Below are 57,671 nucleotides of genomic sequence, written 5' to 3' on the forward strand. Positions count from 1 at the left end.
TGTTGGATGACATCCGCCAAACGAGCCATATCCAAAATGGTCTCTTTTGAGATTAATACAAGAGTAGCGCCATTTATTAATGAAGCAAAAATATCGAAAATGGAACCGTCAAACGCATAGTTAGAAATTTGCAGGATACGATCCTCTGGCACGACGGTAACAAAATTACTATTTTTCATGACTTTGGTCACATTGCGATGACTCATCACAGTCCCTTTCGGGGTTCCTGTTGACCCTGATGTATAAATGATATAAGCCGGGTCAAGAGCAGTCTTGTTCATATGTTCAACGGGCTCCTGCATGTCTCCTGAATCAAATGCTGCCAGTTCATCTGCTGGCACGATACAAGGAACTACAGATTGCCACGTAGAGGCATACGCCGCTTCAGTCAATAACACAGCCGCATCGCAATCTTGCAAAATAAATTCAATTCTCGATGGAGGCGAAGCCGGGTCAATCGGAACATAACTGCAACCCACTTGGAGTGTAGCAAGAATACTGATCATCTGGATCGGTCCACGGTCCAGAATGAGAGCAATACTAGAGCCTGATTTCACCCCTTGTCCAAGCAACCTGAACGCCAGCCACTGAACACGGTCATACAGATCCGCATAGCTCCATTCACCGCCTTCCCAGACCAATGCTGTCTTCTGTGCATGCACATGAACTTGTTCCTCGAATAATTGGGAAATGGTCGCATCTCGCGGATACTGGGCGGCATTATCGTTGACTCCGTACAGCAGCCATTCCTCTTCCTCCGGTGTAGTGAGCTTAATCTGACCAATTCGTTCATTATCCCCTGTTGTGATCTGAGACAGGATATACCGGAATTTATCCAGCATCAGTTCCATGGACTCGGCTTTAAACAAATCTGAGCGATAGTCAAGTTCAACCGTGTAACATTGTTTATGTTCGACCAGTGTCCAAGTCAGATCAAATTTGGCATCCACCTTACCTTCGACCCATGGTTCAAGCATCAGTTCCCCGGCTTCAGGATCATCGGTTCCCATATTAATGTAATTTAGCACCACATCAAATAGGGGGTTGCGGCTTAAATCACCGAATAGACCAAGTTGTTCCACCAGTGCTTCATAAGGATATTGTTGATGCTCATAACAGGATAACAGCTTGCCTCGCATCTCATTCAAATACGCCTCTGTGGAGCATTCTCTGTCCATGCTGGTGCGAATGGCAAGCATGTTCACGAACATACCCATAACGTTATTGAGTTCTGGCTTCTCACGCCCCGCAACCGCTGTACCAACGACCAAGTCGTCTTGACCCGTATACTTCCAGATTAATAGATTCAAAGTTGCCATAAACAACATATAGGGTGTAAGCCCTTGTTGAGTACAGAAGTCATTGACCTGTGTGCTTAACGACTCACCAAGTTCAATGGAACGTCTGTCTCCGCTGTAGGATGACGCGCCATGTCTTGGGAAGTCTGTAAGCAATTCAACCGGTGCAGGCATGTCCTCGAATTCCCGTATCCAAAACTCGGCGTCTTCAACAGATTGTGCATGTGACGCAGCTTCATCACGCCATTCCGCATAATCCTTATACTGAATATCAAGAGATTGCAATGTTTCTCCTCTGTACATGCGAGCAAAATCCTGCATCAGGATAGCAATGGAACTCTGATCCGAAATGATATGATGCATGTCGATGAATAAGATGTGTTCCTCTTGAGAAAGGCGAATGAGCTTAACACGAACCAATGGTGCGCTGGTCAGATCAAAAGGCTTGATCCATTCCATGACCTGTTCTAACCCTGCCGTTTCTAATTCCAGCAACTCCACCACGTTTGGAACCTGATCCTCCACAATTTGGAAAAGCTCACCATCAATCATTTCAAATCTGGTACGGAATGCTTCATGTCTCTCTACCAGTGCATTCATTATTAATCTGAATTGCGTAGGGTCAAGTTTTCCCCTTACCCTATAAGAGCTGGCGAGATTGTATGCCGTACTCTCACCTTTCATCCACTCATGCACCACATACATTCTTCGCTGTGCAGAAGTGGTCTTGTATTTCTCTTTCTTAGTTACAGGCAAGATTGGGTCCACTGAATCAGAGTCACTTGTAACCTGATGTTCAGCAATCCATTGAACCATGTGTTCAAATACAGAATGATCAAAAACCTCTTCCAGCCCCAAATTTAATCCAAACATTTCTTTAATCCTCGACGCCAAGGAAATCGCTTTTAATGAATGACCTCCAAGCTCAAAGAAATCATCTTCAAGGCCGACTGCTCCATTACCAAGCAACTCCTGCCACAATTGCGATAATACATGCCTTATCTCATCATCAGTCCGTTGAACCCTGACTTTCCCGGATGGAGATTGGTCTAATGCTGCGATAGAACCCGCTGCAACCTGCGACATACCTGCAAGCTGATACAACGCAACATCATGTTGATGAACAATGGGATCAAAGGAATACGTCGGCAGGGAGATTTTTTGCCTACGGCCCGTTCCGTTTAACTGTTCCCAATCCAACTCCATGCCAGAGCACCAGCAAAAAGCAAGTACTTTCATTAAATACACGTCTGCCTCAAGCAAGCTCTGACGATCTCCAGTAAGAGCAATGATGTTTGGCTCTGAAAATGAATCCGGGGCTATTTGTTCTGTATCCTGCTGCTGATTCGAAACGATCCACAACGTATGCCAATCAGATTCAGAAAGCGTCTTGCGATTTAGCAGCGTAAACAGGAAATTTGGAGATAACAGTGGTGCAATACTCGACGCAAGGTCTGTTACAGTTACATCTGTCATCCTTCCTGTCAAAGCATCTGACAATGCTCCTTCTTCTAGTGACCAATGCTCCAAATTGTATAGAAGCCCCACGGCATGTACTGGATCAAGTGCATCACTAATAACCAACCCCACGAGTTCGCCAACGCCTTGTCCACAGACAGCATCTGGCTTGACACCAAGCTGCATCACGGTTTTATAAAGAGCATATTGCACAACAAAGCACTGCATGCGCTCAAGCCTTGAATCGATTAACGATCGCCCTATGCCTTGGCGGATGGCATACTGTTCCTTGGACTCAAAGAGGTTCAGTATCTCTTCAAAGTGCTGTTTGAATATCTCCGAGACCTGGCTGCGATACACAGAAGCATATAGTTCCCGAATCTTGCGCGCTTCCCAACTTGCATTTCCGCTGAGATAAAACATGACCTTAGGCTTCCCATTCATCACACTTGCCTGTGTCTCAAACTCTACAGACTGCTCGCTTGGCGGAATATAACCGTCTACAACGATTAGTGCTTTACGATGAACGAATCTGCTTCTTCCCTTCTGTAGCGTCCACGCAGCATTGGGCAACTGCTCCGGCAATGCATGGATTGCCTGTAGAACCGAATCATACGTGCGTTCCAGCGCAGATTCACTTTTGGCCGAGAAGGGTAGCAGAAGCAATGATTCATAATTGGCTTGGCTCTCTTGGACGGGCGGCTGCTCCAGAATGACGTGAGCATTGGTACCCCCGATCCCAAACGAACTGACACCTGCTCGCAGGATACGCTTCGCGTCTTCTAATGGCTGTGGCTCCCTGTTGATATAGAAGGGACTATGCTCCAGCTTCAACATCGGATTCGTCCGATTCATGTGAATCTGTGGCGGAACCACCCGGTGATAAAGCGTCAGTACGGTTTTAATAAAACCGGCGACACCTGCTGCCGCATCAAGATGCCCAATATTGGCTTTCACAGAACCTAGAGCACAATAATTTCTACGATCTGTTCCCCATGACTGCCTGAGCGCTTCAATTTCAATCGGGTCCCCCAGTTTGGTTCCTGTTCCATGCGCCTCCAGATAGGAGATCTCTTTTGGAGACACTCCCGAACGATGCAGGGCTGATTGAATAACCTTGACCTGCCCGGCCACACTCGGTGCCGTATATCCAATTTTGTCCATGCCATCATTATTAATCGCTGAACCTTTAATGACTGCATAGATATGATCTCCATCTCTCTGCGCGTCGCGGAGTGACTTGAGCACAACCATTCCGCATCCATTACCAGACACAGTACCAGATGCCTGCTCATCGAACGGTCTGCAATGACCATCCTTTGAATAAATCATGCCTTCATGCCAGTGATAACCTTCTTTGAGCGGATAGGAGATAGAGACACCTCCCGCAAGTGCCACATCACACTCCCCCCGAATCAGCGATTCAGTAGCTTGGTGGATAGCGACCAAAGAAGTCGAACATGCGGTCTGTACGGCCATACTCGGCCCTCTCAGATTTAATTTGTGAGATACTCGGGTTGTAATATAGTCCTTTTCATTCAAAGTCATGGCTTCAAAAGCCTGTAGCAAATTACCGGAACGACCGAGAAATTGCACCATCCATGGTAAGCTCAATCCACTTCCGGCAAACAATCCTATAGCTCCCTCATAACTGTAAGGATCACACCCGGCATGCTCAAGCGCCTCCCATGAGCACTGATGCAGCAGCCGTATTTGCGGATCCATCATATTGGATTCCTGATGCGGATATTCGAAAAATCCGGAATCAAAATACTCAGTATCTTGCAGTACACCTTTGGCCCGTACATAATCAGGATGTTTGAAGTCTTCCGGTCGTACACCCGCAGCGGTTAGATCCTCCTCATTCAGACGGGTGATACCGTCCTTACCTGCCATTAGGTTATCCCAGAACTCCTCAATATTTCTGGAGCCGGGAAAATGCCCTGCCATGCCAATGACTGCGATATCCGTCGAAGAAGAAATTCTGCTACTGTGTTCTGAAGCAAACGGGATACTCTGTTCCAGTCTGTTCTGATCCGCTCTGCTCTGCTCCACTTTGCTGTGTTCAACTGTGCTCCTCACATACTCTTTTGGAGCTGTTGTCGTGTCCTGGTTCGTAACAGGATATCCAGCTGAAGCAATATGCCCGCTCTCCTCTTGAACCTGTTGTGTAACTGTCGGCAGCATCTGCTCAGCCACCAGATGATTAACAAGTGATGCAATGGAGGAATGCTCAAACAGTTGCACCAGCGGAACGCTTTTATCCAGATAGGCATTCAGCCGATTATTGATCAGAATAAGCCCCAGCGAGTTGCCTCCGATGTCAAAAAAGTGATCATGGATATTAACCGTATCCAGATTCAATATTTCCTTCCACGTTGCAATGAGCATCTGCTCCAGATCAACTTTTGCCCGCTCCATTCCTTGAATCGATGAGCCATAAACCAGAGCCGGGTTATCCCTCTCTGCCGTTTCAAAATCAGCCAGACGAAGGGCATTGCGATTCAGTTTGCCATTAGGCAGCACAGGCAGATTTTCCAGACGAATCAAGCGAGAAGGCATCATGTACTGTGGAAGCCGCTGCTTTAACCAGGTCCGAAGCTGTACGTCTTCATCCCCCATAACGGAAGGCCCAATCCCAGGCTTCAGACTGTAGAAAAGGATTAATTGCAATGAATGTGACTCGGCCCCTTCTACCTTAACGACAGCTTCTCTTACACGTTCATAATTCATCGCTGCCTGCTCAATCTCGTTCAGTTCAATCCGGTAGCCACGAATCTTCACCTGCTGATCTAACCGTCCCATTAACTCAACATCCCCATCCGGCAGTATACGGGCCAGATCGCCAGTTCGGTACAAACGGCCTCCCAAAACATTGGGGTTTGCAATAAATCGGGCATCGGTCTCAGCAGCGTTGTGCAGATAACCGCGGGATAATCCTTTTCCTGCAATGCACAGCTCTCCATAACTTCCAGGTGGCAGTATTTCACCTTCATCATTCAGAATATAAATCTCTGTATTGGTAATGGGCTTGCCAATGGTAATCGCGGCTGTGTCATTCAATTCTTTGGTCGTTGACCAGATCGTAGTTTCCGTTGGTCCATACATGTTAAAGACTCGAGCGGGCGTAAGCCGCTTCAGATCGGTGAGGAGTCCCACAGGGACATTTTCCCCTCCGGTAAGAACACACCGCAGATTGCCCAGCGCCTGAGCGAATTCTGGATTTTCGACAAATGCCTTAATGCGTGAGACCGTGCTAAGAATGTGTGTAACACCATGTTCACGTATTCGACGTGAAGCAAGAGCCGGGTCAAGCTGCTCCTGCTCATTGGCCAGATACAGGGAATATCCGGTGCATAATGGTGTCCACACTTCAAATCCGAAAATATCAAAAGATATGGTCGTTACACTGATGATGCGATCTGTCTCATGTGCAAAAATATGTCGGTGCCTAATGTCCTCAACAAAATTGACCATCGCCTCATGAGTAATCATGACCCCTTTGGGACGCCCTGTTGATCCTGAGGTAAAAATCACACAGGACAGGTCCGAAGACAGGAAGTTTACGTCCGGGTTAACGGATGAGCGCACATCCTGGGCAGTGGGATCATACACAAATCGCTCTCCGCTAAAAGTCACTGTGCCTTCTTCATCAGGCGTACACAGCAATACGTTCATTCGGCTATCTTCGATCATATTCACGATGCGCTGCGGCGGAAAAGCAGGGTCCAGAGGCACATAAGCCGCCCCAGCTTTCAGCACTGCCAATAGCATAATGATCAACGATTCATCTCGTCTGGATAATATGCCTACAGGTTCATCCCGGCGCACACCTTGATCAATCAGCTTCCAAGCCAGCGTATTAGCTTTTTCATTAAGCTCCCTGTAGGTAAAAGAAGCTCCAGATGATACAAGGAGAGCTTTCTTGTCTGGTGTGTGTTCTGCCTGCAGCTCGAACAGCCGATGCAGACCCACCGCAGGAGTGTAATCCAGACGTGGACCAGCAAGACGATGGACTGGGTGCTCATGAGAAATGTTTCTCTCAAACAGTTCGCTCAGAGACAGATTAGGCTGTTGTACAACCTCTTGGCAGAGTCCGATAAACTCCTGCATCATACCTTCAACTGTGTCCTGGCGAAACAGATCCAGCGAGTATTCGATATATCCTTCAATCACCTGCTTCTCCCTGTTTTCTTGACAGGTCATTAACAGATCATAAGTAGACGTACCCGTCTCCACCGGAAAAGAACTGAATTGCAAGCCATGAAGTTCAAGTCCATGCAAATCCATGTTCTGATAATCAAAACAAACATCAAATACCGGATTTCGATTCAACTCACGTGTCACGCCCAGTTGTGCCACAAGCTCATTAAACGGATACTCCTGATACGCAAAAGCATCCAGTGTATGTTGTTTAAGTTCGCGCAAAAAATCAGTGTACGTACGATCAAACGTTGGGAAATTCCGCATCGCAATCATATTGACAAACATGCCTACCGTCTCTTTCCACTCCTCTTGCATCCTTCCTGCAACAGGCGTTCCTACCACAATGTCCTGCTGACCTGAGCGGTGTGCAAGAAGAAGATTCCACACACTTAGCATTACCATATACATGGATGCTTCCGATGAGGAAGCCAGCTCGTGCAAGTTTTGTGTTAACGAACGATTCAACGTGAAATGGAGACGTCCCCCTTGCATGGATCGCTGTGATGGACGCTCATGGTCAAGTGGAAGCTCCAGCACAGGTAAAGAAGGGCCAAGATGGTCCAGCCAGTACGTTTGATGTGAAATGTATTCCTGTGAAGCAAGACGTTGCTGCTGCCATACCGCGTAATCTTTGTACTGCAATCGGACTGCTTGCTCTTTGCCAAAATATAAATCATTGAAGTCACGAGTAATGATTTCGACAGATGTACCATCCGCGATAATATGGTGAATATCAAAGAATAACAGGTGCTTGCGCTCGCCTATCTTAATCAGTTCAACCCGCATAAGCGGAGCTCTCCCCAGATCAAAAGGACGAATCAATGTCTCGATCATCGCAGGCAAATCTTGGTCATCTGCCACATGCTGCTCTGCATAGCCCATACTTAAGCGAACCGAAGGTTGGATGATCTGAACGATCTGACCACCCTGTATCTCAAACGATGTTCTGAGCGCCTCATGATGCTGCATCAACTTCTGCAAAGCAGCATCAACTCTTATACGGTCCAATTCACCTTCAATAATGGTTGCAGACGGTAAGTTGTATGCCGTATTTCCTGGATCAAGCATCGCTTGTGTGAACATACGCATCTGTGCAGAAGAGATTGGATACGCATCCATAGTGGGTGCAGATTGAATTGTCTGTTGGTCCACTTTTGGTTTCGCCATGACATAGAGATGCTCCGCCAGTTGAATAGGCGTTGAATGATTGAAAACATCTGCTACCTCAGGCTGAATTCCTAAATGAGATCGGATCCATGCAGACAAGCTGACTGCTTTGAGAGAATCTCCTCCAACCGCAAAGAAATTAACCTCTTCATCTAGATCATCGATGCCAAAAATCGTTCGATATGCGTCCAGGACAATCTGTTTCAGTTGGTCTGAACCACCAGTATAAACTGTCCCTTTTATTAGAGTAGAGCCACTTCCCTTACCCAGATCTGCATGCTGCCTATCATCCCCGGTACCCATTCCTTCCACTGCTGATGAGCCAGAAAGAGAAACACCGACAGGATAGGATTGTTTGTTGAAAACATAAGTAGGCAGAGAGCATTTGCGTCGTACCGTCTGCCCTTTGAGCACCTTCCAGTCCGGTTCAATGCCTTCGCACCATAACTCCGCAAGTCTGCGGTTCACATAGATACTGTCCTGCTCCGTCTCCCTTACGTGACGTAGCATATTCAGTACCGTCTGGGAATCTCTTGATAGACTGTGCTGTCTGGCAAAGGAGCTTAGCGTTCGTCCTGCACCTACTTCAATTAATACAGCCCGTTCATCCTTTAATACTTCAGCCAGGTTTGATTCAAACAACACCGGCTGTAAAATATGACGGGACCAATAGTCAGGTTGTGTGATTTCATCTCCAAGCGCCCATGTTCCACTGGTGTTGGACAGTAAAGGGATCTGTGGCGCATGAAGTGAATGCTCTGCTAAATAACCTCTAAATTCCTCGGCGGCCTGAATCATCATTGGCGTATGGAATGCATGGGAAGTCTTCACACGAATGCACTTCCAGCCCAGTACTTCAGCCTTGGCTTCCATCCGTGAAATGGCTTCAGCTGTCCCGCCAATCACACTGGAACCTGTAGTATTCACCAGGGCAAGCCACATGTCTTCCTCCAGTTGTGACTTCACCTGCTGTGCATCCACCATAATGGCAAGCATGACCCCGGGTTGTTGTTGCTGCATCAGACGTCCGCGAAGTCGAACTAACTTGACAGCATCTCCGAGTTCGAATACACCCGCTACCGCTGCGGCAGCCAATTCACCAATGCTATGCCCGATCATGCCATCTGGCTTGATGCCCAGATCCAGCAGCGACTTGGCCAGCGCATAACTTGTCATGAACAGTGCGAATTGGCTGTACTCCGTCTGGTTTATTCGCTCAGGGTGCTGATCCCCGTATACAACAGACAGCATATCTTCTCGTTCTTCCGCAGGCAGAAGGTCCAATATTTCCTGAATATAACTTCTGAAGATTGGAGCCAGGCCTGTTTGCTCTGTAGATCTGTATAGTTCTGCACCCATTCCCTGATACTGACTGCCCTGTCCGGGGAACATAAAGTATACGGGACGAGTGCCTTGAGCCGAATGGTATACGCGTGCTTTCCCCAGCTGCTGTATCAGCTTGTCCGGATTATCCTTCCATGTCTTATCCAGAATGAGTGCCTTACGATACGCAAAAACAGATCTACCTGATTGCAAGGTCCACGCTGCGTTCGATACAGATTGATCTGGCTGCTGAGTCAGATGTTCCATAATGCGTTCAGCGGTGCGGTTCAGCGAGTACTCTGTTTTGGCGGAAAAAAGCAATATATTTACGTCATCATCCGGACTGCACTTCTCCATCTCGGGAGCCTCCTCCAATACCATGTGAGCATTCGTGCCCCCCACACCAAATGAATTGATTCCTGCGCGCATGACTCCAACATTGCCCTGTTTCCAGTCCACCCCTTGTGCATTAACTTTAAAAGGCGTATTCAAAAAATCAATTTTGGGATTAGGCTGCTCATAATTCGCTGTTCCAGGGATATAACCTTGTCCAAGACTGAGCGCTACCTTGATTAAACCAACCACACCTGCGGCTGTATCCATATGTCCCACATTGCCTTTGACCGAACCCAGATAACAAAATTGCTTTTGGTCGGAAGCAAAGGCCCGAGTTAACGAGTTTACTTCAATTGGATCACCAAGCAACGTTCCCGTACCATGTGCTTCGATATAACTCACCGTTTCCGGGTCTACTCCGGCTACCTTATAAGCATCCTGAATGACTTCAGCCTGTCCGCTTACGCTAGGAGCAAGAAAACTGAGTTTCTCTTGTCCGTCATTGTTAATTGCTGAGCCTTTGATGACCCCGTAGATATGATCTCCGTCCCGCAGAGCATCGGTTACACGTTTCAACACCACAATTCCCATACCATTGGAGAAGACGGTTCCACTGGCTGACGCATCAAATGGACGACAGTGTCCATCTGTGGAGAACATCATGCCATCCTCAAATATGTAACCCCCTTCATTGGGCAACTCCACGGTGATCCCACCAGCCACGGCCACATCACATTCTCCAACGATCAAAGATTGACATGCCAGATGAGGTGTAACCAATGAAGTAGAACATCCCGTGAGAGCGGTATAGGCCGGCCCTTTTAAGTTCAGCTTATAAGCCATTCGGGTAGCGAGAAAATGATTGGTGCTGAGCGTAAATGCTTCGTATTTACTGCTATAGTTAGCATCATTAAAAAGCACTTGACGGTACCATTCGAAGTCATCGGACCCGCCAAGGAACACACCCACCTTACCCGCTTCATCCGGTCTGCAGCCTGCATCCTCCAGCGCTTCCCATATTCCCTGATACAAAAGTCTGAATTGGGGAGACATCATTTTGGCTTCACCGGGAGTATAGTCAAAGAACCCTGCATCAAACTCATGGATGCCGTTGGCACGTCCTTTTGCCTTGACATAACGAGGTGAACGCAGCAGTGCTTCCTCCACGCCAAGCTCCCTCAATTCATCATCACTATAAAAGTGAATGCTTTCCCGCCGTTCAACAAGGTTACTCCAGAACTCCCTTATATCCTCAGCACCCGGCACATTCACCGCCATGCCCACAATTGCAATGTCCTCACGCATAATGCCATCTTTTCGTTGAAACAATTGTTCCCTTTCAGTCGGTATCCGAACTCCCTCATCTTTCGGACCCAGTGCGGCAAATTGACGCAATGTCGGGCATTCGAAAAAACGAGGCACAGGGAACTCCACATCGGTATAATGCTTAAGTTTATTGTGAGCCTGAATGACAGAAAATGAATTTCCGCCCAATTCAAAGAAATGGTCATCGCGCCCTACTCTCTCAACACCGAGCACTTCGGCCCACACTTCGGCTATAACCTTCTCAAGCTCAGAAGACGGGGCGGTATAGAACGTACTGGAAGCGTGAGCATGCGTGATATCTGCCATGAGTGCCTTCCGGTCAATCTTCCCACTGCTATTCAATGGAAATTCGGATTTATGTACAAAAACGGATGGTATCATATATGCCGGTAACAAACGAGACAGGTGCTCTCTCAATTCGACAGAAGGCAACTCCTGCTCTGAAAGATAGTAGGCATACAGCAAATCGGACCTACCTTCAAATGATTTCATGACTACCACGGTCTGGATGACACCCGGATAGGATGACAGGGTATTCTCAATTTCGCCTGTCTCCAGTCTGGCTCCCTGAACTTTAACCTGAAAATCAATGCGTCCTAGATATTCGATCGTACCACTTGGGAGTGAACGTACCAGATCCCCTGTACGGTACATGTACCTGAAATGCTCTGCGTCCTGTCCTTCTTGAAAGAAAGGATTAGGGACAAACTTCTCTCGGGTCATCTGTTCCAGATTCAGATATCCACGTGCAAGCCCAACACCGCTAAGACAAAGCTCCCCTGGAATACCTAACGGCTGAAGCTCATCTTGATTTCCGACGACATACCATCTGGACTCATTGAGCGGGTAGCCAATCGGTACATTGCCCAAGCCTTCGTAATGGCTTAATGGATAATGAGAAACCCATATGGTGCATTCGGTTGGACCATAAACATTTTCAAGACTTGCTCTAATGCCTAACCTGTTAAATTTCTCAATGATGTCTGGCGTGACTGCCTCTCCGCCAACAAACATCCATTTCAGCGTTTCCAATGCTGACAGATCGGAGCGAAGCTCCATCGTTTCCAGAAAAAGACGGAACAACGTTGGAACAAAGTTGATGTGTGTAACCTTATGTGATGCCACCGTAGACACAATACGAGCAGGGTCTTTTTCTGCTCCAGGCTCAAGAATGCTTAGTGCGCCTTCACCCATGAACCAGCCGAAAAGTTCCGTGGCAGACACATCAAAGGTATATGCTGTTTTCAGCAAGTAAACATCCTGCGCCTGCATCGGAAAACGACGCTCCAGATCAAGCAGTGTATTGACTACGCTATGATTTTCAACCATGACTCCTTTTGGCTTGCCTGTTGATCCGGACGTGTACATGATATAAGCAAGGCTATGCGGATTCAGCGCCTCTTCGAGATTTGAGACATCCCCCGTATAGGCCTGATCTCCCTCAACGTAGATGTACGGGACATCCAGAGTCTCGTCATCTTTTTCGGGCTGCATAGCCAGCACTATGGATATGTCTGCATCCGATAAAATATAGGCCTTTCTGGACAAAGGATAGGAAGGGTCTACAGGCACAAAAGCACATCCGGCTTTTAATACAGCCAATAGGGCAATGACCATATCCGAGGAACGTGGCATCTGCACGCCAACTGCCGCGTTATCACTTTTTTTACTCGCAACGATCTGCCTAGCTAATTGGTTTGCTTTTGCGTTGACTTGCGCATAGGTCTGATGCTGCTTGCCTTCCATTAGAGCTACCCGCTCCGGGAAACGTGCTACTTTATCGTGAAATATATCCATAATATGTTGTGGAGTGTAGGGAAAATAAGAAGTTTGATTGAATCGGTACAGTAAGTTTTCTTTCTCATCCTGCATCAGGAGGCTGAACTCCCTGATTTTTTGCTCAGAATTGGTTACTAGTTGATTCAGCAAGTATAGAAATCGTTGGCCCATTCGCTCCATTGAATCTCCACGGAACAAGCTCGGTTTATATTGCAGCTTCAACTGAGCACCTTGCGGTAAACGGCTCAACACCACCATTAGATCTCCTGGAAACGTAACCTTATCCTGATCCAGAATACGAGTTCCGAGCATATCTTCCTCATAGGAATCATAAACAAAGGAGATATCAAACAACGATGGTGATCCGGGTTGAGCCTGTAACATGCTGTCTCTGACAATGAGGTTATTGGGATATCCGATGTTCCTGTACGTATCCATCCAGGTTGTAGCTACTTGTTGCAGCAGAGGTTTTAGAGTTGATTCGAGGTCAATATGGAATCGCATAGGCAACATATGGACAAAACATCCAATCGTTTCTTCCAAGTCCATACCGGGACGATGAGAATATGGGGAGGCAAAGGTGATATCGTCTGTACCGACATATTTACTCATAAGAATGCCAAAGGCACCCATAAAGAACATAAAAACGGTTACTTCATTATCTTTGGACATCTGTGTAATATCAGCCATTAACGATTCCGAAATATCAAATCGCAGTTCATGACCAATCCCTTCTTGTACAGAACCTGCTGGAAAGTCATGTTTTAGAGAAAGAGGTTCCGCTCCCTTCATTTTGTTTAACCAGTATTCCCGCTCTTTGGAGTACTTGTTTTCGTGTAGTTTCTTGTTCTCTGCCTCAACATAAGAGATGAATCCTTCATCCAGCTTGACATCCACAGGCTGATCTTCAAGAAGACATGTATATGACTGGATAAGTTTGTTTTTCATCAGTTCAAGCGACAAGCCATCACATATTAAATGATGAATACATAAGGTCAGAATATATCGGCTCTTATCCATCTGAACAATCATTATACGGAACAGAGGACCTTTCTCCAGCTCAAAAGGTGTCCCGATGCATTCATCCACCAGTGCTACTAACTGTTGTTCCTTTGGATTCTCCTGATTCTCGCTACTTAGGTCCCACAAGGCAAGTGAATAATCCATATCTTCATGAACGGATAACACGGGTACATCATTTTGAATCTCAATCCGAGTACGCAGCACCACTTGCTCATACATAAGCAATTCGATGGATTGGCGAAATATCTCCATTTGAAGATGATCAAATTGCATTGAAGCTGAGATGTTATACGAAGTGGGATCATTCACCTGACAATCAAAATAGATTCCCTTTTGTGTTTCGGAAAGTTCAACGGTTTTTTGTACCATCACGACCACACCTCATCGTTTAATTGAGATTCAAGCTGTGTAAGGCAAAAAATCAGTTACAGCTTAGTGCATTACCCAGATTCCACCAGCCAATACGGAGAGAACCGTGATAAACGTTTGATACACCACATCCATAATGAGATTCCCGATACTGTCTCCATCTGCCTTGCGATTTTTAATCATGACATAAGTATGTGACCAAAGACCACTTAATCCGTATATGTACATCGTTACCAATACACCAACCCAAAAGTTCCCTTGGAACCAGATGGCCATAATCCCCATAACTCCAAGCCCTACCTGGGAAAAACCGTATTTAACCTGAAATGGTCCACCAGGCCATCCTAACATTTTGGCTGTCTGATCCGCTCTGGCAATGTTGACAACATAACCAATCACTCCAACCAATCCAAACGTAACCACAAACTGATGAAGCAGCAACACCCTGCTAATCTCGCTCATTTCCCCGGGAAAACCTAACACATATAGGTGTACTCCCCCTGAAATTAGACCTAACAACCATAGAACCAAAAACCACATGCCTGTCCCACTCCCGCCGTTTTTTATTTGGAATCATTTGTAACTAAATGTACAATCTTGTAGTTAAACACATTATATAATCGCTTTTACATTTGTCAATTCATACATAATTTTCTAGTTTGTCGAAGCTTTTGTCATTTTTCTTCTTCTGTACGCAAACAAGAAAACCATATAGTTCCATTTAACTTGAAAATAATAGTAATTTAGACCTATTATTACATTAAAAGGTTTGAAACCTACTTCTTTTTTAACGCTTCAAAAGAACCACAACTCATTTATTTGACATAGCTGATAGTTCAATTATCATTCTGTTTGATCATCTACGATTACAGAACAACAGCAACTATCCATTAAAATATAATATAAAGGAATTGACATCCGATCTCTTTGTAACTATTATAGTTACAACGGTGGTGATTATCCCATGAGACAAATCAGCAGTCGCTTTTCCATTGCGGTTCATACCCTGTCCCTGATCGCTGTTATGCCCAATGAATGCACCGGGGATGTGATCGCGCAGAGTGTGAATACAAATCCCGTGATTATTCGGCGGATTATGTCCAAGCTGAAACAGGCTGGACTGATTGACGTCAGACCCGGTGTGGGTGGTGCTTCCTTGTTGAAAGATCCAGCCGACATTACCCTTCTTGATGTATATCGAGCGCTTGAGGTCGTGGAGGATGGGGAATTGTTTAACTTTCACAAACATCCGAATCCGAAATGTCCGGTCGGCAACATGATTGAACACACCTTGCGTGCCGAACTCATTGAGGCTCAGACAGCTATGGAACAGCGCTTGAATCGTGTAACCATACAACAGATGATGGATCAGATTCATGTCTCTGAATAAAAAAGCTCATAATGAGCTTTTTTTAACCCTTTCGTTGTAATCACACCTGTTATAACATTTTCGATTACAACCATATGCAAACAAAACACATATCCTAGGAGGAAAAGAAAATGAAAATTTTGGTTACTGGCGCAACAGGTCATTTGGGTTCACTGGTTGTAGAGGCATTGTTGAAAAACAATTCTGCCAAGGATGTGGCAGTAAGTGTACGTAATCCAGAGAAAGCGGAAGCACTCCGCACTCAAGGGGTTGACGTGCGTCATGGTGATTTCGATCAACCGGAGACGTTGGAGAAAGCTTTTGCCGGTGTTGACCGTCTGTTGCTCATCTCAACTGATGGTGACAATGAAACGCGTATTCGCCAACATCAGGCTGCCATTGACGCTGCCAAGAACGCAGGCGTGGGTTTCATCGCTTATACAAGCGTTGTGAATGCAGAGAAAAATACCCTTTCCCTGGCGGAGGTTCACCGCGCTACAGAAAAAGCTATTCGTGAATCCGGCATTCCGTATTCCTTCCTGCGCAATAACTGGTACCTGGAAAATGAAGCAGGCAGTGTGCAAGCAGCTACCCAAAGTGCACCTTGGGTTCATGCCACCAACAACAGCCAAGTAGGCTGGGCTACCCGAAGTGACTACGCCCATGCTGCTGCAGCTGTTCTCGCAGGAGAAGGACATGAGAATACCGTATATGAATTGTCCGGCAAACTACGCACGCAAGCTGAACTGGCTGCCATTGTTGGTGAAGTGCTTGGGCAGGAAATCAACGTGCAAAACGTGGACGATGCCGCTTACGCTGACATCATGAAAGGTGCAGGTCTACCGGACTTTGTCGTATCGATGCTTGTTGATATGCAAAGTGCCATCCGTGAAGGCGCATTGGCTGTAGAAAGTGATACTTTAGAGAAATTGCTTGGCCGTCCGGCTCAGCCACTTAGCGAAAGTATTAAAGCAATTGTAGGCAAGTAAGTTTTGAATATGAGAAAGGGACACACCAACAAATGTTGGATGCGTCCCTTTTTGGTGTGGCTAACGATCAATATAACGATATACCCGTTGAACGGATGACTGTACACTCAACCCATTCATTGCGACTGCTGCAATTTGAGATAGGTATTTATGCTTTCCACAACAGTTCATCACTCATTGCTCACCAGTCACTGCTCACTGCTCAAGAATATAACGTGCAGGAATGTGATCAGCCAGCCAGATATTTTCGTTTCCATGATAAAAGAGGATTCCGTCTGTGGCCGCTTGAGCAGCATTGATTTTCAAAATGACAGGCTGATCATCTCGTCTTCGTCCCACCTGATTGGCCGTATCAATATCTGCGGACAGATGTACATATTGCCTTTGCCGCGGCTGTAAGCCATGTTCCATAATAGAATTTACTGCGCGTGCCGGGGTCCCATGGTACAGGGTTTCCGGTGGCTCAGCAGATATTTTCGATATCTTATGAGGTGTCGAATGTCCATACAATGCCCGAATACGGCCAGAACGGATTTCATGTCTCTTTTTCTCCGAGGTTTGGATCATCTGCTCCAGATCGGCTTGTGTGACTTCCTTCCACTGCGGACTTTCATGTAAAGCCACCAGCAATTGCGAGATTTCCACCCAACCCTCTTCGTCCAGTTCCAGCTCATACTCCCATGGTGCATGTCGCAGAGCGTATGAGAGTTCCTTGCTTAATTTCATCAGATCCAATACAATCATCTCCCACATCTAATAAAACTGTCTATTTTTGCGATTGAACCGCGGTTAAAATCTCCTGAATGTTACGTTCCAATCCTTCATCGTCTTCCTGATTGAATTGGCGGTGTCCATCAATCCCACGTTGGATAATCGTATTCATCACCGGATGAACCTCACGATCGGAAGCCACCCGAATCAGATCATCGGCAAAATCAACCGCCTGCTGCTCACTGTAATTAAATGGTTTAATCAACATCCGAATGCTCAAGGCATGGGCCTGCGGCTCCGCCAGCTGATCCCGATGAGTGATGCCATACACCGCGCCAAAACCAAAAGCAGCCATGACCTGACGCTCCAGTTCTGTTGTCTGTTCCAAAGGCGTGCCAATCAGCTCACACATTTTGTCCACCATCTGCTCCAACTCGTTTGCTGCCGCAGACAGAATTACGTCATTAATATCGTCAGCGTTGATAAAATCAGTCATATTGGTTTTCTCCATTTCTGCACCGTATTTGATCCATTCTCTTAGACTCTATGAGAACATTGTATCGGAGTTGGGGTGTTCGTTTCAAATTCTATCTATAGGTGGAGCTGTTAATCACGGCATGATTTATCGTCTGGCTAACTTCGAGACGAACTCTATAAAATATAACGTCATTCAATTACATCCGATTCCCTATAACATAATAAATAACAAAAAAACCAAATCTCCTCTTTTATAAGTCGACTTGGTTTAATTTATTGTACGAATATGCTCATCTAGCATACCATTTTATAAAAGAGGTGTTATAACTCAAGCCATCTCATGTTGCTTTTTCGACTCCACTTCATAGACCTGCGTATGTTCATTCTCGGCTAAAGACCATTCCACTGTACCTGGCTTGCGCACTTTCCATACCCAGGCTTGAACTCGCAGCGAGCTTCTGACCCAAGCTAAGGAAGCACAGCGTTTCTCAGAACGAACCGTCAACCCCCAATGAATAACACGAGCGAGCCAAGGATTCACATACTCATTATGTGAGCGAACAGATGGCAATTCATCCTGGAACAACCGCTGTTTCACGTCCATAGGAGGTTGCCCGCATGTCCAATAATGGAGCAGAGCTGCCAAACTATAGATGTCCGACATCGGTCCCTGACTGGATTTCTCCGAATAAAACTCCAGTGGAGAATAACCTGCCGATGTGAATATCACCTGTTTCTCTCCGGATTGCATAGGCCAACGGGTAGCTGAGCCAAAGTCCAGAAGTTTGGGTGTACCATCCTCCATAACCATAATGTTGGAAGGTTTCACATCCCGGTGAAGAATGCCTTGCTTATGTATGTAATCCAATGTATCCACCAGTGGAAGCAGCGTCTCCGTTATGAAAGCAGCATCAAGAGCATGATTATGTTCATTCAAATACTCGGTCAATGTGATTCCCGTGCAGTATTCCATAACCAGATACCCCGTACCATTTGCTTCAAAATGATCCATATACGATACAATATGGGGATGATCCAGTTTCGATAATAGTTCACCTTCGAGTAGAAATGCAGCCAGTAACTCCTGATATTGCCCACCGTATCCTCGTGAAGAGCAGAACACCCCTCGCTTGTCTGCCTGCCGTTCAGCCATTCTCTGTGGGAAAAATTCCTTAATGGCTACTTTGGCACCTGTGTTACGATCTCGCCCTGCATATACAATAGCCAACTCACTGCTGGCTAATACCTGTCTTACCTGATATGTATCATTTATAATCACATTGCGCTGCAATGCCATTTTGCAATTGTCTTTTCTCATAACAGACCTCTTTTCAACCTTGTCGATCGGAAGACTTTCCGCGTAAATGCATCACTTGGTTTAACCAGTCAGCAATTCATCGCCAACTATACATATAAACCAAATGATGCAATTTGAAACACCTTAACGCGAAATATTTAAATATTAATGATATCAAGCCTTCTGCGATATACTGCTAATCCCTATCCACACTACTCTATAGAAGAAAAGCATTCTCTTATATAGAGTATCGACAGATGGATGTAATTACTTTATTAAACTGGAGAATAACATTTCTCATCCTTCATTTGCAGCTTTTATTAATAATTATTCTGTAAAAAACGCCCGATTTCCTCGTTCATCTGAACCAATACGTCCTGTGAAGGAAAATGTCCTGTATCATACTTGATGGCTTCTACATTCGTAATAATCTTTTGAGCTCGCTCAATACACTTATCCGCAGGGAAAAAGACATCCTTCTCTCCTACCAATAACAAGGTTGGTGACGTATAATTCACCAGTTCTTCCCGCTCCGTAAGCTTGGGCAGATCCTGATCTATACTGACGTATTTAAAAAGTTTACCGATAATGTTTTTATCCATTTCTTTCATGCAGTTGCACGACATGTTGTCCGTAATTTTTTGCAAAGAAGATGGTGAAGACGTCATGCGATACTTGACGAGTGGCAACGTGATATCCTGAGCTGTTTTAATTTTGGAATTGACCGCAAGACCCGCAGGAGCAACCAATACAGCACACGAGATGCGTTCCGGAATATAGGTAGCCAGTCTGAGAATAATGCCTCCTCCAAACGATGGGCCGATAAATGCACTCTTTTCGATATCATAGTGATCCAGCAGATCCGATACCCATAATGCCAAACTATCAAACCGTGTCGAGATACTCGCTTCCTCACTATAACCAGGATGACCAATCGTATCAGGAGCTATAATCCGGTATTCTTTAAATAAAGAAGAGAACCATGACAATGTCATCGGATTCACACAATTACCGCCCTGGAGAATAAATAACGGCTTGCCATCTAGAGGACCCGTCATTAAAACATGCGTCTTTCCAAAACGCGTCTCTACATACTCCCGAGTAAATTTCTCACCCAACTCGTTCAAATAAATCTCATACTCTTCAAGTATGCTGCTCTTGCCTTCTTCACTTCTATAAATGGAACTCATGTCTGCCTCCTGCAATATATACTCAAATACCCCATTCTATTGAATGGACTTGCTAATCAGTGGACCAAAAAGATAAAGAGGGCCTGCAGATGACAGGCTCCTCCATATGTTTAACTAATCATATTCAGATGATTATAGAGCGGAAACTGGAAATTGTAAATAACGATTCTAATAGACCAGAAATAAAGGAGGCATCCTTTGGAAAAATTCCTACTTCCGGCCGTAATCTGCCTTGATTTCGCCCCACTGTTTGGTCTGCCATTTTAGCACTTTATTGCTGTACGTATTCGTCTGGAGCCACTGCTCCGCACGATCAATCATCAGCCAGATCTCTTCCGTGGAGTTGTCCCGTGCTAATGTCGTGGCTACTTTTTTCTGCTTTAGCCATTTCATGGCATTGACCGAGTCGGTATACACCGTTTTGGTACTGCCTTCTTTTTTCAGATGTGCAAGGGCATGTACAATGGCCAAAAATTCGCCCAGATTGTTCGTGCCTTTGGAGATCGGTCCGACGGAGAAAATAACCTCACCGGTGCGGGTGTCTACTCCTTTGTATTCTACAGGTCCGGGGTTACCACGTGTGCCCACATCAACAGAGACGCTGTCGTAATCCACTTCCTCTGACGTTTCCATGCCAGCACTTCTTCCGCTACCAGCCGACTTTGTCTTCGACGCTCCGCCTGCACTTGAACCCCAGTTCCCTTTCCAGCCAGCACGATACGCTTCTTCTGCGGCTGCTTTGGACTCATAGGATTTATATTTTGCTCCAGTATAATGATCCGTCTGCGCTTTGCAATCTGCCCATGTGTTATACACACCCGGCTTCTTGCCTTCCCAGACAACATAATATTTCTGTTTTGCCACTGTAACCCGCTCCTTTGTTCACTTCATCAATACCCTATTGTAAACGATCTGGTGGGCGGAATGAAAGCTATGGATTTGGCCATCTGCATAATTCCTCCAACTCCAGAACAGTCTAAGAAACAAAGCGCATACTGGAATAGAAAGGAATATACGTATGGACTGGATATGGAAATCTGTTTTACTTGTACTTATCGGCATGATTCTGCTGCGAATTGCAGGACGCAAGTCGATCTCACAGATGAGTGTCGCCACAACGGTCATCATGATCTCCATCGGAACAACGATTGTACAACCCATCGCAAATCATGAGCTTGGCAAAGCGATTGGATCAGCATCGGTCTTCATTTTGACATTGCTTGTAGTGGAACAACTGCAATTGAAATTTAATATTTTTGAACGGTTAATGAGTGGCAGTTCCAAAATCGTGGTAGAGGACGGAAAGGTCATTATCCCGAATCTGAAACGTATGCGTTATACGATGGATCAGCTTGAGATGCATATGCGACAGCACGGAATTACAAGTGTAGACGATCTGGAGACAGCAACGGTGGAACCCAATGGTCAACTTGGTTATGTCCTGAAACGACATGCTCGTCCCGTGACGATTGGAGATCTGGAAGAGATCCTACGAAGTTATGCGATTACAGGTAGTAGTCCAGCAACGGGAGAACACCCCCAACAAGACAACAGCAACAAGTCTTCAACGCATAGCGATAATTCCTCAGATATTTTTCAAGAAGTCAGCAAAGGTGCTCATGCTCATCCCGTTGATCCCAAGCTTCAATAGTTGATCCCTACCCCCACCTAAAAAACAAAAGACCGGCCTTGTGAGCACTCAACAACATCGCTCCAACAGGCACGGTCTATTTTCACTTCAATTGATTATTTCGAAAGATTTCTCCACGTCATCCAAACAAAGATATAGCCCCAATCAACGTGTACTCAGGTAAGCAATGCCTAAGCCGCCCGTAACTGGATTTGTATAGATTTCACAATCGACATCAAATACCTCACCAATCATCTCGCGAGTCAGAATATCAGCCGGTTTGCCATGGACCACAATCTGGCCCTTTTTCACCACATAGAGATAATCGCAATATTCTGCGGCGAGTTCGAGATCATGCAGCGCTGCCAATATACCAATGCCGAGTCCACGGACAATATTTAGAATCTGAAGCTGGTATTTGATGTCCAGATGGTTCGTCGGCTCGTCCAAGATCAGGAATTGGGGTTGCTGTGCCAAGACACGCGCCAAGACGACACGCTGTTTCTCCCCACCAGACAGAGACACGTAATTGCGGTCTGCATGTCCAGTCAGATGTACTTTTTCCAAAGCCTGCTCGACGATTTCGTGATCCCGTTCATTATCCGTCTCCAGCATTTTTTTGTGTGGGGTACGGCCCATCATGACCATCTCGCGTACTGTAAAATCAAAACTCAATTCATTAAACTGGCCAACAACGCCCATGTGTCTGGAAACAAGCTTTGGACTGGATTTGAGAATATCGGTATTGTCCAGAAAAACCTTGCCTTGCTGCGGTTTGATCACTTTATAAATGCTCTTGAGCAGCGTTGACTTGCCACAACCATTCGGTCCGATCAGCCCAACGAACTGTTTACCGTTCACCTGTAATGAAATATCCTTGATGATGTCCGTGTTCAGCACAGAGATGGATACATTTTCTACGTTCAGCTTCATGTTTAATTTCCTCCAAAACCGTAGCCTTTTTTGACCAGCATATACATAAACATTGGTGCACCAATCATGGCCGTAATAATACCGATTGGCAACTCCACGCTGGATATGAGGGATCGTGCAATAACATCCGTCCAGATGAGGAAAATGGCTCCAAACAGCACGGATACAGGCATCACTTTACGATGGTCGGAACCCACGAGACCTCTGACAATATGCGGAATAATGAGTCCAACAAAACCAATCATGCCACAGCTCGCCACCATAACACCTGTCACCAAAGCGGTTAACAGCATGTACAGTCTGCGATACACACTCAGATTAATGCCCAGCGTAACAGCTGCTTCATCCCCCAATAACATCGTATTGAGAACTCTGGACTGTAAAAGGAAAAATAGAATCGCCACCAGCACGACGATACCCACGAGTGGAAGCTTGTTCCATCCGGAAGCCGCCAGGCTGCCCATGGTCCAGAATGTCACCGTTTTGATGCCTTCAGCATTGTTGGCAAAATAAATAATAAAGTTCGAAAAAGCGCTACATAACGCGTTAATCACCATTCCCGCAAGCACCAGCTTGACCGACGTCATTTTCCCCCGAATCCCTGCCAAAGTCAGGACCAGTAAGGACGCACCCATCGCACCGGCAAAGGCCCAGAAAGCAACCCCCGTCTGACCAAGCCACCCAATCGCACCAAATCCAATAAGAATTGCAAAGGTTGCTCCAAGTGAAGCACCTGAGGATATACCCAGTATGTAAGGATCAGCGAGCGGATTCTGCACAGCAGCCTGCATAACAGCACCGCACAAGGCCAAGCCTGCACCGATAAACATCGCCATCAGCACACGCGGGAAACGAATCTGCCAAATGATATCGGTAAAGGAACCTGCCTCAATGGGTGTTGTCCCCCACTGAAATCCCGTTAATTTGTATAATAGAATACGATATGATTCCGCCAGTGGAATTTGTACCTGTCCAATGGAAACTGCAATACCTACGGATATAAGCGTAATCATGATTAAAGCTGCAATCAGTAAAGCAAACCCGGATTTACTATGAATCAGAGACTCTCTTTTCCCCATACGCTGTGTCTGAACCTGAACCGTCTGTGCCATCTCTTCCCCCATCAATTCGCGTAAAATGTAGAACAAATTAAATTTAGCTATTTACAATGTGTTTTCTCGGATTATAATTGAGAATGATTATCTTTGTCAATTTAAAACACATAGAAAAGGGGTTCATCATTTAATGAAATTCACATCCAGAACCATTGGCTTCGCTGCTCTAAGTCTCCTGTTACTGCTGCTTGCAGCCTGTTCGAACGCTTCAACTTCTTCCCCTGCCGAAGAAACAACTTCACCTACTAACACGACAGAAACTTCAGCTCCTGCTGAGAATACAAATAAAACGACGTACCCGCTCACCATTGAAAATTTCACGATCTCGGGTGAGGGTGGCGAGTGGAAACCCAAAGTGCAAGTATTCGATAAAGCACCTGAACGTGTTGTTGCGAATACCCAATCTGCGGCTGAGATGCTCATCAAATTAGGTCTGACCGATAAAATGGTCGGTGTTGCTGCTCTATATGGTTCCGTTACACCGGATGTGGCTGATGATTTCGCCCAAATTCCGGTATTGTCCAAGGATTATGTAGGTAAAGAGCTGGTTGTAGGTGCAAGCCCGGATCTGGTTCTCGGACGGGGCGACCTGTTCGCTGATGCAGACTGGGGCGTGGGTACCGTCGATGGATTGAATGACTTGAATATCCGCACGTTCCTGCAAACGACGAATCACAAAGGCACACTCGAAAGCCTCTATAGCGATATTGCACAACTTGGAAAGATCTTCGACGTTCAAGAGAATGCCGCAACTTTCACGGAAAGTCTGAAGACTCGTGTTGCAGCCATTAAGGCAAGTGTAGCGGATCAGCCTGAGCAACGTTTTGCTTATATCGTACCCGCTACAGAAGACACCATTACGGTAAGCAGCATGCAGAACGATACGTATCAGCTTGATGCACTTGGCCTGTTGAAGCTGAAAAATACGTTTGATGGTGTGCAAGGTGAGGTAAGTGTTGAGCAACTGATCACAGCGAACCCGGACTACCTGCTCTTGTCCGCGTATGCCGGTTCACCGGATATCGATAAGCTAATTGAGAACCTGTATGCCAACCCTGCCCTGCAAAGCATGAACGCGATCAAGAACAAACAGATCTATGTCACAGATTTCAGCCAGTTCTGGGGTTATGGATATCAAATTCTGGATGGCATTGAGAAAATGGGACAGGAAATGAAAGCTAATCCGATGAAGTAATGACTTGAGCCAATGAGCAGGAGAAGACATTCTCCCTGCTCTTTTGCTATATTGGGCGTGCAAGAAATCACGGATCAAAGCTTGACATTAGTTTGATAACAAACTATATTACACGTATGAAAACAAGAGACGCTATTTCACTCATATCCAAAATTAAAGAGAAGGTCAACCGTTTCATCCTTACTGAGATGGCTGAGCAGGGAATCCAGGATCTCGCCACGTCCCATGGGGATATCATCTATGCCCTGTACAACAATCACAGGATGACCATGGCTGAAATCGCCAAAAAAATTGGCAAGGATAAATCCACGGTGACTGCACTTGTGGACAAATTGGTGCGGACAGGATACGTCCTCAAGGAGCGTGATGCAACAGATTCACGAGTTGTTCATGTGGCTTTGACTGCAAAAGGCGAACAATTAAAGCCTGTTTTTGAAGAGATATCTCAGCGCATGCTGGACGCGTTCTATGCGGACGTTACGGAAGCTGAGAAAAAAGAACTGCTACGAATTTTAATGAAAATCCATAGCAACTTCTAATTTTTTTCGGAGAAATAGTTTGATATAAAACTAATATTTCAGAGGAGTTTTTTGGTATGACGGACTACACTCAATTTTTACCGGAACATGAGGTAAAGAAGATCGGAGAACATGATTTACACTTGGAGATATTCGCAGGAACCCCGCCTCATGACGAAAAAACAACGACCCAGAAGCCCCCACTGCTGTTCGTTCACGGTGCATACACAGGCAGCTGGATGTGGAGCAAATATATCCCCCACTTTGTCAAGCACGGTTGGACCTGTTATGTCATGAACCTGAGAAGTCACTACAAGAGTCGGGTCATGGATATGACAAAGATTACGTTTGACGATTATTTAGAGGATATTCGTGAAGTGTTAGCCGAGTTCAACGAGCCTCCCGTCCTCATTGGCTTTAGCATGGGTGGAATTCTCAGTCAAAAGATTGCAGAAACCGTTACTCTGGCAGGCCTGGTTGTGATCGACGCCAGTCTGAGCAAGGAAGTGCATGAGCTAATCCCCTACCCGGAAAGTAATCGTATCACACCTGGAATTATCATGCCTGCACCTGTCCGTGATGAACTAACCAGTATAGATGAGACGGCAGAAGACATTGCTTTTCAGCGTAAATATCTTCAGATGGAGTCTGCGAAGGCATTTAGCACATTTTCCGTGATGTTTGGAGCAGATGGCGGTGTATCCATTAATGGCGACCTGATCCATTGCCCCAGCTTGGTGATTAAGGCTGTTTCCTGTGAAGACGAAGATCAGAGAGGCAAATTAACTGCCCAACAGCTGGATGCTGAATATGCCGGACTGTGGGATACGACCCATACAGGTTTACTGGTAGGCCAACGGTACAAGGAACCTGTCGATATCATCCTTGAATGGGTGAACAGACAATTCCCCTTTGAATTAACGGAAAAACTCACAAAATAAAATAAATACCATGTTAATACCTCCTTTTTACCTTTAATCCTGTATGCAAAAGTTTATTTTTTTTAGATAAGCTTATATGCATAGTTCTGGATAGGATTAAACGATAAGAAAAGAGGTTTTTATTCATGGCCATTAACACACCCCTCCCAAAACAAAGGGAGCTACCTTCCATATCTTCAGAACGCCTTCCGTGGGCTGGGCTTCTTGCATTAGCCATGGCGGGATTTATTTGCATCCTCACTGAAAGCTTGCCTGCGGGACTGCTGCCGCAAATCGCAAAAGACTTGGGGATCACAGAAGCCCTCACAGGACAGTTGGTGACTCTTTATGCCATTGGATCACTTGTTGCTGCCATTCCATTGACTGCTGCTACACGCGGATGGAGACGCCGACCTCTACTGTTAGTATGCATTAGTGGTTTTCTTGTCTTTAACACCGTTACCGCCTTATCGTCAGATTATATCCTTACACTTGCTGCTCGTTTCATGGCGGGAGTCTCTGCGGGTGTGTTATGGGGCATGACAGCAGGTTATGCTCGTCGGATGGTTCCGGATTCGTTAAAAGGTAAAGCCATGGCTGTGGCTATGGTCGGCACTCCGGTAGCATTAGCCCTGGGTGTCCCAATCGGTAGTTTTCTCAGTTCTTATGTCGGCTGGCGCCTCATCTTCGGGATGGTATCTCTTCTAACCGTAGCTTTAATCGTATGGGTTCTCTGGAGAATGCCGGATTTTGCCGGAGAGCCAGCTGGTGAACGTCTTCCGCTGCATAAGGTGTTTTTAATTCCGGGAGTTAGGCCTATTCTGTTTGTTGTTCTGGCCTGGATGCTTGCCCATAATATCCTTTACACCTATATTTCTCCCTACCTAGCCCAGACCGTATTTGCTAACAGAGTAGACTTGATTTTGCTCATTTTCGGTATTACTTCCATTGTTGGAATTTGGTTAACCGGAATGCTCATTGACCGATTTTTGAGGAGATTAGTAATCATTAGCTTGGCAGCATTCGCTCTCGCGTCTGTCGTGATGGGAATCGGTACTCATCAACCTATGATTATTATCCTTGGCGTCATGATCTGGGGACTTACGTTTGGCGGAGCCGCGACACTGTTACAGACTGCCATCGCTCAAGCCGGAGGCAAAAGTACAGATGTCGCCCAATCGATGCTGGTTACAGCATGGAATCTGGCGATTGGCGGAGGAGGCATCATCGGGGGCATCCTTCTTGAGCTATTTGGAGCAGGATACCTTTCTGGGGCGCTGTTTATCTTGCTTATTCCTGCTTTGCTTGTAGCTATGCGTGCTTATAAATATGGATTTACCAGAGCAAATTAACAGGAAGGCATTTTGCATGAGTTACACGCAGGAGGAAAGAGGAGTTCACTTGATGTGGACTCCTCTTCTGTTTTTCATTTTAAAGACCAGAATTTTATTCTGCCTGTGCCAACAGATTTGGTCCTTCCACTAGATTCTTATGTGCAATTGGAGAAGACATGGTGATTAAAGTCATGTAAGTACCGTACGGATCACACTTGTTCTGAAACTCCTCGAGTCCCTGAATGGTATCTGTGAGGATTTTCAGCAAGTAATTGTACTCTCCGCTTATCCGATAACATTCCACAACTTCAGGTGACGCACGACAGAAATCCAGGAAAGGATAACAATCCCGCGTACGAAAAAGAACATAGGCTGTGCTCTGCTTGCCCAATTTGGATGGGGAGATTACGGTTCGATATTCCTCGATAATTCCCTTTTCTTCCATTCGTTTGACTCGTTCAGTAACGGCGGGCTGAGATAACCCCACCAGTTTGCCGAGTTCGGTCATGGACAATCTCGCCTGATTCTCCAAGTGATACAGAATATGCTGATCTATTTCGTCCATGTGATCCACTCCTTTAAATACATAAGATATATTCAGAAATTACCTTAAGTATATTCGCAAATTCATTATAATGCCTTTAACAAACCATGTAATACAAGATCAATCATTTATATAATAAACACAGTTATCACGAGAAATCAAATACATCAGTTGGTGAGAGGAAGATAAACATGAGAAAAAAAGACATGACGACATTGCATAATTATGTGGATGAAGCCATTGACCGCGCTCTAAGCGAAAAAAGAATCGTAGGAACAGTTGTACAGGTTGCATTAAGAGGGGAACTGGTATATAGCCGGGCTGCTGGTTTCGCAGACAGGGAGCAAAAACGCACCATGTCGGAAAACGCTCTGTTTCGACTTGCTTCCGTAACCAAACCTATTGTCTCGACAGCGGCTCTGGCATTAATCTCACAAGGAAAGCTGAGTCTGCATGATCCGGTGACACGCTGGCTGCCTGCATTCCGGCCCAAACTTGCTAATGGCCAGGACGCTTTAATATCAGTACATCAGTTGATGACACACACCGCAGGCTTGACATACCGTTTCTTCCAAGAAGATCAGGGAACCTATGAGCTTGCAGGAGTATCGGACGGAATGGATTGGTCTGAAATTAGTCTGAAGGAGAATCTGCAAAGGCTGGCTTCTGCTCCTCTTCTGTATGAGCCAGGCAACATGTGGAGATATTCCATTGCAACAGATGTACTTGGTGCCGTTATCGAAAAGGTAACTGGGATGTCACTACGAGAAGCTGTCCAAACGCTGGTTACTCATCCACTCCACATGACCGACACTGACTTTGTTGCGGTGGATTCGGAACGATTAACAGCCGCATATGCTAATGGTTCTGAAGAACCGCGTCTCCTTCATCAGGTGTTGGAGCTGATTCCTTTTATTGAGGGCACTGCTGGCTTCCGACTGTCACCCAATCGTGCGAATCGTACTTCTGCTTACTTGTCGGGCGGAGCGGGTATGGTTGGAAGTACCGGAGATTTTCTTACTTTACTTGAAGCCTTGCGACAAGGAGGACAGCCTCTCCTTACAGAAGCCGTTGCGGCTGAGATGTCTACCAATCAAATCGGTGATCTCGTGATGCCATATTGGCCAGGCAGAGGGTTTGGCCTTGGTTTTACCGTACTTAAAGATCCTGTCGCAGCCGGTACACCGGAATCCCCGGGTACGTGGCGAATGGGTGGAACATACGGTCATTCCTGGTTTGTTGATCCAAAAGAAGAACTTAGTGTTGCAGCATTCACCAACACGGCACTTGAAGGGATGTCGGGCCAGTATACAACCGATATCTGTGCTGCCATCTACGCGAGCATTCGTGAAGGCAAAGAGGCTGCAAGAATTTAAATACGAATAACCGCCCAATATCATTGGGCGGCTTTATTTGGCAACGATGGTAAGGCTACTGTCTGTTATTACTCAAATTTTTCTTTTTAAAAAGGTAGATCCCCGCAACAAGAATAAACCACACCGGCGTGACAAACAGCGCCACTCGCGTATCCTCAGCCAACGCCAAGACCACCAACACAAAAACCAAAAACGCCAGAATGAAGTAGTTGGAAAACGGATATAGTGGCAACTTGAAGCGACTGCGACTCGCCAGTTCCGGCTGGGTACGGCGGTATTTCAGGTGACAGATTACCATGATGCCCCAGACGAAGATGAAGCACACAGTCGACACACTCGTGATCAGCGTAAATACACCCTCTGGCATGATATAGTTCAGCACAATCGCGATCAGAATAACGATCGTGGAGAAAAACAGCGCATTGGAAGGGACTTTCCTCTTGTTCAGTCTTGCAAATGATTCAGGTGCGTTGTGATCCTTTGCCATGGAGAACACCATACGGCTTGTACTGAAAATGGCACTGTTGCACGCTGACGCTGCGGAAGTCAGTACCACGAAGTTCACAATGCCTGCAGCAGCCGCAATACCCACAGCGGCAAACACTTGTACAAACGGACTTTCAGTAGGCACTATGGCGTTCCACGGGTAAATACTCATAATAATCAGCAGTGCGCCAACATAGAAGAGCAGTACCCGGATCGGAATCTGGTTAATGGCTTTCGGAATAACCTTCTCCGGGTTCTCCGTTTCCCCTGCTGTGAGTCCCACCAGTTCCATGCCTACAAAGGCGAACACCACCATCTGGAACGATATGATGAATCCATGCATTCCATTCGGGAACCATCCCCCATGACTCCACAGATTGGTGAAACTTGCTGGACCCTGATCCGTGGTAAAACCTTTGAAGATCATATATAAACCAACAACAATAAGTGCCAGAATAGCCACGACTTTAATTAGGGCAAACCAGAATTCCATTTCACCAAACAACTTGACCGTCGCCAAGTTCATGATTAACAATATGACCAACGCAATTAACCCCGGCATCCACTGAGGTACATTCGGAAACCAAAACTGTGTATACAATCCAATGGCCGTAATATCAGCCATGGCAATGGAGATCCAGCAGAACCAATAGGTCCAGCCTGTAATAAATGCCGCCATATTTCCCAGGTAATCACGCACAAAATCGACAAAGGAATGATACTGCAAGTTGCTTAACAGCAGCTCTCCCAATGCACGCATGATCAGGAATAATACAACCCCCGTAATGATGTAGGCCATCAAGATGGACGGCCCTGTCAGTTGGATCGTTTTTCCTGCTCCAAGAAACAGACCTGTACCGATCGCACCTCCGATCGCCATCAACTGCACATGCCTGTTCTTTAATCCCCTTGTTAACGTTTCTTGCTGCATGATCAACCACCACTCTCTTTCTGCAAATGCTCTCTACGATGCAAAATATTATTACTCATCATATAATAATCTGCCCAGAATACATATCCCTCTTTTATATATTTTTTTGCACAGCAAAGAGGCCACCTTTGTAAGAGGTGACCACTTCATATGCTCCTATTTCATGCCCTGGGCTTTTATCAATCTTAAGTTACATCCGATCCATACTATTATCAGCCTATGTACATTCCTTTGTTATTCTCATGCCAAGTTATGCTGATAATACATATCTATAGAAGTATTTTAAAATAAAAGTCAAGCATAGAGCGGCAACAACTAAAAAGGTAATCGCTAATGAACGTTCGTTTTTCCAAATTCGAATAGCATTAGCAACATTAATTATGAATAATGCAAGCAAGTTAATGGTACCCGAGTTTGATTGAAACGAGTTGAACACGATCATCATAAATCCTACAATCCAGATTAACAAAAACCACAGTGGAATCTTCTGAAAAAGCTGCTTCATTATGATGTACTCCTTATATATTAAATTGGTCTGTGTACAAGATATTCTTCAACGGGAATGGAAATTCCTTTATTTAGGTCATAATCCCAAATAATTAATACTATTTAGATCCAGTTTTAAGTATCTTCACAGTAAAAAGGGCTCCCGATAAAGGCGCCCTCTGGTCTGTTAATCTATTCCTTTTTCTTTTCCAATCTGTTTTGAGGATATCAATTAGTGTAATTTCATTGCCCTCTTTGTCCGTGCCATTTTCAGAGAGCGCAGTGTATCAAATTTTCGATCTTAATGCATCTCCCTACAAATGCGGAAGGTTCAGAAAGCACCATCTTTTTAACGAAAAGCGCTATCTATCCAACAACTACTTTTGCTTATAAAACTCGTGGTACAGCTTCATTAACGCTCGCTTCTCAATCCGTGATACATAAGAACGTGAGATGCCCAGTTCCTTCGCAATTTCGCGTTGAGTTCGTTCCTCCCCGCCTGCTTCCAGGCCAAATCGACCGATTACAACTTCCTTCTCCCGGTCATCCAGGATATCTAGATTGCGATAAATTTTGCTTTTTTCAATCTTGAGCTGTACCCGATCTACAACATCATCAGCTTCTGTGCCAAGGATGTCGATTAATGTAATTTCATTGCCTTCTTTGTCCGTACCGATAGGGTCGTGCAGGGATACGTCTTTGCGTGTTTTCTTCAGGGAACGCAGATGCATAAGTATCTCGTTTTCAATACATCTCGCCGCAAATGTGGCAAGCTTCGTGCCTTTGCCTTGTTGAAAACTTTCGATCGCTTTGATCAAACCAATGGTTCCGATGGAAATCAGGTCTTCCTGATCTTCACCCGTATTGTCGAACTTCTTGACGATATGCGCGACGAGGCGCAGATTGTGTTCAATGAGCAGATTGCGAGAGTGGGCATTGCCTTCAGCCATAAGGCGCAAATGTTTGGCTTCATCACCCTCAGCCAGTGGCTGGGGGAACGCATTATTTTTGACATACGAGACGAGTAACGTTAACTCTTTAATGAATAGAGCAATTGCGGTAAACAATCCGGGCACAGATGACACCTCCTGCAGTTTTACAACGATCTGGCCTGAGCACATGTGGGAACAGGGTCGATCTATTGTATGTAGGCAGAGGCCCAGAAGTGCACGTACACTTGAAAAAGGGGATGATCTTGCGAAGATTTCACAGACTCACAGAAACTATGGAGCCCACCCGCTGAAGTAGGAGAAATTCTCTTTCCACACTTTCGATAAAATACTTCTTCTCACCAAATAGGACAACATCATTCTGGGCTAATGAAACATCGCTTTTAAAATAGATCACATTGTCCGTTTCCCGAAACGCACCTTTGTAATAAAACATCAGATCCCTCTCCTTCATAACAGTACCTATGTAATAAATTAAACCAATACTTACACTCTCATTAACCCCATCTCCAAAATTAAAAATACCCATGTGCTCCTTTCCGATGACTTGATTCATAACAAAAACCCCAGCTCTGTAGGAAACAGAACTGAGGCTGCGGCATATCCAATATGAATCCCATTAAATTTTCTAGGAATACCGGTTAATCACTTGAAGATTCGTTGTGAGAACTGATACAGGCCGCTGTTCCAGACAGATGGTTCGTGTCCACCTACATCCAGATAAAAGGTATGCGGAATGTTCATGCTGCTCAAGCCATTTTTGAAATTCTGGCTGACCCATAACAGACCATCACTCGATCCACAGGAGATCCACAACAATTTGAGTTGGCTAGCGACTTGTCCCGGGTTGGAAACCAGCTGCGATACAGATTGAGTATTCGGTGCAGCCGAGAAGGCCCCTACCCAAGCGAAGGTATTCAGATTTTTCAATCCGAAGTTAAGCGACTGCCCACCACCCATGGACAGTCCGGCTAGCGCACGACTATTCTTGTCTTTGTACACCGGATAATTGGCCTCGATATGAGGAATCAGATCCTTGATCAGGTCTTGCTCAAACCGTTCAAACGCAGCCACTTTGTCCGGAGCAAAAATGTCACCGACTGGACGGTCGTCCTTCATGGCACGGCCATTCGGCATGACAACGATCATCTGGGACAGCTTGCCTTCCGAATACAGGTTGTCCAAAATGTTCTTGGGTTTCATTGCATTGACCCACTCATGCTCATCCCCGCCGATGCCGTGCAGGAGATACAAGACGTTATACTTTTTATTCGGAGAATATCCTGGCGGTGTATACACGGTCGCTTTCCGTGTATTGCCCACCGTTGTGGAGTAATAGGATATCAGATTGGTATTTCCGTGCGGAATATTGTTTCGATAGCCATCAAAACCCGGTGGTGCAGGCACCACCGGAGTGTTAGCCAGCGCATTGTTTGCGTCATTTCCGGATACATTCATAGATTCATACGCTGTGTTCTGAGCACCAACCTCGCTGGAATCCGTAGCAAAAGCCATTGTTGGGGCAATCATGGCAACGATCATCGAAAGACTTAAAAGGATTGTAATACGTTTTTTCATCTCAATTTCTCCTCTCAATTTTGTCAAACTTAAGTATGCGTTTCTCGAAGTTTCACTGGATTACGCTTGATGCTGAAGTTCAACTTTTTTCTAACGCGGTGAAGCAAGCTTCCTCTCAATCCAATATTGAAAGCCCTTACAACAAACGAGTTAGATCACCTCCCTTCCCTTCAGAAAAACACTGAAACATGTAGATTCCACTCTGTTTTTCCGACATAGAATTACTTATATAGTATATTTAAACTTATTTATCCATTTTTTGCAACAATATTTTCATTTCTAGCGATTCAATTCAATGATCTTATAGCGTCAGAGTTTTTCTTCTTTCTTCTTTCTTCTTTCTTCTTTCTTCTTTATTCTCGAATCACAATTAAAATTGTAAAATACTGTTGTTAAATTGAATATTTTACCTTATTATAGCTTCCATAGGGGGGTGTCAATGAACAATTTCAATAGATTCATAATATTTTTCTTCTGAGATATGCTTACGAAAAAGTTTCAACGTTTCGGCCGCCAATATCTTTTGCAACTACTTTATTTTCTGGGAGGAAAATGATGATGTTCAATGTACGCTTGTCGATCAAAAAAGCATGGGCTTCATTCCTGGTTATTACATTATTGCTGCCTTTACTTGTAGGATTATGGCCATCCAATGTCTATGCTGCATCTAACAATGAAGGAAAAATATCTATAACCGCAGATGATGAGTTCACACTTTTTATAAACGGCAGACAGACGGGAAAAGGCACCGACTGGGCCAAAGCCTATACGTTCCCTGTGCCGATTCAATCTGGCATCAATGTGATTGCGGTTCAAGCGAAGGATATAGGCCTCTATGCGGGACTGCTGGCAGACCTTAGCTACGGAGATGAGAATCTGGTTACGGATTTCAACTGGAAAGTATCTGAACGATATATCGAAGGTTGGGAGCAACCCAAATTCGATGATTCGTCATGGTCACGTGCTACTGATTTCGGACGGTATGGCAGTGATCCTTGGAAACAGATTAGTGGCATGCCAGAGGAGACCAGTGCACGCTGGATCTGGGCAGGCAAGACCAATGTGAATGCTCCAGTTTCAGAAGCATATTTTCGAATCTCATTTAACGTCTCCGAAGATGGACTGGCTATTAGCAACCCCATTTCTTCTTCAGGTCAATTCGAGCAAGTCGATTATCAGTTAAAACCAACCCAACCCATGCCTGCTTCCATGGTGAAGAGACTTCCCGTGGTAAATGCCGTCTTTGAAACGGTGGAAGAGAAAGGTTCTATAGAACTTAGCACCCAAGAGGCTGCCCAGATCGGTAATAACCTAGCTCCTGGTCAGATCTTTCTCGATCAGTCCTCTGCCCGGGCTATCAAAGTTACAAGCGTCAATAGAAGCTCTGGTGGTATGCGGGTAGATTACACCACTCCGGGTGTGGAGGAATTGTTCGATTACTATGATATTCCCGAGCAGGAGGTCTCGTTCGAAGAGCGTAATATCGTCATGCCTGATCCTGAGATGGTATTGGATAGCAAGGAATGGCTTGTTCAGGAAACCCCTTCCTTGTTAGAGACCGATATAACTGACGATGCTGAAATGCGACAGTTCAACATCGACAACACGATTCAAAATGATTTAGATGCAAATATGGACACTGTTGCGGATGCAGAAACAATGGATATCGCTTCCACGGATATCGCACCCATGGATCTGAATGATGTGATTCGTGCTGCTGGAGCAGGTGATTTTGCCAATTGCAAAAAATCCGGCAATGAGTTTGTCTGTGATTTCAAGAAGGTACTTGTAAATCAACAAAATGCAAACGGTAACAAAGTGTTCGTTGAAGCAGGTGGCAAGCTCACCTTGATTGCACCCAAAGTTACGGGGAAATACGGATTTTGGGGAAAATATGATCTGAAATTTACTGCTGGTGAGAAAGCCAATATCTATATCAAAGGTGATGCCAAGTTCAAAAAAGAAGTCAAAGTTCCAATCATGGGCTTCAACGTTGGTGCTGGCAATCTCGGAGCCGTATCTGTCGGCGTTTTTCTGGTCATTGGTATTGACGGCAACGTCACCTTTGAATTTCAGGTCGATCAGGGATACACGGTTACCGCGGGAGTCAAAGGGAAGACACGTGTCTTTATTCCCGTGAAGATCCAGCCTTACAGCAATGTGAACAGATATCTTACGGTAACCCATAAAATTGAAGGACAGATCACTGCTTGGGCAGGAGCCAAAGCGGAAGTCGGTCTGAAAATTGCCGGCAAAAAAATACTTGAGGTAAGTGTTTTTGCCGGCATTGAAGGCACAGGGAAATGGACAAGCAGCAATAATGTGCCCAGTACCATGTCTCTAAAGATTGATGCTCTCGTCAAAGGAGAAGGAGCTGTATTTAATAAATCCTTCAAACTCTTCGAGTTGCGCTGGAATTTGGTGAATCTGGTGAAAACCCCTACCAATCCGGGAACCGGACAGAACCTGGCACGAAATGCTGCCATAACGGTAACTTCCACCTATCCCGGGTATTCAGCAGCCCGAATCAATGACGGGGATCGTAACACGGCCTTGGGGGAAAGTTATAGCTGGGCCAATAACCGTAATTCCTCACTTCCCCAATATGTCGTCATTGATTTGCCGGCATCGAGTTCAATCCAGCGAATTGATCTGTATACCACACAGGGATACCCGCTTGCCAATTATGATCTGCAATACTGGAATGGCTCAAATTGGGTGAATCTTGTACAGATTACAGGCAATCAAGAGTTAACGCGTTCACACACATTTTCAGCAGTCAGTACCTCCAAGATCCGTGTCGTAGCGAGTAAAGGTCCTTCGCATCAGCCAACCTATGTGCGAATCAATGAGCTTGAAATCTATTAAAACAGCATACCCAAAAAGCCTCAGCCCCTGGTTACACAGGATGGCTGAGGCTTTCTTGACATCTGTTTAGTATACGGATACTGGATTAACTACCTCTGCACCCTCGGGTGAAGTCAGTCTGTCCTTCATCAACAGACTGATGAACAATCCCAGCAAACCCAGTGCAGCAATTACTGCGGCATACAAAGGCACTGAGATAAGTCCCGTATGCGTAATTGCATACCCACCCATATAGGCACCAGCGGCATTTCCCAGGTTAAATGCCGAATGACTTGAGGTTGTCGCAAGTAGCGGTGCTTCACGAGTCATATTCATAATCCGAATCTGAAGTCCCGGCATAATACCAAAAGCGGCAACCCCCCAGAAAAATATCGTGAGCACTGCTAGATACGGATTCTCCAGTGTCAGCGTGAGCACTGCCAGAAGAACAGCAAGGATACCAAAGTTGACGATTAACGAAGGCATCAGCTTCCAGTCTGCCAGACGGCCGCCAACCAAATTGCCCAAGGTTACACCGAAGCCAAACAACACCAGAATCCAGGTCACACTTTGCTCCGCAAAGCCGCTAATATCCACAAGCATCGGCGTAATATAGGTGAAGACTGTAAACAAACTTCCGCACCCCAACGCCCCAATAAGCAGAACCAGCAACACTTGTGGACGAACCAGATTCCGAAATTGCTGTCCGAGGTTCGCTGGTGCTCCTTGCGGGAGGATGGGAATGAAACGAATGATACCAATCAAAGAAACGATGCCCAAGATCGTAATCGCCCCGAAAGATGACCGCCATCCGAGCTGTTGCCCGATAAATGTACCAAACGGAACGCCAATAATGTTGGCAATCGTTAGCCCTGCGAGAACAACCGATACCGCTCCTGCCCTTCTCTCGGGCGCAACAAGCCGCGTCGCCATGATTGAACCTACACCAAGGAACGTACCATGAGCAAATGCCGTTAAGATCCGTGCTGAGATTAGCAACCCGTAAGTAGGAGCAATGACAGACAATGCGTTACCGATAATGAAAATGCACATCAGCAGCACCAGCAGTTTTTTCTGCGGAATCTTGTGTGTAAATACGGTCAATATCGGCGCACCTACCGCTACACCAAGCGCATATCCCGTAATGAGTTGCCCAGCCTGCGGAATGCTTACATTCAGGTCTGTTGCCACATTGGGCAGCAGACCCATAATAATAAATTCAGTCATACCAATCGCAAAAGCTCCTATCGTCAGAAATAACAGGGATAATGGAAACGCCCCTCGTTTACCTGACGGTGAAACCTGTGGTTGTACTGTGTGTCCAATCGTGCTCATAGATGTTCTCTTCTCCTGTCTCTTAATCAACGATTTTCTGTCGCCTTCAACCACAAGGCATCTGTTAGTTGTTCGAACGTTCCACGCATAGCCAGCTTGTCCCGCCAGTGTGCCGGAATACCACTCAATCCATAATAAGCACCTGCGATCTGCCCATACACCGCACCTGTAGTGTCCGCATCATCACCCAGATTAACAGCTAACAACGCGCCTTCTTCAAAGCTTGATGACTTATGAAACGCCCATAGTGCTGCTTCAAGTGAACGAACCACATAGCCGCTGCCCTTAATTTCCGGCGGTTCTTTGCTCTGATAGGAACCCATAACAACCTCTTCAATAGCAGGCGAAAAAGTAGGTTCTTCCCTCCACTGTCTGCATGTCTCCGGCATCAGCATGACGCTCTTGTCCGCTCCGCGCAGACCGGCAACAATTATGGCGGCCAGCACTTCACATGCTTCCACGCTTTCCGTTGCAGCATGTGTTGTCCGGGAGCTCAGCCCAGCATAGTGGACCGCCTCGTTTGGTTGATTAGCGTAAGCCATCACGACAGGTGCAAGCCTCATGATAGAGCCATTGCCCGCCGTCATCGGGTCGGTTGATCCGCTGTAAGCTTCTCCAGTTATCTCAAACCTCTCCAAGGCACTTCGCGTGGCCCCGCCGATATCAAAGCAATCGCCTGTGCTGCTCATATACCCGACCTTGTACCAATTGGTGTATCTGCGCATCTGATCCGCAGGATCAAAGTCTGTCTTACGTACCAGACTTTCTGCCAGACACAGAGCCATGGATGTATCATCTGTCCACTGCCCTGCCTCCAGCCCGAATACGCCGCCACCCACGATATCCGTTACGGGTTCAAATGCGCCCGGGCTACTGAATTCCACGGTAGTTCCCAACGCATCACCCGCTGCAAGCCCGATGAAGCAGCCATTGAAACGGTCCTTTTGCAACATGCTTATCTTCCTCCCTTACTCCATATACTTTTACAATCTTTCTTCCATTCTCCCACAGGGCCTGATCTGGCGTAAAGCTAATAAAATCCAATAAATTCAGCTCCATTTCTTCTATTATAAAAGTGTCGAAAGCTGTTGAACGGCCAGACTATCCAATTTTCATAAAAAAAGTTTTATTTTTTTGAGCTGTAAAAACAGTTTATTCAGTACACCGCTTACATGCAAAAGGGTTAACGGTTTGCAACGTTCATCATTTTCTGAAAACAAATCATACATGTGAAAATTTTCAATGTAAACAATCATGACGCGCTTGACCCTTTGGTTTGTCCTATGTTACGGTTTTATTAGCTTCAAACGCATATTTTTTCCCAAATTAATATTCGTTTTCGGTGTATTGCGTCAACTAATATCCCGCAGGTTAATGAATACAGGGAATGAATTTGCAGAAAATTTTCACTTTTTATCCCCAAACTAATTCTGAAACAGGAGGAACAAATTTATGATTAAGGCACTGGTGTTTGATTTCGACGGAACGATTATTGATACAGAGACAGCATGGTATATTGCTTTTCGTGATGCTTACAAGGAACACGGCGTAGATTTAACCCTGGAGATGTATTCACAATGCATCGGTACCAGTCTGAAAACATTTAATCCATATGAGTACCTCATCACAGATTTGAATCTTCCGATCGATCGGGAAGAGTTCAGGGAATCCGTTCAGTTGCAGCACGCTGCATTGATGAACAAAGAAAAGGTGCGTCCTGGTATTCAGGAATATCTTGAACAAGCACGTGAAGCCGGACTGAAACTCGCTGTAGCATCCAGCTCCAAACGGGAGTGGGTTGAACAACATCTGGAACAACTGAAACTGAAAGATTATTTTGAAGTCATTCGTACGGCAGATGATGTTGCAAATGTGAAGCCTGACCCGGAACTCTATACTCAAGCACTTGAAGCCCTTGGAGTAACTGCAGACGAAGCCGTAGCGATTGAGGATTCACCTAACGGCGCGCGTGCAGCTGCTGCGGCTGGTATGCACTGCGTAGTCATATCGAATACCATCACAGGAACACTGGAATTCGATATGCCTCACCAACGGCTGTCTTGCTTGACTGACCTTACATTTAACGATTTGATTTCGAAGCCACTCGTCACTACCGTCTAAGGTCTGCACGAATTTCGCGATTTAATCCTTAAAGGGGGAGTTCACACATGAAAGCTGTACATTTTGGTGCGGGCAATATAGGCCGCGGTTTTATCGGTCATATGTTGTCCGCTTCCGACTACGAAGTCTGCTTTGTCGCACGTAACCCGAAGAAAATCTCCATGCTTCAAGAGAGACAGGAATATCCGATTACACTTGCCAATAGAGATCAGGACACTACGATTGTCAACAACGTGACGGCTATCAATGTGAATGAGCAGAATCTCGTTGCTGAAGAGATCGCTTCAGCCGATGTGATCACAACCGCGGTGGGTGTATCTGCACTCGGAGATATCGCCGAACCGATCGCCAAAGGCATTCAACTTCGCATGAAAAACGATAATCAGGCTCCACTGCATATTATCGCTTGCGAAAATGCCATCGGTGGTAGCACCAGGCTGAAGAAACGCATTTATCCATTTTTGGATGAACAAACTCGCAAAAAAGCCGAACGTTATGTTTCTTTCCCCAATGCAGCTGTGGACCGGATTGTTCCGGCTCAAAACCACAAAGACCCGCTGCAGGTCACTGTTGAACCTTTTTACGAATGGGTCGTTCATCGTCCAGCACTTCTGGATGGATTTAAGAAAATAGATGGCGTCCACTATGTGGATTCGCTTGAACCTTATATCGAGCGTAAAATGTTTACGGTCAATACAGGCCATTGTGTCGCCGCATACTTCGGCTATCTCGAAGGATTCAAGACGATCCGCCAGGTGATGAGTAATTCCACCCTTCGAGCCAAAGTGCGCCATGTTATGGAAGAGACCGGTCAGATGCTTATCCAGAAGCACGGATTCAACGCTCAGAAGCATAACAAATATATCGACACCATACTGGAACGCTTCGCCAATCCCAACCTGACGGATCAGGTCACCAGGGTCGGACGTTCCCCCCTTCGCAAGCTTTCGCCTCATGATCGGCTTGTTCGCCCAGCGCTGCAGGCCAGTGAATTCGGAATTGAAATTCCTCATTTAACTTCTGCTATGGCGGCCGCAATGCTGTTTAATGACAAACGCGACGAGGAAGCCATGAAGCTACAACACATGATTCGCGAAGATGGCGTCTCCGCCTTCATCCGTGAACGCATGGGAATTCCCGACGAACATCCCGTTCATCAGAATGTAATCGCCCGTTATCAGGAACTCAGAGGGCGCAAGGAATCGACCATACTAACCTGAGTAACGGATCAGGGCATGGGTTCGATCCTGCAAACTGAATAGAAGCACGGCCAAGAAGCCGGGAGGAACCTATGCAGCAGCATCGCTCCTTCCGGCTATTTGTCTATGCACGGCACGGTACATCTATCTATATTGTAGTAACGTTAATAAAACAGCGCATCTCCTCTCTCAAGGAAACACGCTGTTTAGGGAATCTTTTTAATTTAATTTTCTACTCATTCATAATGGAATTGAGGGATGCATATGCCATGGGCAGGAAACCTTCCGAAGGTTCACCAATAGGCGCTTGGATGTGGAAAATGAAACCATTGCCGTCCAGTTCTTTGACAATAAAGTACTCTGTTTTCTTATCATTCTGGGACATCATGTATAATCTTGCATCCTTCATCGGGCCGTTGCTGAGTTGTTCAGCCGTTAACTGCTTCACTTCTCCGGTCTCGGACAACTCTTCCTTGGCATCCATCTTCAACGTATCCAGATTGTAATTCGCCGGCAGCTTCTCAATCTCTACCTCATAATCCGGATCAATCTTCATTGTTAATTCATGGTCTTCAGCGTCAAAAGCCATCGGTTCAAACACATAAAGTGAATAACCTTTCGCTTGTGCCAATTTCACTGGACGTTTCTCGGTTATTCCTTCTACCGTCACTTCCAGCTCCGATGTCTTCGGACGATCGGACGTTACTGTACCGCCTGCATTGGAACCGTTATTGTCATCACTCGATTCAATCTTTGCAATCTCTGTAAGTACCAACTGTTTCGTTGTTGCATCAATCGTTTTCTCTACATATTTGAAACGAACGGAATCTTCGTCATCGATATCATCCAGAGACTTTTGCATATCTTCGCTCACCTGGAATGACATCGGCTTCTCATTCACTCGAATCTCAACGGTATGCGGATCAGCCCATCCAGTCAGAATACCTTCTGCTTCTATTGCAGCACTTTCATTTGGTTGTTGCTCCGGTGCTGGTGACTGTTCTTCCGTATTATTCACTGTTGGCTGTGCAGCAGGATTACTGTTCCCACAAGCCACAAGCGAGAATCCCATAAGTAAAACCAGGAGTGATGCACTGACTTTCATTGTATTTCCTTTTCGCATATGAACACCTCCGTTAGCTTATACGCAATGATGCTTGTCCATGTTGCTTCTCATCCATTGGCTTGGCTGTATACTAGTACTTACACGGGAGACAGGCAGCTCAATCATGCAAAATATCTGAATCGTTGCTCAGATCCTCTGCTCAGCTGGCCTGATCCATCTGTACCAGTTTGGCATTGGCTCCGTTAAACGCTTTGGTCTGGAGGTTAAATTGCTTTCGGAATTCAGCAAGCTTCGCATATTCGCTATTCCGTACCCGAATGGCTCGCTTAATCTTAACCAGATTAGGTTCTGCACTTTCTCTCATCAGATCATACAACTGCTCATCGGCACTCAGACTCAGCTGATACGAGGCAACAAAATTTTCCAATGCACGTGCTCTAGCTTCATATTGATTCAGCACCTTTTCTGCCTGTGCCAACGTTTCTTCTTTTTCAAATGATAGCTCCTTAAGGGAACTGCGCAAGGCCACCGTCTTCTCGTTGGTCTGTTCCATGGCCTCTTCCGCCTGTTTCAACAACGTTCTTCGTTCATGGATATGATCTGCTGCCTGATCCAGCAGTGCTTCGAGATCACTGTTTTTGTTCTTGCCTTTGTCTAAAATAGACTTGTATAACTTCATATCTTCCTGCTCATGACTGGTCAGCGTCTTCAAACTCTGATCGATCTCCTGACCGCTGAGCACCAATTGGTTTATCTGATTTGCCGCAGGCTCCTGCGGATCTCCACAACCACTCACCAGCAGAATTAGCAATACACTAACTGCCGCAAGCGCCACTTTTTTACTCGTTAGCACCAAAGTCCTTCCTCTCTTGCATCATCTTGTTGTTATATTACAAGCGGGTATCTCCGCTAAAATTGGCTACCCAGTGTGCATCCGGATCGTATACTTCGAACTCGTAACCCCGATCTTCGAGTAACTTCAGAATGCGTGGTAAAGCCTGAACCGTCTGCTCCCGCTCATGCATCAGAATCACTTCCTTATCCCGATGTACACTTTTGCTCACCCGGGCCACAATCTTGTCCGGCTGACCGGGAAGATTCCAATCGAGTGAATCTGTCGTCCAGTCCCACAGTTTGAACCCGGCCGCAGCAATGTCCCCTCTGAACTTTTCACCGATCTGTGGACTGCTGCCATAAGGTGCACGAATCAGATGAGGCGTAAAACCAATCAGGTCCTGCACCATCTTCTGCTCCTTCTTGAATTCTTTCACAAAATTTGCAGAACTGCCGCTCTTATACAGCTTTTTATAGTTATGCGTCATGCTGTGGAGTCCAGGATAACTGCCTTCTTTCAACAGCCGTTTCACTGCTTCTGGATGCTGATTCAACTGACGTCCGATCATAAAAAAGGTAGCCTTCGCCTCATGCTGCTTCAATATATCCAGCAGTTGTTCTGTATATTCAGTTGGCCCATCATCAAACGTTATGTATGCCAATTTGCGAACCTGGCCCTGGAACCGTGCCGGCTCCTCCTTCGCATCCGGAGTAACTTGTATCATGCCGAGCTTGGCCGGCTGTTCGATTACAGTAATCGGAGGCGGCGCCACAACGCTTTTGATCCAATGCGTCATGCCAAAGAATACATATGTAATACCGGTAACGAACAGTACCAAGAGCATTAGAGCTATGATTACCCTTCCATACCGGATTTTTCTTCGTTTATGTGTTTTCGTGCGACTTGTGCTAGGCGGAATACTGCCACGCTCTCCCGCTCTCTCTTGTTGAACTCTCACTGTCATGCCACTTCCTTACTTTCATTTTTTCCCGATTATTGGTATATTATCTCGTTTCATGTCTCTATATAGAAGATTAATAGAAAAATGGATCGGGAGAATGACAGAATAGTTACAAGCCCGGTTACAATCTACTTATCTCTTCGTTCTCTTTATCTTTCCTGCGGTTGTCTTCTCCTGTATAATGAAGTGATTTACGCTATCAGACTTCAAGAAGGAGCTACACCCATGACAAGCTTGAACCGTGCCGGCAGATCCATCTATCTGTTATTCTTTGTCGGCATTATCGCCATTTCTTTCTCTTCGATCTTTGTACGCTGGTCTACCGCAGATGTTGCGGTCATTGCCATGTACCGTCTATTTCTGACCAATCTGCTAATGTTGCCTTTTGTCTGGAAATACAGACATGAGATGATGCGTCTGAGCTTACGGCAGTGGGGCTTGCTGCTTGCATCCGGTGTGATGCTGGCCCTTCATTTCCTGCTCTGGATGGGTTCGCTGCGGCTCACCAGTGTTGCCAGTTCCACAGTTATTCTCGCGCTGGAGCCTATACTGATTCTTGCCGGTTCGGTATGGCTGTTCAAAGCCAAAATTAACCGCATGATGATCATCGGCATGGGCATCGCCCTGCTTGGATCAATCGTCATTGGCGCAGGAGATTTCCAGTTGGCAGGTACTGCCCTGCAAGGTGATGTCCTGTCTTTACTTGGCACAATCGCAGTCGCCGTTCATATGCTGCTGGGTCAATTTTTGCGTGCGGGGCTTAGTGCATTTTCGTATAACTTCTGGGTGTTCTTCGTGGCTGCTTGCACGCTGGCGGTATATAATCTGATCATGGGCCATCCGTTCGGAGGTTACGCTGCGTCAGAGTGGGGAATCTTCCTGCTGCTCGCCATTGTGCCAACGATCTTTGGACATTATCTCTTCAACTGGCTGCTTCAATATATGAATGCCACGACGGTATCCATGGGCGTACTTGGGGAACCCGTATTCTCTTCATTACTGGCCTGGATGCTGCTCGGCGAATCCCTCAGTGCATTACAGATGTCTGCCGGGGTTGTCATTATATTCGGGGTATGGATTTTCATTCGATATGGCAAAACCAAACCTCAACCCATTCCTGCTGATGCTCCTATCGCTGGCAAAGGGCCTGTTGAACCTACCACGGTATAACGTATTTTTTCTTAATGCATAGTAATAAACGACTCTACTACTCTCATAAGGCGGTGTATTTTGATGAAAAATATTGTATCCATGCGCTGGCTGCTCGCCAGAATGTATGAACCGGATGTAGTTATTGCAGATTGCCGATTCTTGCTCGGTCAGCCGGAGACTGGAAGACAAGCCTATGAAGCTGGACATATTCCAGGAGCTGTCTATCTCGATTTGGAAAAAGATCTGTCTTCTCCTGTGTCTGCGCACGGAGGACGTCACCCGCTTCCTGATCCGGCTGTGCTCGCAAGTCGTCTCTCCAAAGCTGGCATCGGCTCCAATAGTCGTATTGTTGCTTATGACGATCAAGGCGGGATGAATGCATCTCGGCTATGGTGGCTGCTTCGCTATATCGGTCATGAACAAGTGTATATCATGGACGAAGGTTTCTCCGCTTGGAAAAACGCCAAATTCCCGGTGACTACGGATGTACCGGTTCAGATCCCATCTTCCTTTGAGGTGAATGTGCAGCCAGCCATGCTGGCAAGTGTTGAAGATGTTCAGCAGGCTTCGGCAAGTGGCAGTGCCATGCTAATTGACTCCCGTGATGCTCGCCGCTATGCAGGTCTGGAGGAACCGATCGATGCCAAGGCCGGACATATTCCGGGTGCAGTGAATTATTTTTGGAAAGATGTGTTGGATTGGGATGGACGTTGGACAGATACTGGGGTGTTAGAAGAGCGTTTCAGTAAGCTGGACAAGGATGGTGCGATTATCGTGTATTGTGGCTCCGGCGTATCAGCCTGCCCAAACGTGATTGCACTGGAAGAAGCGGGATTCTCGAATGTGAAATTGTATTCCGGAAGCTGGAGCGACTGGATTAGTTATGAAGAAAATCCGGTGGCTACTGGTAATGCGGAAGCGGACAAAGACGTATAGCAGTATATCGATTTGAATACATCGCCAGGTGGCTTATCTGCCCCAGCGGTGTATTTTTCTATGTTTGGAGCCAACATCGAGTCAACAACACAACCCAGTAAGTATTTACAAGCATACAGAAGTAGACATTACGTGGCAGCTTTTTTTGATTCATGATAACAAAAAACCGTGATGGACATCTGTCCACCACGGTTGAATAATGAAATCTATTATTGCTTTTTACTTAACGATACATTAGCTGTTAACGTCTTGTCGATCGTCGTCCAGTTGACATAAGCACCTAGTATTTCATTAATAACAGAAACCGGAACTACGGTTTCGCCATTTAAAAGCTTTGGTACGTTACTATTGAATACTAGTTTATCGTTAATTGAATACACATCTGAACCAATTTGAGCACTTATATTTTTCGTGCCTAATTTGATTTGCGTTGTACGCGTCTTATGATCCCATTCTACTGTGCCGCCCAATAGCTCCGAAATGGTTCGAATCGGTACGTAGAACTCATCGTTATGAACAACCGGTTTGATTAACGTACCACCTACGTTCATTGCAACGTCAACATATTCAAGGAAATCGGTCTTTCGAATGAGTCCATGAACCCCTTTTGTTCGGTCTACGACCTGAGATACTTCATAATCCGTTGCGGCCGATAGGTACGCATAAGCTACACTTCTATCCATATCAAGCTTATCAGATAAGAATTGAATCGATTCACGTACTGATTCTTTCATTGCTTCATCCAAATCAGGGTCCAGTCCAATTGGAATCCAATAATCCTCTGTTTCAGCAAAGGGTTGCGTGAATTCTCCACTATGTGGTAGTGATGGATCACCTTTCTTTAACACCGTTAACCGAACTGTCCCCCTTAAGGAAGCTTCCAATGCAGTTAACGCTACTTCTCCATCTCCTTGAGCAAAGTGTGGATCTCCAGTATAGAATAGCCCACCTTTAACTTGAATCGGATAATAAATAGTTGCACCAACACCCAACTCATTAATATCCATATTGCCTCCTGTTTCAATAGGTGGGATAGAACTCACAACTTCACTGGTATTTGGTGCAACCCCCATAACACCTAGAAACGGGTTAATTGGGAAACGTACATTTTTGCCAGCTTTTGTTGGTAATACTCCATACCAATTGCCGTTGATTTCTTCAATAGGCGTAAATATAGATACATTATTATATAATTCTGGTTTTGTTGCGCTAGCTCCCTCTTGTGGGCCTGTATTTTCTGGAAATTCGTTAGGAAGGGCACCTTTACCATGGCGGTTAGAAATGACACCATATGGAACTCGAGTTTGCAGCGAAAGGACTTCTACTTTAAGAACATCTCCTGGCTCCGCTCCCTCAACCGCTACTGGCCCAGTGATAATATGAGGTCCGTCTTTTACATAATCATGCTTAATCGCAGAAGCCGCAATTGCCTTCGCATCATCCAACACTCCATCGGGTGAGATACCGAATTTGCCGAAGTACTCCACTGGATTTCTCCCTTGATCTTCTATCAATCCCTCATGCGATACCGTATCAAATGTTACAGCACTTCCTGATGGCACAGTAAGAATCGGAGAGCTGTCTCGATTAGGCAGTGATCCCCAGCGAATGTTCTCAATCGCAGACGTTACATAATAATCACCTTCTACCTTATCGATAGTTGTTGGTTGCAGTGGCATACTAAAACCCACTGAAGGTAGAGCAAATGTAAGCATACCTATAATCCCTACTGAAACTCCAAATCTCCTAATCGTTCGGTTAATAAACATTACGCTCCCCCTCTGTATTATGTAATATTTTCTGACACAAATAAACACTAACATATAAATACATTTACAACAATATTTTTCGTTAACAAACATAACATTAACGAGCTGCATATCAAGAAAAAACTTATAAATATAAATGATATGTAAGTACACTTAACATTTATAAGTCATATAAAACTTAAATACATTTAGTAAACTTAATGATCCTTCTTCAGCGATTTGAACAAATGAAATAAGTTTTAGGAAAATTATGTATGTATTTCATGTTTCTGAACCCGCCGCAGGAATACTACTGCACTCCGGTTCAGGCTTAATCACCTGTCCGCACGTGATTGCACTGGAAAAAGCGGGATACTCAAATGTGAAGTTGTATTCCGGAAGCTGGAGTTACTGGATTAGTTATGAGGAGAACCCGGTGGCTACCGGGGAAAAATAAAGACTAAAGAGCCCACGTTTTGCGTGGGCTTCTTTGTGCTTCCATTATATCCATACATTTTAGGTGCTTACATCTCCGACTTCTGTAACGTTTAGATTCAGCTTATGTTTTCGGCATACTTCGTAAAAATCTTTTGAAACAATGGGTTTGAAGATATTTATATAATCCAGCATAAAAAATTCATGCTTGCCAATTCGCTCTTCATGAAGGCAGATTCGAGATACAACTTTGACGATCTTACGTGGAGGTTGTTGTACAGATGCAGCAATGACCGCTTTGCGCCCATATTCCGAACGTTCATAATCAAAAACATCCAAACGATCGAGCTGATGTGCAGTCCAATAGGTTTTTTCAACCGCACGACCGTCGTGGTAACACACCGTTGTCGGAATAAACTGTGTATTTGTTTTCGTTTCCTCCAACAGCGTTTTAAAACGATCTGATACGTGTCTCGTTCCTGTGATCGTCTCAAAATAATCTACGTTCAGGTTGCGTACCGTAGACAGTAGCTCAACCTCTGCCGTTGTCCCCTCAGGCAACGGATTCTCTATCGCCAAATAATTCATATCTAATTGGGGAGTGAAAGTTGTTCCGCCACTAATAAACCCTCTACGTGGATATTGAGATTCCAGAAAATAATAGTTCAAAAGAATGATGTCTCCTTTCCAAATAAAGTTCCTTTCAATCAATTATACAGGTTAAGCGGCCCCTCCAATTACTCCGCGGTTTTAAGCAAGTTATCCACAATAAAATCAAGCTGTTTGTCTAACGAATAAATATCGTTGTAGAAAAATAAACCAAAGCTCATATCAATCAGACGTCCTTCTTTGACTGCGGGGATGTTATTCCAAATTGAATTGTCTGACAGATCAACCATTCCTTCAAAGGAAGAACGGAATATATAATCACCCACATATTCAGGTAATACTTCATAAGAAACGTCCTTGCTTGTTGCATCGCTTCTTGCATTTTCAATTTCACGTTGCAAGACTTCAGGTGCTTTCATCCCTAAATACTGATAAATAATCTGCGACCCCCGGCCATAACCCAAGCCTGTCATTACAGCCATGGAACCTTTGTTACTTTCCATAATTGTGACGGTTTTATCCAAGATACCTGCTTGTTCAAGTTTTTCCTTGCTTTGCTCAACCTTTTTGTGAAGGTTATCTAACATTTCCTGAGCTTGTCCCTCTTTACCCAGAATTTCTCCAAGCAAATTCATACGTTCTTCTACTGGCAGGTCATAAGGAATATATACTGTAGGGGCAATCATTTTAAGTCCTTCATATATTTCTTCATTGGTAACAATAATGAGATCGGGATTAAGCGCAGTTACTGCTTCCGGGTCCGGATTAAATGCTCCTAATGAGGTGGCACCTTCCAGTTCACTCGCAAAAGCCGCTCCTTCTTCTACAGAAGAGATCCCCACAGGATTTACGCCTAAAGCAAGCAAATCACCCATTAAATACAGGACAACTACTCGTTGTGGATTAACCGGTACTTCAATATCCCCTTTTAAGGTGGTTACGGTCTTCATTTGAGATTGTGTATCTGTATGGTTAGCGTTGTTGGCCGCTACCTGATTCGTTGGCTTCTGAGAACCTTCATTGGCTGCAGGACTTCCTGCCCCACCATTTGAACAAGCACTAAGCAATAGGGTTAAACAAAGTAATAATGTGATAGCCAAGGGTGTCTTTCTACTTCTGTACATCAATAATTCCTCCTCAAATATATGATGATTATGATAATCATTATCAATATATAAGGAAGTTAGATCCTGTACAATGCCTAATCGTGCCACAGTCGATGGTACATTAGGACTTTCATGCTGCTTTCGATAACGAATAGGTGCAATCCCCATATATTTCTTAAATATTTTAGCAAGATAATAACCATCCGGATAACCAACAGCCTTGGCAATTTCCTGTAAAGTAGCATCTGTAGCAAGCAGCAGTTCCTTCGCTTTGTTCATCCGGATTTGAATGACAAAATCAATCGGACTATAACCAGTCTGGCGTTTGAATAGCCTTGATAAGTGACGTGAACTGCTATCCATAAGCTCTGCTAACAAGTCCATTGTGATGGGTTCAGCGTAATGTTCCTGCATATAATATTTCATTTGTGCAACCAGGTCTGGCTTTATTGTTGGCACGCGCCCATTGTGGATCTGCCATAACAACTCGTATACAAATTGATAAAATAATGACTTTACACGGAACTGTTCCAGTGCCTCTTGCTCTTCCCAAGCTGTCATCATGTATTGTACTTTGCTTAACAAGGAAACAGGCTGATCAGGTGCAAAGCAGTATTGAAGCTTGAAGGGATTACGGTGCTCCATCAAAGCCAAAATATCCTGACGCTCAGGTAGCGGAATGATGGCTTTGTAATAAATCATATAATATTCAAGGAACTCTTCAACAGGCAAAATGTTCAGGCAACAGCCCTTCCCACCATGCAAAACATGGAATCGTGAGACCTGATGATCTTTTCCATCCAACCGTATAACAGCATTGCCACGCACCGTGTATAAGAAACAGCTCGCAGGGAATCGATAGGAGTGAAGTCCCTCCTTCCTTTGCATAGTTATATGGCGAATATCCATTATTTTAATAGATGCCTTGTTCCATATTAAAAGATGTTCATTGAAATGTAAGATGGCTTCCCAGCTCCTTAAAATCATTGGTCATATATTAGTCAACAGAGAGTCAACTTGCATGCAAAATAGGGGCCGGATCACCCACTAACGTGAGTACCCGACCCCTTTCTTTAATATACATATGAATATACAGACCTTAATCAACACTTTAACAGATCGAAAAGAAACAGTCTATATTTTTGGGAAAATATTCTATATATTTAGGTTGCTGGCCGGCAAAATACAGTTGAAACGGAGCTTAAGTCGATGATGTCCAACAACCATCTTACTCATGAAGAATTACAGGATTATGTGCACAATGTATTTGGTGCCAGTTACCTCATAACGCAGATCGCAAGAATACATGGAGGCGCACAAAAAGTCATTTACAAAATTGACTGCACGAATGGTTTCACTTGTATGCTGTACGTTTGGGATATTTCCAGCAACTATTTTCAGGAAGAGATCTTGAATGAACCCACTTTCCACAGTTCCTATGGCAGCGAACTTTTCTCTTTGAATACTCGCTTTCTCGCTCAACATGGAATTCGAACACCAATCTTGTATGATCTAAATAACGATAGAGACCGGCACTCTTATGATTTTGCTCTTGTTGAGTATGTGGATGGACAGAAAGCCGAAGCGTATTTCCAGCATAGAAATCACAAAGATCGGGATGAGTTGTTTCAACGGATCAGGGATATGTTGTCTAATATGCATAACATCCAAAGAAACGTTTATGGAAACGCCAACGATAACAGTAAAAAAGCTGGGCCTTGCTACCAAGTTCAACGGTTGGATGCCGAAACAGCCTTATCCTATGCATCCAAACACATGACAGATATAAGGAAAAATGACGAAAGGTTGCTTGAGAAACTTTGCGAATTGGAAGCAGCAATTCAACCCAGAGATCTCTATAGTTTCATTCATGGAGAGTTAGGTCCAGATCATATATGGATAGATCATGCTATGCAACCATGCCTTATTGATATTGAGGGCGCAGGATTCTTCGATCTCGAACATGAGCATAGCTTTCTGGAGTTTCGATTTGGAGACTTTTATCATTACTTAAAAAATAACGATCTCGACCCGGAGCGGATGACATTTTATCGATTTTGCCATCATTTGTCCTTGATATCAGGAGGACTGAAACTGCTTCACAGACAATTCCCCGATCAGCAATTCGCTAAAGGGCTTGCAGAGTATCATGCCAGATGTGCAGTTCAAATGCTTTCATGAATATGGATATAAGCCTGGAAGGAGATTTGAGCATGGAGTTTATTCACGAAGATGAAAAACTTGCAGTGAGCGTTATTCAAGCCATTCACACTGGAGATATTCCAACGTTAGAGCAACTGCTGGCAGAGAATCCGGGATTGGCAAAGATAAGAATATTGGAAAGAAAGCCTGACAACGTAGATGCAGACTCTAGTATCTCTCGAACGCTGCTGCACGTGGTGACGGATTGGCCGGGGCACTTCCCTAATGGAGCCGATGCCGTGCGAGTATTGACCAAGTTTGGTGCGGAAGCGAACGCTCCTTTTGTCGGTCCAAACATCGAGACACCTTTGCATTGGGCTGCAAGCTCCAATGATGTTCAAGTGCTTGATGCCCTTCTTGATGCTGGCTCAGACATTGAAGCGCCTGGCGCGGTGATCGCCGGTGGCACGCCGCTGGACGATGCTATTGCTTTTGCACAATGGGATGCAGCACGGCGCCTGGTTGAGCGCGGCGCGATCTTTGCCCTTTGGCATGCCGCCGCCCTTGGAGATATTCACGCCATACAAGAACATTTTAAAGGATCCAAACTCCCGGAACGTTATCCTTGGGGAACAAGCACCTCCCCTTCTCCTCCCGATGCAGTAACCGTTGCCTTCAGGTGTGCTTGCCATGGAGGTCAAAGAGAAACAGCCGAATGCCTGCTTGACCAAGGCGCCGAACTGAACTGGATTGCCAGCTGGGATGGAATGACTCCACTAGACACAGCAAAACGCAATTTTTCAGCTGAACTGATCCCGTGGCTTGAAAGTCAAGGTGCCAAATCCGCTAGCGAGATTCACAGGTAGATGAATGGCTAGCATAGAATTGCCAATCGCCAGCGGCTGCGAATATAGTTATGAGGAGAATCCGGTGGCCACTGGGGAAGTGTAGAAGACTCCAACAAATATACACAACGAAAAGGACATCGCCACTTGAGCGATGTCCTTTTCGTTGTGTGGTGATTCTAAAACCGTGAGAGGCGACAAGGGTCTAATTCATTTCTTGATTTGCCATCAATAATTTCACTTGCAGCCAGATTCGCAATCAGCGGCGCCAGCGTAATTGCAGAATGCATTAGCGTCAGATAAAGTCCATTCATGTGATCATGGAAGCCCACAATCGGATAACCGTCTTCAGGCATGGGTCTCCATCCAACTTTTATACTCTCCAGTTCCAGTTGATTACCGTGCTTGAGACTGCGACGCAATGTGTCGTAAGCTCGCTTACCGACCGCCTGTGGTCCATTTGCCTCCGACTCGTCAATATAGTCTTCCGCAGCCAGTAGCGTATAATCTGTCAGTTGACGCGCTTCAAATTGCTCATTGGAGATTAATGTGTGTATCCGTTTATTAGCAGTTTTCATCCGAATCAGAATTGAAGGTGACGAAGTTACCGGCACGTGACAACCTAACGGGTTACAAAGTTCGGGTGTACCTGTTCCTGCAGCCAATACCACAACATCTGACTCCACAAAACCCTTGGATGTATGAACACCAACCAGATGGGAACCCTCTTGCTTCAGCTGTGTAACGTTGGTGTCGAACTGAATCTTTGCTCCGTACTCTTGCGCTTTGCTCAACAACAGCTCCGTTACCGCTATAGGGTCCACCGCACCTTCTTCGCTGACAAACATGGCTTCATCCGGATATTCCTTCAGATTGGGCTCCAATGCCTCAAGCTGCTCCCGGTTTAATTTTTGAAAGTGTTGCTCCCTTAGAGGCGGAGTGTCCCAAGTTAGCGCGCCATTCCAATGAATTTTCAGTTCGGACAACTCTTGCTGAAGTGTGTGATATTCTTCCACAGCTGCATCGTACAAATGCCAGTATTCAGGAGCCACTCTATGCGTCGTATGTATCCAGGCAAATGATTTTTCCGTGACTTCACGCGCCGCGGCTGAGTGGCGTTCAATAACAGTTACATCTTGATTTCGTTTGGCTAGATGATAGGCCATACACGCCCCAACAATCCCTGCACCAATGATCACAATTTTTTGTTTATTCAAAACTAACTCTCCCTTGTCACCCTATCCCCCCAAGGAATCGATTCTCCGTGGTTCGGATTGGTGTGCTCCTTTTTCGTCTTCTTCGCTGTACAGCTTCTCCATATGCTGCATATGGCCGGCTCCCCAGTCGCTCATTGTCTGGAGCACAGGTTTCATGAGCTGTCCGTACTCCGTAATCGAGTATTCGACCTTAGGCGGAATTTGAGCATATACTTCGCGATGCACAATATCGTGATACTCAAGTTCTTTTAACTGCTGGGTCAGCATCTTTTTCGAAATATCTGGAATGGCTTTTTGTAATTCGCTGAACCGCATTGTACCGTTGCTCAGCAGTCGTAGAAGAATCAAAGATTTCCATTTACCCGTAAGGATATCCAAGGCCGTTCCGAATTTGCAATATACCGTCATTCTTATTCCTCACTTTCTGACCATACCCGGGTATACTTTTGGTTACCTGGTTAGGTTTAAGTGCCTACTTCCAGATTGGGCCTTCTCACTTTAGTATAGAGGCAGATATTAAAATCGAGCAAGTGAGGGGATAAGAAAAGATGAATGTAACGTTATGGATCGTACAACTTATATTGGCGCTAGGTTTCATATATTCAGGATGGATGAAAACCATTCGTATCGAGTCGTCAAAAAAGACCTGGGCCTGGGTCAATGATGTGCCAAAAAGTCTAGTTATTTGGATCGGTATCGCGGAGCTACTAGGAGCGCTGGGCCTTGTTTTGCCTTGGGCACTGAACATCACTCCGGTGCTTACGCCGATCGCGGCAATCGCTTTGGCTACGGTCACCCTGTTCGGGATGCTGTTTCATATTCGGCGTAAAGAGTACCGGGAGCTCGGCGTTAATATCTTCTTTATAGTTCTGGCATTGATCATAGCCTTTGGAAGACTATAAAGGAAACGGGGCACCGATGCGCTGTGCAATACGAACCCCATGTTTCGGGTGCCTGGTTTCCGGTGAACGAACCGCTATCGGCCTGTGTGCCACATCCCGCCACAATAAAGACCATGCACATGGAGAATTCGGCGATTTTCTTTAGATCATGGAGAGGTCATGACATCAAACATTTTTCGCCTTTATACTCGAAAGTTATGAGAAGAATCCGGTACTACCGGGGAACGTTCTGGAAAGTGACAAAAAGCCACTAATATTATTATATAATAACCTCACCACATAAAAGGCTGGCTTCAACAGCTCATGGAAGGAAGACAACTCTCTATTGAAAGCAACCTTGAATGTACAAGAACACATACTCATCTGGAATTGTGCATCGCTCAAAATCATGGATGTACGACATATTGTCATACAGGCCGACGAGTGCGTACGTCCTTACCTGTTCCCTGCCAGCGCCTTTTTGTACGTAACGGATGGCAATGCAACCGTGATCTTAGACGGAAATGAGCATGCTACCAAACCATTTTATATGCTTCATGGGGGCAAAAACACCCGTCTGGACATCATCCTAACGGACGAATCCTTTCATTATTACCTGATTTTCTATAAAGCCTCCTTACCGCCGCCTGGCAAGCAGCATACACTTCAACAACCGGATCAACCATTGCCATTCCACCTCCAGTACGGTTTTATTCCATATCATCCTGCCATCCTCTACGAAATCACTGAGCGAATGCTGGGCGAGTGGAATAAACCGGGACGCTTGGAGCGACTCCATACCAAAACACTATTCTATCAATTTGTATATGAATTGCTCAGACAAATGGATCAACAGCAGGTAAGCATTGTTAGGCCTAACCTTGCTTCTCAGCTTATTCGCTATATGCAGGAGCACTACGCCAAGCCGCTGACGCGGGAAACCCTCGCTCATACATTCCATTACAGCGTCCCTTATCTGTCCAAGTACTTCCGACGTGAAACTGGCGCAAGTCTAATCGATTACTTAATCGGTATTAGGATGAACAAAGCAGTAACGCTGTTGCAAAAGACCGAGTTATCTCTGCAAGAAGTCGCTGCAAGCGTCGGATATGCTGATGTATCCTATTTTATAAGAATGTTCAAAAAACATACGGGAGTCACACCAAAGCAATTCAAGGATGAGTCCGGACAAGTGACAAAAGGTTCTTATCGTCCTATCCTTAGGCTTCGATCATCCATTGCTCCGCGTAAACTCCGTCGTTATATTGATATCAGAGATGATAATCATTATCAACATAGCGAAAAAGGAGATTTACGGATGTATAGAAGCAAACTACCTGTAGGAATTACCCTACTGTTGTGCCTAACTCTATTGGTTAGCGCATGTTCCAGGCCAGCAAACACGAATGGAAGCACTGGCAGTACGCAAAGTCCAATTGTAGGTGCAGAGAGTAATATCAGTAACACCACAAACGGAAGCTCGGAGATGGTAACCTATTCTGCGGTTAACGGTGAAGTACAAATCCCCAAAAAACCTCAAAGGGTCGTAATGGTTGCAGGAGCCTTTACCGGTCATTTGCTAGCTCTTGGCCTTAAGCCTGTTGGAACTGGTGATGAGTCCTTTAACAGTTATACAGAAGGAAAGCTCGATGACGTTGTCAACATCGGTAACGATGTACCCTACGAGAAAATCATGGAGTTGCAGCCAGATTTAATTGTCGTTTGGAATGACCCTGAAACGATCGAAAAGCTGTCCAAAATTGCGCCGACCGTCGCTGTTGAATATGGAATACCTCTACGGGAGCAATTGATGGATTTTGGCAAGATGACTGGTAGAGAAGAGCAAGCGAAGGCCTGGATCGCAGAGTGGGATGCTAAAATCGCTGAATACAAACCACTCGTGGAGCAAGCGGTAGGTGATC

At 45.4% G+C, this 57,671-nt stretch carries 41 protein-coding genes and 1 pseudogene (2 of these 42 cut by a window edge); 18 read left to right on the top strand and 24 right to left on the bottom strand.

Annotated elements, in window-relative coordinates:
* Both V6668_RS21805 and V6668_RS21810 read right to left on the bottom strand, forming a co-directional pair.
* On the bottom strand, positions 1-14,285 hold the 5' portion of the coding sequence (locus tag V6668_RS21805; RefSeq protein WP_338708985.1) for a non-ribosomal peptide synthetase/type I polyketide synthase. 2,497 nt of this gene lie to the left of the window's left edge; 14,285 of the gene's 16,782 nt are visible here — the first part of the coding sequence; its start codon is at positions 14,283-14,285; its stop codon lies off the left edge, out of view.
* Between the two features lie 63 nt (positions 14,286-14,348).
* A complete protein-coding gene (locus V6668_RS21810; protein ID WP_026080959.1) occupies positions 14,349-14,825 on the bottom strand; it encodes a DUF6790 family protein in 477 nt (158 codons plus the stop codon).
* Between the two features lie 424 nt (positions 14,826-15,249).
* On the opposite strand from V6668_RS21810, the gene V6668_RS21815 reads away from it, so the two are divergent.
* Positions 15,250-15,675 (top strand): Rrf2 family transcriptional regulator, encoded by a 426-nt coding sequence (locus V6668_RS21815; RefSeq protein ID WP_036668516.1) that lies wholly within the window; start codon positions 15,250-15,252, stop codon positions 15,673-15,675.
* 110 nt (positions 15,676-15,785) lie between these two features.
* Positions 15,786-16,643 carry an SDR family oxidoreductase gene (locus tag V6668_RS21820; RefSeq protein WP_338706648.1) on the top strand — a complete coding sequence of 286 codons (858 nt, stop codon included), beginning with the start codon at positions 15,786-15,788 and terminating at the stop codon, positions 16,641-16,643.
* 195 nt (positions 16,644-16,838) lie between these two features.
* Here the strand turns inward: V6668_RS21820 and V6668_RS21825 are convergent, their stop codons facing one another.
* The 5 genes from V6668_RS21825 to rnhA form a co-directional block, all read right to left on the bottom strand.
* Entirely contained in the window at positions 16,839-17,378 is a 540-nt protein-coding gene (locus V6668_RS21825; protein WP_338706650.1) for an RNA 2'-phosphotransferase, read from the bottom strand.
* A 31-nt stretch (positions 17,379-17,409) separates the two neighbouring features.
* The gene (imm48, locus tag V6668_RS21830; RefSeq protein WP_338706651.1) at positions 17,410-17,850 is read right to left on the bottom strand and encodes an Imm48 family immunity protein; all 441 of its coding nucleotides are present in this window, start codon (positions 17,848-17,850) and stop codon (positions 17,410-17,412) included.
* 309 nt (positions 17,851-18,159) lie between these two features.
* Complete coding sequence (locus V6668_RS21835; protein ID WP_338706652.1) at positions 18,160-19,149, bottom strand: serine/threonine-protein kinase; 990 nt, start codon at positions 19,147-19,149, stop codon at positions 18,160-18,162.
* Between the two features lie 299 nt (positions 19,150-19,448).
* Positions 19,449-20,318, bottom strand: coding sequence for an alpha/beta hydrolase (locus tag V6668_RS21840; RefSeq protein ID WP_338706653.1), 870 nt, complete (start codon positions 20,316-20,318; stop codon positions 19,449-19,451).
* Between the two features lie 210 nt (positions 20,319-20,528).
* The gene (rnhA, locus tag V6668_RS21845) at positions 20,529-21,182 is read right to left on the bottom strand and encodes a ribonuclease H (RefSeq protein WP_036668512.1); all 654 of its coding nucleotides are present in this window, start codon (positions 21,180-21,182) and stop codon (positions 20,529-20,531) included.
* A 154-nt stretch (positions 21,183-21,336) separates the two neighbouring features.
* Here rnhA and V6668_RS21850 point away from each other — a divergent pair, with 154 nt between their 5' ends.
* Positions 21,337-21,969 carry a DUF421 domain-containing protein gene (locus V6668_RS21850; RefSeq protein WP_338706654.1) on the top strand — a complete coding sequence of 211 codons (633 nt, stop codon included), beginning with the start codon at positions 21,337-21,339 and terminating at the stop codon, positions 21,967-21,969.
* A gap of 144 nt (positions 21,970-22,113) precedes the next feature.
* Here V6668_RS21850 and V6668_RS21855 read toward each other — a convergent pair whose 3' ends face one another.
* Together V6668_RS21855 and V6668_RS21860 are read right to left on the bottom strand one after the other, a co-directional pair.
* Positions 22,114-22,881: an ABC transporter ATP-binding protein gene (locus V6668_RS21855; protein WP_047843839.1), complete on the bottom strand. Its 768-nt coding sequence runs from the start codon at positions 22,879-22,881 to the stop codon at positions 22,114-22,116.
* A 2-nt stretch (positions 22,882-22,883) separates the two neighbouring features.
* Positions 22,884-23,960 carry a FecCD family ABC transporter permease gene (locus V6668_RS21860; RefSeq protein ID WP_218034852.1) on the bottom strand — a complete coding sequence of 359 codons (1,077 nt, stop codon included), beginning with the start codon at positions 23,958-23,960 and terminating at the stop codon, positions 22,884-22,886.
* Positions 23,961-24,126: 166 nt separating this feature from the next.
* Between V6668_RS21860 and V6668_RS21865 the strand changes: the two genes are divergently transcribed.
* From V6668_RS21865 to V6668_RS21880, 4 genes are all read left to right on the top strand, one after another.
* Positions 24,127-25,191, top strand: coding sequence for an ABC transporter substrate-binding protein (locus V6668_RS21865; protein WP_338706657.1), 1,065 nt, complete (start codon positions 24,127-24,129; stop codon positions 25,189-25,191).
* A 116-nt stretch (positions 25,192-25,307) separates the two neighbouring features.
* Positions 25,308-25,730 carry a MarR family transcriptional regulator gene (locus V6668_RS21870; RefSeq protein ID WP_338706658.1) on the top strand — a complete coding sequence of 141 codons (423 nt, stop codon included), beginning with the start codon at positions 25,308-25,310 and terminating at the stop codon, positions 25,728-25,730.
* A gap of 56 nt (positions 25,731-25,786) precedes the next feature.
* Positions 25,787-26,650, top strand: coding sequence for an alpha/beta fold hydrolase (locus tag V6668_RS21875; protein ID WP_338706659.1), 864 nt, complete (start codon positions 25,787-25,789; stop codon positions 26,648-26,650).
* Between the two features lie 125 nt (positions 26,651-26,775).
* A complete protein-coding gene (locus V6668_RS21880) occupies positions 26,776-27,981 on the top strand; it encodes an MFS transporter (protein ID WP_338706660.1) in 1,206 nt (401 codons plus the stop codon).
* 94 nt (positions 27,982-28,075) lie between these two features.
* On the opposite strand, the gene V6668_RS21885 is transcribed toward V6668_RS21880, so the two are convergent.
* Positions 28,076-28,528: an Lrp/AsnC family transcriptional regulator gene (locus tag V6668_RS21885; protein ID WP_017687134.1), complete on the bottom strand. Its 453-nt coding sequence runs from the start codon at positions 28,526-28,528 to the stop codon at positions 28,076-28,078.
* 170 nt (positions 28,529-28,698) lie between these two features.
* On the opposite strand from V6668_RS21885, the gene V6668_RS21890 reads away from it, so the two are divergent.
* Positions 28,699-29,883 (top strand): serine hydrolase domain-containing protein, encoded by a 1,185-nt coding sequence (locus V6668_RS21890; RefSeq protein ID WP_338706661.1) that lies wholly within the window; start codon positions 28,699-28,701, stop codon positions 29,881-29,883.
* A gap of 55 nt (positions 29,884-29,938) precedes the next feature.
* Here the strand turns inward: V6668_RS21890 and V6668_RS21895 are convergent, their stop codons facing one another.
* The 4 genes from V6668_RS21895 to V6668_RS21910 all read right to left on the bottom strand — a co-directional run bounded on the left by V6668_RS21895 (position 29,939) and on the right by V6668_RS21910 (position 34,194).
* Entirely contained in the window at positions 29,939-31,300 is a 1,362-nt protein-coding gene (locus V6668_RS21895) for an amino acid permease (protein ID WP_338706663.1), read from the bottom strand.
* 863 nt (positions 31,301-32,163) lie between these two features.
* On the bottom strand, positions 32,164-32,862 hold the full coding sequence (sigK, locus tag V6668_RS21900; RefSeq protein WP_017687130.1) for an RNA polymerase sporulation sigma factor SigK: 699 nt from the start codon (positions 32,860-32,862) through the stop codon (positions 32,164-32,166).
* A 130-nt stretch (positions 32,863-32,992) separates the two neighbouring features.
* Entirely contained in the window at positions 32,993-33,292 is a 300-nt protein-coding gene (locus V6668_RS21905) for a hypothetical protein (RefSeq protein ID WP_338706665.1), read from the bottom strand.
* Between the two features lie 89 nt (positions 33,293-33,381).
* Positions 33,382-34,194, bottom strand: coding sequence for an alpha/beta hydrolase (locus V6668_RS21910; protein ID WP_422395289.1), 813 nt, complete (start codon positions 34,192-34,194; stop codon positions 33,382-33,384).
* Positions 34,195-34,866: 672 nt separating this feature from the next.
* Here V6668_RS21910 and V6668_RS21915 point away from each other — a divergent pair.
* Positions 34,867-37,182 (top strand): hypothetical protein, encoded by a 2,316-nt coding sequence (locus V6668_RS21915; RefSeq protein WP_338706669.1) that lies wholly within the window; start codon positions 34,867-34,869, stop codon positions 37,180-37,182.
* A 66-nt stretch (positions 37,183-37,248) separates the two neighbouring features.
* On the opposite strand, the gene V6668_RS21920 is transcribed toward V6668_RS21915, so the two are convergent.
* Both V6668_RS21920 and V6668_RS21925 read right to left on the bottom strand, forming a co-directional pair.
* The gene (locus V6668_RS21920; protein WP_338706670.1) at positions 37,249-38,496 is read right to left on the bottom strand and encodes an MFS transporter; all 1,248 of its coding nucleotides are present in this window, start codon (positions 38,494-38,496) and stop codon (positions 37,249-37,251) included.
* A 26-nt stretch (positions 38,497-38,522) separates the two neighbouring features.
* Positions 38,523-39,449: an ADP-ribosylglycohydrolase family protein gene (locus V6668_RS21925; protein ID WP_338706671.1), complete on the bottom strand. Its 927-nt coding sequence runs from the start codon at positions 39,447-39,449 to the stop codon at positions 38,523-38,525.
* A 499-nt stretch (positions 39,450-39,948) separates the two neighbouring features.
* Between V6668_RS21925 and V6668_RS21930 the strand changes: the two genes are divergently transcribed.
* Together V6668_RS21930 and V6668_RS21935 are read left to right on the top strand one after the other, a co-directional pair.
* On the top strand, positions 39,949-40,617 hold the full coding sequence (locus tag V6668_RS21930; protein ID WP_036615249.1) for an HAD family hydrolase: 669 nt from the start codon (positions 39,949-39,951) through the stop codon (positions 40,615-40,617).
* Positions 40,618-40,664: 47 nt separating this feature from the next.
* The gene (locus V6668_RS21935; protein WP_338706672.1) at positions 40,665-41,837 is read left to right on the top strand and encodes a mannitol-1-phosphate 5-dehydrogenase; all 1,173 of its coding nucleotides are present in this window, start codon (positions 40,665-40,667) and stop codon (positions 41,835-41,837) included.
* Between the two features lie 211 nt (positions 41,838-42,048).
* Here V6668_RS21935 and V6668_RS21940 read toward each other — a convergent pair whose 3' ends face one another.
* The 3 genes from V6668_RS21940 to V6668_RS21950 all read right to left on the bottom strand — a co-directional run bounded on the left by V6668_RS21940 (position 42,049) and on the right by V6668_RS21950 (position 44,675).
* Positions 42,049-42,939: a hypothetical protein gene (locus tag V6668_RS21940; RefSeq protein ID WP_338706673.1), complete on the bottom strand. Its 891-nt coding sequence runs from the start codon at positions 42,937-42,939 to the stop codon at positions 42,049-42,051.
* 142 nt (positions 42,940-43,081) lie between these two features.
* Positions 43,082-43,735, bottom strand: a complete 654-nt coding sequence (locus tag V6668_RS21945; RefSeq protein WP_338706675.1) for a YkyA family protein — start codon at positions 43,733-43,735, stop codon at positions 43,082-43,084.
* A 37-nt stretch (positions 43,736-43,772) separates the two neighbouring features.
* On the bottom strand, positions 43,773-44,675 hold the full coding sequence (locus V6668_RS21950) for a polysaccharide deacetylase family protein (RefSeq protein WP_256721299.1): 903 nt from the start codon (positions 44,673-44,675) through the stop codon (positions 43,773-43,775).
* Between the two features lie 228 nt (positions 44,676-44,903).
* On the opposite strand from V6668_RS21950, the gene V6668_RS21955 reads away from it, so the two are divergent.
* Together V6668_RS21955 and V6668_RS21960 are read left to right on the top strand one after the other, a co-directional pair.
* Complete coding sequence (locus V6668_RS21955; RefSeq protein ID WP_076318813.1) at positions 44,904-45,848, top strand: DMT family transporter; 945 nt, start codon at positions 44,904-44,906, stop codon at positions 45,846-45,848.
* A gap of 63 nt (positions 45,849-45,911) precedes the next feature.
* Positions 45,912-46,766 (top strand): sulfurtransferase, encoded by an 855-nt coding sequence (locus V6668_RS21960; protein ID WP_338706677.1) that lies wholly within the window; start codon positions 45,912-45,914, stop codon positions 46,764-46,766.
* A 209-nt stretch (positions 46,767-46,975) separates the two neighbouring features.
* On the opposite strand, the gene V6668_RS21965 is transcribed toward V6668_RS21960, so the two are convergent.
* Positions 46,976-48,535, bottom strand: coding sequence for an acetamidase/formamidase family protein (locus tag V6668_RS21965; protein WP_338706678.1), 1,560 nt, complete (start codon positions 48,533-48,535; stop codon positions 46,976-46,978).
* Between the two features lie 295 nt (positions 48,536-48,830).
* On the opposite strand from V6668_RS21965, the pseudogene V6668_RS21970 reads away from it, so the two are divergent.
* A pseudogene (locus tag V6668_RS21970) lies at positions 48,831-48,971 on the top strand (sulfurtransferase); the annotation flags it as partial.
* Between the two features lie 59 nt (positions 48,972-49,030).
* On the opposite strand, the gene V6668_RS21975 reads toward V6668_RS21970, so the two are convergent.
* A complete protein-coding gene (locus V6668_RS21975) occupies positions 49,031-49,618 on the bottom strand; it encodes an imm11 family protein (protein WP_101314974.1) in 588 nt (195 codons plus the stop codon).
* Between the two features lie 68 nt (positions 49,619-49,686).
* Entirely contained in the window at positions 49,687-51,651 is a 1,965-nt protein-coding gene (locus V6668_RS21980; protein WP_338706679.1) for an AraC family transcriptional regulator, read from the bottom strand.
* Between the two features lie 222 nt (positions 51,652-51,873).
* Between V6668_RS21980 and V6668_RS21985 the strand changes: the two genes are divergently transcribed.
* Complete coding sequence (locus V6668_RS21985) at positions 51,874-52,845, top strand: phosphotransferase (protein WP_338706680.1); 972 nt, start codon at positions 51,874-51,876, stop codon at positions 52,843-52,845.
* A gap of 32 nt (positions 52,846-52,877) precedes the next feature.
* Positions 52,878-53,672, top strand: coding sequence for an ankyrin repeat domain-containing protein (locus tag V6668_RS21990; RefSeq protein WP_338706681.1), 795 nt, complete (start codon positions 52,878-52,880; stop codon positions 53,670-53,672).
* 158 nt (positions 53,673-53,830) lie between these two features.
* Here the strand turns inward: V6668_RS21990 and V6668_RS21995 are convergent, their stop codons facing one another.
* A complete protein-coding gene (locus tag V6668_RS21995; protein ID WP_338706682.1) occupies positions 53,831-54,868 on the bottom strand; it encodes an FAD-dependent oxidoreductase in 1,038 nt (345 codons plus the stop codon).
* Positions 54,869-54,889: 21 nt separating this feature from the next.
* The gene (locus V6668_RS22000) at positions 54,890-55,276 is read right to left on the bottom strand and encodes a winged helix-turn-helix transcriptional regulator (RefSeq protein WP_036615280.1); all 387 of its coding nucleotides are present in this window, start codon (positions 55,274-55,276) and stop codon (positions 54,890-54,892) included.
* Positions 55,277-55,416: 140 nt separating this feature from the next.
* Between V6668_RS22000 and V6668_RS22005 the strand changes: the two genes are divergently transcribed.
* Positions 55,417-55,770 carry a DoxX family protein gene (locus tag V6668_RS22005; RefSeq protein ID WP_338706683.1) on the top strand — a complete coding sequence of 118 codons (354 nt, stop codon included), beginning with the start codon at positions 55,417-55,419 and terminating at the stop codon, positions 55,768-55,770.
* 388 nt (positions 55,771-56,158) lie between these two features.
* Positions 56,159-57,671 carry the 5' portion of an AraC family transcriptional regulator gene (locus V6668_RS22010; RefSeq protein WP_338706685.1) on the top strand. It continues 386 nt past the right edge of the window, so only the first 1,513 of its 1,899 coding nucleotides appear in the window; it begins with the start codon at positions 56,159-56,161; its stop codon lies off the right edge, out of view.

Source organism: Paenibacillus amylolyticus (genome assembly GCF_036894225.1).
Lineage (GTDB): Bacteria > Bacillota > Bacilli > Paenibacillales > Paenibacillaceae > Paenibacillus > Paenibacillus amylolyticus.

Bases quoted from the DNA above. Each gene is read 5' to 3' on its own strand.
- V6668_RS21810 (WP_026080959.1), bottom strand. From the start codon at position 14,825: ATGTGGTTTTTGGTTCTATGGTTGTTAGGTCTAATTTCAGGGGGAGTA.
- V6668_RS21815 (WP_036668516.1), top strand. From the start codon at position 15,250: ATGAGACAAATCAGCAGTCGCTTTTCCATTGCGGTTCATACCCTGTCC.
- V6668_RS21820 (WP_338706648.1), top strand. From the start codon at position 15,786: ATGAAAATTTTGGTTACTGGCGCAACAGGTCATTTGGGTTCACTGGTT.
- imm48 (WP_338706651.1), bottom strand. From the start codon at position 17,850: ATGACTGATTTTATCAACGCTGACGATATTAATGACGTAATTCTGTCT.
- V6668_RS21835 (WP_338706652.1), bottom strand. From the start codon at position 19,149: ATGAGAAAAGACAATTGCAAAATGGCATTGCAGCGCAATGTGATTATA.
- V6668_RS21840 (WP_338706653.1), bottom strand. From the start codon at position 20,318: ATGAGTTCCATTTATAGAAGTGAAGAAGGCAAGAGCAGCATACTTGAA.
- V6668_RS21850 (WP_338706654.1), top strand. From the start codon at position 21,337: ATGGACTGGATATGGAAATCTGTTTTACTTGTACTTATCGGCATGATT.
- V6668_RS21855 (WP_047843839.1), bottom strand. From the start codon at position 22,881: ATGAAGCTGAACGTAGAAAATGTATCCATCTCTGTGCTGAACACGGAC.
- V6668_RS21860 (WP_218034852.1), bottom strand. From the start codon at position 23,960: ATGGGGAAAAGAGAGTCTCTGATTCATAGTAAATCCGGGTTTGCTTTA.
- V6668_RS21865 (WP_338706657.1), top strand. From the start codon at position 24,127: ATGAAATTCACATCCAGAACCATTGGCTTCGCTGCTCTAAGTCTCCTG.
- V6668_RS21870 (WP_338706658.1), top strand. From the start codon at position 25,308: ATGAAAACAAGAGACGCTATTTCACTCATATCCAAAATTAAAGAGAAG.
- V6668_RS21875 (WP_338706659.1), top strand. From the start codon at position 25,787: ATGACGGACTACACTCAATTTTTACCGGAACATGAGGTAAAGAAGATC.
- V6668_RS21880 (WP_338706660.1), top strand. From the start codon at position 26,776: ATGGCCATTAACACACCCCTCCCAAAACAAAGGGAGCTACCTTCCATA.
- V6668_RS21885 (WP_017687134.1), bottom strand. From the start codon at position 28,528: ATGGACGAAATAGATCAGCATATTCTGTATCACTTGGAGAATCAGGCG.
- V6668_RS21890 (WP_338706661.1), top strand. From the start codon at position 28,699: ATGAGAAAAAAAGACATGACGACATTGCATAATTATGTGGATGAAGCC.
- V6668_RS21895 (WP_338706663.1), bottom strand. From the start codon at position 31,300: ATGCAGCAAGAAACGTTAACAAGGGGATTAAAGAACAGGCATGTGCAG.
- V6668_RS21905 (WP_338706665.1), bottom strand. From the start codon at position 33,292: ATGAATCAAGTCATCGGAAAGGAGCACATGGGTATTTTTAATTTTGGA.
- V6668_RS21910 (WP_422395289.1), bottom strand. From the start codon at position 34,194: ATGAATGTATCCGGAAATGACGCAAACAATGCGCTGGCTAACACTCCG.
- V6668_RS21915 (WP_338706669.1), top strand. From the start codon at position 34,867: ATGATGATGTTCAATGTACGCTTGTCGATCAAAAAAGCATGGGCTTCA.
- V6668_RS21920 (WP_338706670.1), bottom strand. From the start codon at position 38,496: ATGAGCACGATTGGACACACAGTACAACCACAGGTTTCACCGTCAGGT.
- V6668_RS21925 (WP_338706671.1), bottom strand. From the start codon at position 39,449: ATGTTGCAAAAGGACCGTTTCAATGGCTGCTTCATCGGGCTTGCAGCG.
- V6668_RS21930 (WP_036615249.1), top strand. From the start codon at position 39,949: ATGATTAAGGCACTGGTGTTTGATTTCGACGGAACGATTATTGATACA.
- V6668_RS21935 (WP_338706672.1), top strand. From the start codon at position 40,665: ATGAAAGCTGTACATTTTGGTGCGGGCAATATAGGCCGCGGTTTTATC.
- V6668_RS21940 (WP_338706673.1), bottom strand. From the start codon at position 42,939: ATGCGAAAAGGAAATACAATGAAAGTCAGTGCATCACTCCTGGTTTTA.
- V6668_RS21955 (WP_076318813.1), top strand. From the start codon at position 44,904: ATGACAAGCTTGAACCGTGCCGGCAGATCCATCTATCTGTTATTCTTT.
- V6668_RS21960 (WP_338706677.1), top strand. From the start codon at position 45,912: ATGAAAAATATTGTATCCATGCGCTGGCTGCTCGCCAGAATGTATGAA.
- V6668_RS21965 (WP_338706678.1), bottom strand. From the start codon at position 48,535: ATGTTTATTAACCGAACGATTAGGAGATTTGGAGTTTCAGTAGGGATT.
- V6668_RS21980 (WP_338706679.1), bottom strand. From the start codon at position 51,651: ATGATTTTAAGGAGCTGGGAAGCCATCTTACATTTCAATGAACATCTT.
- V6668_RS21985 (WP_338706680.1), top strand. From the start codon at position 51,874: ATGATGTCCAACAACCATCTTACTCATGAAGAATTACAGGATTATGTG.
- V6668_RS21990 (WP_338706681.1), top strand. From the start codon at position 52,878: ATGGAGTTTATTCACGAAGATGAAAAACTTGCAGTGAGCGTTATTCAA.
- V6668_RS22000 (WP_036615280.1), bottom strand. From the start codon at position 55,276: ATGACGGTATATTGCAAATTCGGAACGGCCTTGGATATCCTTACGGGT.
- V6668_RS22005 (WP_338706683.1), top strand. From the start codon at position 55,417: ATGAATGTAACGTTATGGATCGTACAACTTATATTGGCGCTAGGTTTC.